52 protein-coding genes and 3 pseudogenes (2 of these 55 only partly in view) are annotated in these 55327 nt (G+C 72.7%); 26 read left to right on the top strand and 29 right to left on the bottom strand.

The window, feature by feature from the left end:
• Positions 1–285: pseudogene (locus ABZX67_RS15265) on the top strand (sigma-70 family RNA polymerase sigma factor); its annotated part reaches 691 nt to the left of the window's first position; the annotation flags it as partial.
• 76 nt (positions 286–361) lie between these two features.
• Entirely contained in the window at positions 362–967 is a 606-nt protein-coding gene (locus tag ABZX67_RS15260) for a hypothetical protein (RefSeq protein WP_355359582.1), read from the top strand.
• Between the two features lie 49 nt (positions 968–1016).
• Here the strand turns inward: ABZX67_RS15260 and ABZX67_RS15255 are convergent, their stop codons facing one another.
• Genes ABZX67_RS15255 through ABZX67_RS15240 form a run of 4 tightly spaced genes read right to left on the bottom strand, consistent with a single transcriptional unit; the run spans position 1017 to position 5203 of the window.
• Positions 1017–2048 carry a LacI family DNA-binding transcriptional regulator gene (locus ABZX67_RS15255; RefSeq protein WP_355359579.1) on the bottom strand — a complete coding sequence of 344 codons (1032 nt, stop codon included), beginning with the start codon at positions 2046–2048 and terminating at the stop codon, positions 1017–1019.
• Positions 2049–2076: 28 nt separating this feature from the next.
• Positions 2077–2940 (bottom strand): carbohydrate ABC transporter permease, encoded by an 864-nt coding sequence (locus ABZX67_RS15250; RefSeq protein ID WP_355359576.1) that lies wholly within the window; start codon positions 2938–2940, stop codon positions 2077–2079.
• Entirely contained in the window at positions 2937–3881 is a 945-nt protein-coding gene (locus ABZX67_RS15245) for a sugar ABC transporter permease (RefSeq protein WP_355359681.1), read from the bottom strand. The genes ABZX67_RS15250 and ABZX67_RS15245 overlap by 4 nt, the downstream gene beginning before the upstream one ends.
• A gap of 2 nt (positions 3882–3883) precedes the next feature.
• Positions 3884–5203 (bottom strand): extracellular solute-binding protein, encoded by a 1320-nt coding sequence (locus tag ABZX67_RS15240; RefSeq protein ID WP_355359573.1) that lies wholly within the window; start codon positions 5201–5203, stop codon positions 3884–3886.
• A gap of 220 nt (positions 5204–5423) precedes the next feature.
• Between ABZX67_RS15240 and ABZX67_RS15235 the strand changes: the two genes are divergently transcribed.
• The 3 genes from ABZX67_RS15235 (at position 5424) to ABZX67_RS15225 (ending at position 9721) form a co-directional block, all read left to right on the top strand.
• On the top strand, positions 5424–7448 hold the full coding sequence (locus ABZX67_RS15235; protein ID WP_355359570.1) for a beta-galactosidase: 2025 nt from the start codon (positions 5424–5426) through the stop codon (positions 7446–7448).
• A gap of 55 nt (positions 7449–7503) precedes the next feature.
• Entirely contained in the window at positions 7504–9075 is a 1572-nt protein-coding gene (locus tag ABZX67_RS15230) for an arabinogalactan endo-1,4-beta-galactosidase (RefSeq protein WP_355359567.1), read from the top strand.
• 145 nt (positions 9076–9220) lie between these two features.
• Positions 9221–9721 carry a hypothetical protein gene (locus ABZX67_RS15225; RefSeq protein WP_355359564.1) on the top strand — a complete coding sequence of 167 codons (501 nt, stop codon included), beginning with the start codon at positions 9221–9223 and terminating at the stop codon, positions 9719–9721.
• A 222-nt stretch (positions 9722–9943) separates the two neighbouring features.
• Here the strand turns inward: ABZX67_RS15225 and ABZX67_RS15220 are convergent, their stop codons facing one another.
• The 3 genes from ABZX67_RS15220 to ABZX67_RS15210 all read right to left on the bottom strand — a co-directional run bounded on the left by ABZX67_RS15220 (position 9944) and on the right by ABZX67_RS15210 (position 11678).
• Positions 9944–10372: a hypothetical protein gene (locus ABZX67_RS15220; protein WP_355359561.1), complete on the bottom strand. Its 429-nt coding sequence runs from the start codon at positions 10370–10372 to the stop codon at positions 9944–9946.
• A 169-nt stretch (positions 10373–10541) separates the two neighbouring features.
• Positions 10542–10967, bottom strand: coding sequence for a hypothetical protein (locus tag ABZX67_RS15215; RefSeq protein WP_355359558.1), 426 nt, complete (start codon positions 10965–10967; stop codon positions 10542–10544).
• Between the two features lie 273 nt (positions 10968–11240).
• Positions 11241–11678, bottom strand: coding sequence for a cytidine deaminase (locus ABZX67_RS15210; protein ID WP_355359555.1), 438 nt, complete (start codon positions 11676–11678; stop codon positions 11241–11243).
• 134 nt (positions 11679–11812) lie between these two features.
• On the opposite strand from ABZX67_RS15210, the gene ABZX67_RS15205 reads away from it, so the two are divergent.
• On the top strand, positions 11813–12184 hold the full coding sequence (locus ABZX67_RS15205) for a hypothetical protein (protein ID WP_355359552.1): 372 nt from the start codon (positions 11813–11815) through the stop codon (positions 12182–12184).
• Between the two features lie 73 nt (positions 12185–12257).
• On the opposite strand, the gene ABZX67_RS15200 is transcribed toward ABZX67_RS15205, so the two are convergent.
• Together ABZX67_RS15200 and ABZX67_RS15195 are read right to left on the bottom strand one after the other, a co-directional pair.
• Positions 12258–13604, bottom strand: a complete 1347-nt coding sequence (locus ABZX67_RS15200) for an MFS transporter (protein WP_355359549.1) — start codon at positions 13602–13604, stop codon at positions 12258–12260.
• Positions 13605–13872: 268 nt separating this feature from the next.
• Entirely contained in the window at positions 13873–14655 is a 783-nt protein-coding gene (locus tag ABZX67_RS15195; protein WP_355359678.1) for a DeoR/GlpR family DNA-binding transcription regulator, read from the bottom strand.
• A gap of 256 nt (positions 14656–14911) precedes the next feature.
• Between ABZX67_RS15195 and ABZX67_RS15190 the strand changes: the two genes are divergently transcribed.
• The 4 genes from ABZX67_RS15190 to ABZX67_RS15175 are packed head-to-tail and all read left to right on the top strand — an operon-like array spanning position 14912 to position 19594.
• Complete coding sequence (locus tag ABZX67_RS15190; protein ID WP_355359546.1) at positions 14912–16423, top strand: FGGY-family carbohydrate kinase; 1512 nt, start codon at positions 14912–14914, stop codon at positions 16421–16423.
• The gene (locus ABZX67_RS15185; RefSeq protein ID WP_355359543.1) at positions 16416–17900 is read left to right on the top strand and encodes an FGGY family carbohydrate kinase; all 1485 of its coding nucleotides are present in this window, start codon (positions 16416–16418) and stop codon (positions 17898–17900) included. Before ABZX67_RS15190 ends, ABZX67_RS15185 begins: the two co-directional genes overlap by 8 nt.
• Positions 17897–18529, top strand: coding sequence for a histidine phosphatase family protein (locus tag ABZX67_RS15180; protein ID WP_355359541.1), 633 nt, complete (start codon positions 17897–17899; stop codon positions 18527–18529). The genes ABZX67_RS15185 and ABZX67_RS15180 overlap by 4 nt, the downstream gene beginning before the upstream one ends.
• Positions 18530–18550: 21 nt before the next feature.
• Positions 18551–19594 (top strand): 2-hydroxyacid dehydrogenase, encoded by a 1044-nt coding sequence (locus ABZX67_RS15175; protein WP_355359538.1) that lies wholly within the window; start codon positions 18551–18553, stop codon positions 19592–19594.
• 10 nt (positions 19595–19604) lie between these two features.
• Here the strand turns inward: ABZX67_RS15175 and sigJ are convergent, their stop codons facing one another.
• Positions 19605–20549, bottom strand: coding sequence for an RNA polymerase sigma factor SigJ (sigJ, locus tag ABZX67_RS15170; protein WP_355359535.1), 945 nt, complete (start codon positions 20547–20549; stop codon positions 19605–19607).
• Positions 20550–20729: 180 nt separating this feature from the next.
• On the opposite strand from sigJ, the gene ABZX67_RS15165 reads away from it, so the two are divergent.
• Positions 20730–21191 carry a nuclear transport factor 2 family protein gene (locus ABZX67_RS15165; RefSeq protein WP_355359532.1) on the top strand — a complete coding sequence of 154 codons (462 nt, stop codon included), beginning with the start codon at positions 20730–20732 and terminating at the stop codon, positions 21189–21191.
• 141 nt (positions 21192–21332) lie between these two features.
• On the opposite strand, the gene ABZX67_RS15160 is transcribed toward ABZX67_RS15165, so the two are convergent.
• Positions 21333–22313 (bottom strand): WYL domain-containing protein, encoded by a 981-nt coding sequence (locus ABZX67_RS15160; protein WP_355359529.1) that lies wholly within the window; start codon positions 22311–22313, stop codon positions 21333–21335.
• Between the two features lie 134 nt (positions 22314–22447).
• On the opposite strand from ABZX67_RS15160, the gene ABZX67_RS15155 reads away from it, so the two are divergent.
• Positions 22448–23188: an NIPSNAP family protein gene (locus ABZX67_RS15155; protein ID WP_355359526.1), complete on the top strand. Its 741-nt coding sequence runs from the start codon at positions 22448–22450 to the stop codon at positions 23186–23188.
• Between the two features lie 14 nt (positions 23189–23202).
• On the opposite strand, the gene ABZX67_RS15150 is transcribed toward ABZX67_RS15155, so the two are convergent.
• On the bottom strand, positions 23203–24000 hold the full coding sequence (locus ABZX67_RS15150) for an SDR family NAD(P)-dependent oxidoreductase (protein WP_355359523.1): 798 nt from the start codon (positions 23998–24000) through the stop codon (positions 23203–23205).
• 98 nt (positions 24001–24098) lie between these two features.
• Here ABZX67_RS15150 and ABZX67_RS15145 point away from each other — a divergent pair, with 98 nt between their 5' ends.
• From ABZX67_RS15145 to ABZX67_RS15130, 4 genes are all read left to right on the top strand, one after another.
• Positions 24099–25604, top strand: coding sequence for an MFS transporter (locus ABZX67_RS15145; protein ID WP_355359520.1), 1506 nt, complete (start codon positions 24099–24101; stop codon positions 25602–25604).
• 256 nt (positions 25605–25860) lie between these two features.
• Entirely contained in the window at positions 25861–26274 is a 414-nt protein-coding gene (locus ABZX67_RS15140; RefSeq protein ID WP_355359517.1) for an SRPBCC family protein, read from the top strand.
• Between the two features lie 7 nt (positions 26275–26281).
• Positions 26282–26593 carry a hypothetical protein gene (locus tag ABZX67_RS15135; RefSeq protein ID WP_355359514.1) on the top strand — a complete coding sequence of 104 codons (312 nt, stop codon included), beginning with the start codon at positions 26282–26284 and terminating at the stop codon, positions 26591–26593.
• 54 nt (positions 26594–26647) lie between these two features.
• Positions 26648–28114 (top strand): ornithine decarboxylase, encoded by a 1467-nt coding sequence (locus tag ABZX67_RS15130; RefSeq protein ID WP_355359511.1) that lies wholly within the window; start codon positions 26648–26650, stop codon positions 28112–28114.
• Between the two features lie 27 nt (positions 28115–28141).
• On the opposite strand, the gene ABZX67_RS15125 is transcribed toward ABZX67_RS15130, so the two are convergent.
• The 3 genes from ABZX67_RS15125 to ABZX67_RS15115 form a co-directional block, all read right to left on the bottom strand.
• Positions 28142–29341, bottom strand: coding sequence for an amidohydrolase (locus tag ABZX67_RS15125; protein WP_355359508.1), 1200 nt, complete (start codon positions 29339–29341; stop codon positions 28142–28144).
• A 102-nt stretch (positions 29342–29443) separates the two neighbouring features.
• Complete coding sequence (locus ABZX67_RS15120; protein ID WP_355359505.1) at positions 29444–30637, bottom strand: spore photoproduct lyase family protein; 1194 nt, start codon at positions 30635–30637, stop codon at positions 29444–29446.
• Positions 30638–30728: 91 nt separating this feature from the next.
• The gene (locus ABZX67_RS15115; protein ID WP_355359502.1) at positions 30729–31964 is read right to left on the bottom strand and encodes an aromatic acid exporter family protein; all 1236 of its coding nucleotides are present in this window, start codon (positions 31962–31964) and stop codon (positions 30729–30731) included.
• Between the two features lie 150 nt (positions 31965–32114).
• Here ABZX67_RS15115 and ABZX67_RS15110 point away from each other — a divergent pair, with 150 nt between their 5' ends.
• Positions 32115–32933, top strand: a complete 819-nt coding sequence (locus ABZX67_RS15110) for an SDR family oxidoreductase (RefSeq protein ID WP_355359499.1) — start codon at positions 32115–32117, stop codon at positions 32931–32933.
• An 81-nt stretch (positions 32934–33014) separates the two neighbouring features.
• Here the strand turns inward: ABZX67_RS15110 and ABZX67_RS15105 are convergent, their stop codons facing one another.
• The 5 genes from ABZX67_RS15105 to ABZX67_RS15085 form a co-directional block, all read right to left on the bottom strand.
• Positions 33015–34673 carry a catalase gene (locus tag ABZX67_RS15105; protein WP_355359496.1) on the bottom strand — a complete coding sequence of 553 codons (1659 nt, stop codon included), beginning with the start codon at positions 34671–34673 and terminating at the stop codon, positions 33015–33017.
• A gap of 106 nt (positions 34674–34779) precedes the next feature.
• On the bottom strand, positions 34780–35562 hold the full coding sequence (locus ABZX67_RS15100) for a metallophosphoesterase (protein WP_355359493.1): 783 nt from the start codon (positions 35560–35562) through the stop codon (positions 34780–34782).
• The gene (locus ABZX67_RS15095; protein ID WP_355359490.1) at positions 35559–35813 is read right to left on the bottom strand and encodes a hypothetical protein; all 255 of its coding nucleotides are present in this window, start codon (positions 35811–35813) and stop codon (positions 35559–35561) included. The genes ABZX67_RS15100 and ABZX67_RS15095 overlap by 4 nt, the downstream gene beginning before the upstream one ends.
• Positions 35810–36442, bottom strand: coding sequence for a nucleotidyltransferase family protein (locus tag ABZX67_RS15090; RefSeq protein WP_355359675.1), 633 nt, complete (start codon positions 36440–36442; stop codon positions 35810–35812). The genes ABZX67_RS15095 and ABZX67_RS15090 overlap by 4 nt, the downstream gene beginning before the upstream one ends.
• A 195-nt stretch (positions 36443–36637) precedes the next feature.
• Entirely contained in the window at positions 36638–39859 is a 3222-nt protein-coding gene (locus tag ABZX67_RS15085) for a hypothetical protein (RefSeq protein WP_355359487.1), read from the bottom strand.
• Positions 39860–40058: 199 nt separating this feature from the next.
• On the opposite strand from ABZX67_RS15085, the pseudogene ABZX67_RS15080 reads away from it, so the two are divergent.
• The 4 genes and pseudogenes from ABZX67_RS15080 to ABZX67_RS15065 form a co-directional block, all read left to right on the top strand.
• A pseudogene (locus tag ABZX67_RS15080) lies at positions 40059–40486 on the top strand (DUF6629 family protein); the annotation flags it as partial.
• Between the two features lie 269 nt (positions 40487–40755).
• The gene (locus ABZX67_RS15075) at positions 40756–41199 is read left to right on the top strand and encodes a hypothetical protein (protein ID WP_355359484.1); all 444 of its coding nucleotides are present in this window, start codon (positions 40756–40758) and stop codon (positions 41197–41199) included.
• A gap of 42 nt (positions 41200–41241) precedes the next feature.
• A complete protein-coding gene (locus ABZX67_RS15070) occupies positions 41242–41667 on the top strand; it encodes a hypothetical protein (RefSeq protein WP_355359481.1) in 426 nt (141 codons plus the stop codon).
• A gap of 120 nt (positions 41668–41787) precedes the next feature.
• Positions 41788–42075, top strand: a pseudogene (locus tag ABZX67_RS15065) (IS1380 family transposase); the annotation flags it as partial.
• A 35-nt stretch (positions 42076–42110) separates the two neighbouring features.
• Here the strand turns inward: ABZX67_RS15065 and ABZX67_RS15060 are convergent.
• Genes ABZX67_RS15060 through ABZX67_RS15050 form a run of 3 tightly spaced genes read right to left on the bottom strand, consistent with a single transcriptional unit; the run spans position 42111 to position 44465 of the window.
• Positions 42111–42881, bottom strand: coding sequence for an amino acid ABC transporter ATP-binding protein (locus tag ABZX67_RS15060; RefSeq protein ID WP_355359478.1), 771 nt, complete (start codon positions 42879–42881; stop codon positions 42111–42113).
• Between the two features lie 10 nt (positions 42882–42891).
• Entirely contained in the window at positions 42892–43722 is an 831-nt protein-coding gene (locus tag ABZX67_RS15055; protein ID WP_355359475.1) for an amino acid ABC transporter permease, read from the bottom strand.
• On the bottom strand, positions 43689–44465 hold the full coding sequence (locus ABZX67_RS15050) for an ABC transporter substrate-binding protein (protein ID WP_355359672.1): 777 nt from the start codon (positions 44463–44465) through the stop codon (positions 43689–43691). The genes ABZX67_RS15055 and ABZX67_RS15050 overlap by 34 nt, the downstream gene beginning before the upstream one ends.
• A 425-nt stretch (positions 44466–44890) precedes the next feature.
• On the opposite strand from ABZX67_RS15050, the gene ABZX67_RS15045 reads away from it, so the two are divergent.
• Together ABZX67_RS15045 and ABZX67_RS15040 are read left to right on the top strand one after the other, a co-directional pair.
• Positions 44891–45520: a hypothetical protein gene (locus ABZX67_RS15045; protein WP_355359472.1), complete on the top strand. Its 630-nt coding sequence runs from the start codon at positions 44891–44893 to the stop codon at positions 45518–45520.
• Positions 45521–45561: 41 nt separating this feature from the next.
• Positions 45562–45981 (top strand): cold shock domain-containing protein, encoded by a 420-nt coding sequence (locus ABZX67_RS15040; RefSeq protein WP_355359668.1) that lies wholly within the window; start codon positions 45562–45564, stop codon positions 45979–45981.
• 46 nt (positions 45982–46027) lie between these two features.
• Here ABZX67_RS15040 and ABZX67_RS15035 read toward each other — a convergent pair whose 3' ends face one another.
• Together ABZX67_RS15035 and ABZX67_RS15030 are read right to left on the bottom strand one after the other, a co-directional pair.
• Positions 46028–46273 carry a hypothetical protein gene (locus tag ABZX67_RS15035; protein ID WP_355359469.1) on the bottom strand — a complete coding sequence of 82 codons (246 nt, stop codon included), beginning with the start codon at positions 46271–46273 and terminating at the stop codon, positions 46028–46030.
• A 55-nt stretch (positions 46274–46328) separates the two neighbouring features.
• Positions 46329–46799 (bottom strand): NUDIX domain-containing protein, encoded by a 471-nt coding sequence (locus ABZX67_RS15030; RefSeq protein WP_355359466.1) that lies wholly within the window; start codon positions 46797–46799, stop codon positions 46329–46331.
• A 99-nt stretch (positions 46800–46898) separates the two neighbouring features.
• On the opposite strand from ABZX67_RS15030, the gene ABZX67_RS15025 reads away from it, so the two are divergent.
• Positions 46899–47654, top strand: coding sequence for a uracil-DNA glycosylase (locus ABZX67_RS15025; RefSeq protein ID WP_355359463.1), 756 nt, complete (start codon positions 46899–46901; stop codon positions 47652–47654).
• Here ABZX67_RS15025 and ABZX67_RS15020 read toward each other — a convergent pair.
• From ABZX67_RS15020 to ABZX67_RS15010, 3 genes are read right to left on the bottom strand one after another with little or no spacing between them, the layout of a single operon-like run.
• On the bottom strand, positions 47593–48780 hold the full coding sequence (locus ABZX67_RS15020; protein ID WP_355359460.1) for an oxidoreductase: 1188 nt from the start codon (positions 48778–48780) through the stop codon (positions 47593–47595). The genes ABZX67_RS15025 and ABZX67_RS15020 overlap by 62 nt on opposite strands.
• Positions 48777–50213 carry an FAD-dependent oxidoreductase gene (locus tag ABZX67_RS15015; RefSeq protein WP_355359457.1) on the bottom strand — a complete coding sequence of 479 codons (1437 nt, stop codon included), beginning with the start codon at positions 50211–50213 and terminating at the stop codon, positions 48777–48779. Before ABZX67_RS15015 ends, ABZX67_RS15020 begins: the two co-directional genes overlap by 4 nt.
• Positions 50210–51664 carry an FGGY family carbohydrate kinase gene (locus tag ABZX67_RS15010; RefSeq protein ID WP_355359454.1) on the bottom strand — a complete coding sequence of 485 codons (1455 nt, stop codon included), beginning with the start codon at positions 51662–51664 and terminating at the stop codon, positions 50210–50212. Before ABZX67_RS15010 ends, ABZX67_RS15015 begins: the two co-directional genes overlap by 4 nt.
• A 300-nt stretch (positions 51665–51964) precedes the next feature.
• Between ABZX67_RS15010 and ABZX67_RS15005 the strand changes: the two genes are divergently transcribed.
• Both ABZX67_RS15005 and ABZX67_RS15000 read left to right on the top strand, forming a co-directional pair.
• Positions 51965–52963, top strand: coding sequence for a hypothetical protein (locus ABZX67_RS15005; RefSeq protein ID WP_355359451.1), 999 nt, complete (start codon positions 51965–51967; stop codon positions 52961–52963).
• A gap of 92 nt (positions 52964–53055) precedes the next feature.
• Positions 53056–54582 (top strand): amino acid permease, encoded by a 1527-nt coding sequence (locus ABZX67_RS15000; protein ID WP_355359448.1) that lies wholly within the window; start codon positions 53056–53058, stop codon positions 54580–54582.
• Between the two features lie 22 nt (positions 54583–54604).
• On the opposite strand, the gene ABZX67_RS14995 is transcribed toward ABZX67_RS15000, so the two are convergent.
• On the bottom strand, positions 54605–55327 hold the 3' portion of the coding sequence (locus ABZX67_RS14995; RefSeq protein ID WP_355359445.1) for a GntR family transcriptional regulator. The gene runs 87 nt beyond the window's last position; the window shows 723 of its 810 coding nt (coding positions 88–810); its start codon lies off the right edge, out of view; the stop codon is at positions 54605–54607.

Raw genomic sequence — 55327 nt, 5'->3', positions numbered from 1 at the left:
GACCTCATCGAGGACACCGAGGTCCTCCAGGCGCCGCACGTCGCCGAGTACCGCGCGCTGGCCGAACAGCTGCGCGCGGCGATCGGCACCCTGCCGCCCCGCGAGGCGATGATCCTCACCCTGCGCTACGGCCTCCACGACGGTGAGCCGCGCACCCGCAAGCAGGTCGCCGAGCACATCGGCCTCAGCACCGAGCGGGTGCGCCAGCTCGAACGCCACGCGCTGGCGCAGCTGCGCGCCCCCGAGCGGCATGAGCCCCTGCACGCCTGGACGGAAACCCCCTAGATCATCGTCCCGTCCGGAGGGGGAGTACGGCCACGGGTGGCCCTGATCGACAAGACACCCTCTAGCATCGGCCCCCATGGGGACGTACATCGACGGATTGATCGAGGCCCGCACGGCGGGCGGGGCGTGGGAGATGAAGGTCGATCTGCTCGACTTCGACCTCTGGAAGGCGCGGGAGGCGCGCGAGTGCCTCTTCGGCTACGGCGGGTCCCTCGGAGTGGACCGGCCGCTGTTCGACCAGCGGGGGTGGCCGGAGGACTCCTGCGACGAGGTGCCGAAGCCGGAGGAGTACGACGAACTGAACCACAGCCACTCGTACGCGACGTGGGCCGAGATCGCGGCGGTCGACTGGGACGCGCCGCTGTGCGACCAGGCCGACGGGAACCGCGTGGGCGTGTGGCTGCCGGGGCCGGACGGCGAGCTCGTCCTGGACCACGTGGTCTGGGCGCCGGTCGAGGTGCTCGACGCGGCGGAGGAGCTCTTCGGAGAGGACCTTCACCTGTACGAATGGCCGCCGGGCGGCGAGGTCCGTCTGAACGGCGCGGTGTACCGCCCGGTGGTCTACACGGCCCGGATCATCGTGCCGCCGGACGGCCGTTGGGCCCCGGTCTGGGCGTCGATGCGCGCGCTGGCGGCCGAGTACGGCGGCGAGAACGTCCGCCTGGTGGTCTGGTTCGGCTGAGCGCGCGCGGCAGCCGGGGCAGGAACCGAACCCCCGCCGAGCGCGCCCCTCAGGCCGAGTCCCGCCGCACCAGCTCCGTCGGGAGGATCACGGCCGCCGGATCCTCGCCGCCGATCCGGGCGAGCAGCATCCGGACCATCTCGCCGCTGATCCGCTCCCAGGGCTGCCGGACCGTGGTGAGGGCCGGACGGGCCGACAGGGCCGCAGGGGAGTCGTCGAACCCGCCGACGGCCACGTCCTCCGGCACCCGCCGCCCGGCGCGGCGCAGCGCGTCCAGGACGCCCTGCGCCATCAGGTCCGACGCCACGAACACCGCGTCCACGTCCGGCGCCCGCTCCAGCAGCAGCTCGGCCGCCGTCTCGCCGCTCGCCCGGCTGTAGTCGCCGGCCACGACGAGCGACTCGTCGGCGGGCAGCCCGCACTCGGCCAGCACGTCGCGGTAGCCGGCCAGCCGCTCGACCCCGCCCGGCGTGTCCGGCGGCCCCGTGACCGTGGCGATGCGTCGGCGCCCGGACTCGTACAGGTAGCGCACCATCGACCGGGCCCCGTCCCGGTCGTCTGCCGCGACGTAGCTGATCCGCGCGCTCTGCCCGAGCGGCTTGCCGCAGGCGACCACGGGGACGCCCGCCGCGTCGAGCTCGCTGCCCACCGGGTCGCCGGAGTGGCTGGAGACGAGCAGCACCCCGTCGACGTGCCCGGCGCGGATGTAGCGCAGGTTGCGGCGCCGTTCGGCCTCGGTGCCCGCGATCATCAGCAGCAGCGGGATGTCCTGCGCGGCGAGCGCCTGGGTGCAGGCGCGCAGCAGGACGTTGAAGTTCGGGTCCTCGAAGAACCGCTCCTGCGGCTCGGTCAGCAGGAAGGCCACCGAATCGGAGCGGCCGGTGATCAGCGAGCGGGCGTGCCGGTTGACGACGTAACCCGTCCTGCGGATCGCGGCGTTGACGGCCGCCTGTGCCGAAGGGCTCACGTAGTGGCCGCCGTTGAGCACGCGCGAGACGGTCCCGCGCGAGACACCCGCCTCGCGCGCCACGTCGTGGATCGTCACCGAACGCCGCTTGCCGTCCGTACTACCGCGGTTCATGTATCGCGTCTCCTCTTCCCCTGCCGCTTCAGGACTTTACGGCGCCGGAGAGCAGGTCGAGGCTCCAGAACCGCTGGATGACGAGGAAGAGGGCGATGAGCGGCACGATCGCCAGCAGCGCGCCGGTGATCACCAGCGTGTAGAGGGCGGGGGTGCTCGAGCCCTGCGCGAGCAGCGTGAACAGTCCGACCGTCATGGGGAACTTGGTGTCGTCGCCGAGCATGATGTACGGCAGCAGGAAGTTGTTCCAGATCGCCACGAACTGGAAGAGGAAGATCGTCACCAGGCCCGGCGACATCATCGGGACCGCGATCCGCAGGAGGATCCGCCCCTCCCCGGCGCCGTCCATCCGGCCCGCCTCGATCAGCTCCGCCGGGACGGCCGCCTGGGCGTAGATGCGGCCGAGGTAGACGCCGTACGGGGAGAGGATCAGCGGCAGCAGCACCGAGAGGTACGTGTCCGTCATGCCGGCCCGCGCCATCAGCAGGTACTGCGGGATGGCGAGGATCACCGGCGGTACGAGCACGCCCGCGAGGATGGTGTGGAAGACCGCCTCCCGGCCGCGGAAGCGGTAGACGGCGAGCGCGTAGCCGGCGCACGCCGAGACCACGGTGGACAAGGCAGCGCCCAGGCCGGCGTAGAGGAGGGAGTTGGCCATCCACCGCCAGTACACGCCCTCGCGGTAGGCGCTCAGGTCCGCGAGGTTGCCGGTGAAGCCGGTGCCGGGCAGCAGGCTGAAGGTGGAGAACAGCTCCGTGCCCGACTTGGTGGCGGCCACCACCACCCAGACGACCGGCAGCAGGCAGTACAGCGCGCCCAGCAGGAGGGCGGCGGTGGGCAGCAGGGCGGTCCGGCGCCGTGGGCGCGGCGCTCCCAGGACGGTGCCGCTCATCGGGTACCTCCTTGTGCGGTACGGGAGTTCGAGAGCCGCAGCAGCGCGAAGGAGAGGACGAAGGTGGCGACGGAGAGGACGACGGCCGTGGCCGAGGCCGCGTACACGTTCCCGTTCACGAACGCGTCGCTGTACACCTTCATCAGCGGGCTCCAGGTGGTGGAGATGCCGTTGGTCAGCGGCTTGAGGGTGGTCGGCTCGCTGAAGACCTGGAGGGTGGCGATGACCGAGAAGAAGAAGGTCAGCACCAGCGACGGCGCCACCATCGGAATCTTGATCCGCAGGGCGATCTGGAGCGGCGAGGCGCCGTCCAGCTTCGCCGCCTCGTACACCTCGGCCGGGATGGACCGCAGCGAGGTGTAGATCACGATCATGTTGAAGCCGGTGCCGCCCCAGACCGCGATGTTGGCGAGCGCGAGGAAGAGCGGCCCGCCGTCGAGGAGGTCCGGCCGGGGCAGTCCCAGCCGGTCCAGGGCGTAGTGGAAGGGGCTGACGTCGGGCAGGTAGAGGAAGCCCCACAGCAGCGCCGCGATGACGCCGGGGATCGCGTACGGCAGGAAGATCGCCAGCCGGGAGAAGGAGCGGGCACGCACCCGCTCGGCGTCCAGGAGCAGGGCGAACAGCAGCGCCAGACCGAGCATGACGGGCACGACGATCGCTCCGTACCCGAGGACGCGCAGCGCGCCGTGGCCGAGCTCGCCGTCGGTGAGGGCGGCGGCGTAGTTCTCCAGGCCCGCCCACACCTCCCTGCGGGCTCCCTTGCCCAGGCCCAGGCCGCTGATCTCGACCTTGTGGAGGCTGAGCCAGAGGGCGTAGCCGATGGGGAGGGCGAAGAAGAGGAGGAAGAGGACGGCGGCCGGGGCGAGGAAGCCGTACGGGGCGGCCTTGACCCCGTACGCTCCCGCGCGCCCGGCCGCTCGCGCGGCCCGGGGGTGCTTCACGCTCACGGAGCGACCTCGAAGCCCTGCTTCTTCAGGTCCGCCACGGTGGCGTCCTGCATGCCGGCGAGCGCCGCGTCGAAACCGGACTTCGCCTTGGCGGCCGTGCCGAACCGGTCCTTGAAGGCGGCGTACGCGACGTTGACGTTGGGACCCCAGGCGGCGGGGGCGGTGGTCTGGGCGATCTCGGCGGCGCGGGCGTAGAAGTCCGGCTGGTTGCCGAAGAAGTCGGGGGCCTTGGCGAGGGCGCCGCTGGTCTGGGCGGCGGTGGCGGCCGGGTAGATGCCGCTCTCCTTCACCAGGGCGGCGAGCGCCTCCGGGTCGGTGTTCAGCCAGGCGGCGAACTCGGCGGCGGCCGCCTTGTGCTGCGAGTCGGCGGTGACGGCCGTGGTGGAGCCGCCCCAGCTGCCGGTGACGCGCTCGCCCTCGCTCCACTGGGGGAGCGGGGCCATGGCCCACTTGCCCTTGGTGTCGGGGGCGGCGGTGGTCAGGGTGCCCGGCGCCCAGACGGCGCTCACCCAGGCCAGCTGCTTGCCGGTGTTGAGCGCCTTGTTCCAGGCGGGCGTGTACATCGGCTGGTTGTCGATCGCGCCTTCGGCGACCAGGTCCCCCCAGAACTCGGCGACCTTGCGGGTGGCCGGGTCGTCGATGGCGACCTTCCACTTGTCGCCCTCGACGGTCCACCACTTGGCGCCGGCCTGCTGGGCGAGACCGGCGAAGAGGCCGGAGTCGTTGGCGGAGAACGTGGTCAGCGCCTTGTCCGGTGCCTTCTCCTTCAGGGCGCGGGCGGTGCGGGCGAACTCGTCCCAGGTGGCCGGGACGGTGAGCCCGTACTGCTGGAACAGGTCGGCGCGGTAGTAGAACATCATCGGCCCCGAGTCCTGGGGCACCGCGTAGACGGCGTCCGTGCCGAGCGTGGTCTGCTGCCAGACGCCCGGGGCGAACTTGTCCTTGACGCCGCCGACTTCCTTGGAGATGTCGGCGAGGGTGTCGTTGCTGACCAGCGTCGGCAGCGCCTGGTACTCGGCCTGGACGAGGTCGGGAGCCTGCCCCGCCTTCGCCGCGGTGATGATCTTGGTGACCAGGTCGTCCCCCGACGCCTGCTTGTGCACGGTGACCTTGATGTCGGGGTGCTTCGCGTTCCAGAGCGCCGCCACCTTGTCCATGCCGGGCGCCCAGGCCCAGTAACTGAGCGAGACGGGGCCGGACCCGGTGGCCGAGTCGTCACCGGACGACCCCGATCCGCAGGCGGTGAGTGCGGTCGCGCCGAGGGCGACGGCCGTGGCGGTGGCCGCGAGGCGGCGGCGCAGTGGCGTGTACGACATGGGGGAGTTCTCCCTGACCGAAGGGGGCCTGGCGCTCGGACGCGCCGGCCGGCCATGCATCTGTGAGCGTTCACAGTAGAGAAACGTTCCGGACACTTGTCAATGGTTGATCTCGTGCGGTTATGTTGCCCTGCGACGAGGAGGCGAGTGTGTGCACGTTCCCACACCGCCTCAGATCCCGCTCCCTCCCAGCCCCTTGAGACCCCTTCAGGAGAGACTCATGCCGGACCGCACCGTCCCAAGCCCGCACCGGCTCGCCTTCGGCGGGGACTACAACCCCGAGCAGTGGCCGGAGAGCGTCTGGCAGGAGGACGTCCGGCTCATGCGCGAAGCCGGCGTCACCCTGGTGAGCGTCGGCATCTTCTCCTGGGCGCTGCTGGAGCCGTCACCGGGCTCGTACGACTTCGGCTGGCTGGACCGGGTCCTCGATCTGCTGCACGAGAACGGCATCCGCGTCGACCTCGGCACGCCCACCGCCGCGCCACCCGCCTGGTTCTACCGGGCCCATCCCGACGCGCTGCCCGTCACACCCGAAGGCGTGCGGTACGCGTTCGGCTCGCGCGCGGCGATCTGCCACAGCCACCCCGCCTACCGCGCGGCCGCCGCCCGGATCACCGAGCAGCTCGCCCGCCGCTACGGCGGCCACCCGGCGCTCGCCCTGTGGCACGTCCACAACGAGTACGGCGTACCGGTCTCCGCCTGCTACTGCGACGGCTGCGCCGCGCACTTCCGCCGCTGGCTCCAGGCCCGCTACACCTCCGTGGAGGCGCTGAACGAAGCGTGGGGCACCGCCTTCTGGAGCCAGCGGTACGCGTCCTTCGACGAGATCGACCCGCCCCGGCTCACCCCCACCGTCGGCAACCCGGCCCAGCAGCTCGACTACCGGCGCTTCGCCGACGCCACGATGCGCGAGAACTTCGTCCGCGAACGGGACATCCTGCACGAGCTCGCCCCCGGCGCCCCGGTGACCACCAACTTCATGACCGCGCTGAGCCAGTGCGACTCCGTCGACTACTGGGCCTGGGGCCGCGAGGTCGACCTCGTCACCAACGACCACTACCTGATCACCGACGGCCGCCGCACCCACGTCAACCTCGCCATGGCCGCCGACCTCACCCGCTCCGTCGCGGGCGGCACCCCCTGGCTGCTCCTGGAGCACTCCCCGTCCGGCGTCAACTGGCAGCCCCGCAACCCCGCGAAACGCCCCGGCGAGATGGCCCGCAACTCCCTCGCCCACGTGGCCCGCGGCTCCGAGGGCGCCATGTTCTTCCAGTGGCGCCAGTCCCGGCGCGGCGCCGAGAAGTTCCACTCCTCGATGCTGCCGCACGCGGGCACCGACTCCCGCGTCTGGCGCGAAGTGGTCGCCCTCGGCGCGGACGTGGGCGCGCTCGCGGAGATCCGCGGCACCCGCACCGTCCCCGACGTCGCCATGGTCTGGGACTGGCAGTCCTGGTGGGCCCAGAGCCTCGAGTGGCGCCCCAGCCAGGACCTCGACGCCCGGGAGCGGGCCGACGCCTTCTACGTGTCGCTCTACGACCGGCACCTCACCGTCGACTTCGCCCACCCCGACGCCGACCTCTCCGCCTACCCGCTGGTCGTCGTCCCCGCGCTCTACCTCGCCACCGAGGCCGCGGGCCGCAATCTGCGCGCGTACGTCGAGAACGGCGGCACCCTCGTCGTCTCCTGCTTCTCCGGCATCGTCGACGAACACGACGCCGTGCACCCCGGCCCCTACCCGGGTGCGCTGCGCGACGTCCTGGGCCTGACGGTCGAGGAGTGGTCACCGCTCCTCCCCGGCGAGACGGTCCGCCTGTCCGGCCCTGGCGGGGCCGAACTCAGCGGTGACGTGTGGACCGAGTTCGTCGTGCCGCGCGGCGCCGAGACCGTCTGGACGTACGCCGACGGCCCCGCCGCGGGCGGCCCGGCCGTCACCCGCCACCGCCTGGGCCGCGGCACCGCCTGGTACGTCTCCACCCGTCTCGACGCGGGGGCGCTGGCCCCCGTCATCGACGCGGCCTGCGCGGACGCCGCCATCGAGCCCCGCAGTGACCTGCCCACCGACGTGGAGGTGGTGCGCCGCTCGGGCGAGAACGGCGTGTACCTCTTCGCGATCAACCACACGGACCGCGACGCCAAGGTGCCGCTGGAGCGCTCCGGCACCGAGCTGCTGGGAGGCGAGCGCGCGGCGGGACGCCTCACGGTTCCGGCGGGCGCGGTGAGGGTCGTACGCCTCGACGCCGAGTGAGGCACCACCCCCCACACACACGGCACCACCCCACACCGTCGAAGGGACAGCGACGATGCACACCACCGCACCACGCGCCACCCGCACACCATGGAGGGCCGCGGCCGCCACGGCGCTCGGCGTCGCCCTGCTGCTCACCGGCCTCCCCGGCGGGCAGGCCGCGGCGGCGGCCACCCTCACCAACGCGGGCTTCGAGTCCGGGACGTCGGGCTGGTCCACCTACTCGGCCGCGGGGCAGGACGCGGCGTCGTTCGCCGAGGCGGGCGGACGCAGCGGAAGCAGCCGCCTCACGCACTGGTCGCCGTCGGCGTACAAGGTGGAGACGTACCAGTACCTGTCGGGGCTGACCAACGGCAGCTACACGCTCAGCGCCTGGGTCCGCTCCAGCGGCGGCCAGAACGCCGCGTACCTGGCCCTGCGCAACTGCGGCTCGGCCGAGCAGCGCACCGATCTGCCGCCCACGCCCAACGGGAGGTGGATACGCCTGGTCACCTCCGTCAAGGTGACCGGCGGCCAGTGCACCATCAGCGTCAACTCCGACGCCACGGCGGGCAACTGGCTCAACGTCGACGACCTGGCCTTCACGCCGGGCTCGACCGGGCTCGCCGTCCGGGGCGTCGACGTGTCGATGCTGAAGAAGAGCGAGGACCACGGCGGCACCTACCGTACGAGTACGGGCACCGCCGGCGACGCCCTCGCCATCCTCAGGTCGGCGGGCGCGGACTACGGACGCCTGAAGGTCTGGGTGGACCCGGCCGACGGCTACAACACCAAGGCACGCGTGCTCGGGATGGCGCAGCGGATCAAGGCCCGGGGAATGAAGCTGCTGGTCGACTTCCACTACTCCGACACCTGGGCCGACCCCGGCGCCCAGACCAAGCCGGCCGCCTGGGCCTCGCACCCGTACAGCCGGCTGACGACGGACGTGTACGACCACACCTACGACGTGCTGAACGCCCTCAAGGCGCAGGGCACCCCCGCCGACATGGTGCAGATCGGCAACGAGATCAACGGCGGCCTTCTCTGGCCCGAGGGCTCGACGGACGACTGGCAGCGGACGGCGGGGCTCCTCAAGTCCGGGATCGCGGCGGCCAAGGCCGTCTCCCCGTCCACGAAGATCGCCCTCCACCTCGCCCACGGCGGCGACAACGGCCTGTACCGCTGGTGGTTCGACAACGCCACCGCGCAGGGCGTGCCCTTCGACGTCATCGCCCTGTCCTTCTACGGCTACTGGCACGGCCCCCTGTCCGACCTCCAGGCGAACCTCGACGACATCTCCGCCCGCTACGGCAAGCCGGTCCTGGTCGCGGAGACCGCCTACCCCTTCCGCCTGGACGGCGAGGACGCCCACGAGAACATCATCGACCTCCCCGGCGAACTGGTCCCCGGCTACCCGGCGACCCCGGCCGGGCAGGCGGCGTGGCTGCGCGACGTGATGAACGTCGTCGAGGCGGTCCCGAACGGCCGCGGCCTGGGCGTCGTCTACTGGGACCCCACCTGGACGGCGGTCCAGGGCAACGGCTGGGACCCGGCCGACCCGGCGTCCGGCAACGCCTGGGAGAACCAGGCGCTGTTCGACTACGGCGACCGGCTGCTCCCGGCGGCGGCCTGGCTGAAGCATCGGTGAATTGCCGTACGACCTCCGCAGGCCGCGCTCGCCCTTCCCCTTCGGCACTTGGCGGAGGGAAGCCGACAACGGATTTCCTCAAGCTCAAATCCAGCTCAACGTATTCGCTGATCGGTTGTGCCGGCCATGGCAGGGTGCCAAGATCGTGGGCGACCAGAAGACTTCTGTAGAAGGCTTCACCTACGGGGATAAGGGGATTTTCTTGCGTACAAAAATGAAGAGGCTTGCCATGGTCGGTGCTGCCGCCCTCGGCGTGGTCGTGCTCAGTGCGCCGAACGCCTCGGCGACGTCCCAGCAGTCGGGCTGGGTGAAGATGAAGGTAAACCCGAACTGCACCATCAAGGTGTACGTCGACGACCACCAGTACCCCGGCAAGATCCGCGCCCAGGCCCACTTCGGCTGCGACAAGGGCGACAACCTCATCACGCCCTACATCAGCTTCGACGTCGACGGAACCCACGGCGTAGCGAAGAAGAGTGCCGGCGTGAAGATCATCACCAAGGACAAGGGCTTCGGTGGCTTCGAGACGACCACCAAGGACAAGCCTGGTACTCAGTGCTACCGGGCCGTCGTGCAGGTCGTCTATCCCGACCCCGCGGACGTGAACCAGTCGCAGCTCGTCAAGACTCCCTGTCTCAACACCTGATTCCCCTGCTGGAATTCGCGCTCGATGAGCCTGAGTAGTGTCACGGGTACCTGACACGGTTCTCGAATCTTGGCAGGGACCCCGACCTCGGGGATTCGCGGAGGATGTGACCCTGGCTGTCTTTTCGGCAGTCAGGGTCTTTCGCATCCCATGGAGGCCTGGGATGCTGATCCGAATCCGAAACAGTTGACGTTCTGATTCGCTGCAACTCGGACATGAAGATCACGACGCTGGGGCGGCCAGGTTGCCGGCCTGGCCCCGCAGGACGCGTTCGAACCAGTCTGCAGTCAGTTCTGCGCATCGACCAGGTGAACCGGCCACGCGCAGTATTCCCACCGCAGACCCCTGGAGAGGAATGTACATCTGGTCGTGGAGTTCGCTGCCGAGCACTCCCTGCCCGTCGAAGAACGCACCGAAGACATGGGAAATGACATTGGTTCCCGGCGTCACTGCACAGAGCACGGCCAGCAGATGCGCGAACCCTGTCTCCTCGGGGCGGAGGACAAGGGTGTCGTCCGGGTCGCACGGCCAGGTGACGGCGCGCTCGCGTAGTACGGACACGAACCTGCGCCGTGCCCCATCCAGCGTTTCGAACGCGTCCTCGTCGGCTTCTCCTACTGAGAACCAGGGCACGTACACGTGGCTGTCCATGGCCTGCACCGTAGCCGACAGGCGACTGATCAAGCCGAGGGAGGCGTACCCGGCCCTGCCCCCTTCCGCCTCTACGCCGACATCACGCGTGAAGCGGCAGACCTCGCCGCGCGCTGAAGACGGACTCTGACGGACGTCATGACGTTCCTGGCTGAGCCGGACGGTGATGTCAGGCGGTGGTGATGCCGGCGAGCGTACTTTGGAGCCGGCGGATCGCGTCTTCGGCTTCCGTGTACTGCTGGAGCGTCGGCGGGACGGCGCCGAAGGTGGGGCCGTCTTCGGCAGGCACGGCGCGCCAGTGCAGGATGGGCGTGAGTGCGGTAGCGGCTGCGCCGAGGAACCAGGCCAGGCGTCCGTGGACGTGGGCAAGGGCGATGGCCACAGCGGCGAGTGCTTCTCGCAGGTGTTCCAGCCGGTCGACTTCGGACAGGGCTTGCTGGGACTGCGGGGTGCCCACGGCGGCTTGCAGATCGGCGGCGGCCTTCGCCGCGACGAGACGGTCGGAGGGTGTCAGAACCCACACCTGATCGTCGATCAGCCGCTCCGCTTCCTTCGCCAGGTCCTCGATGACCGTCCGCATGTCCACGCCGGTCATCCTATGCCCCCTCCGGCTCATCAGCGGTAGAGCGCAGACAGACCGGCAGGCGCCTGCCCAGTCGACCTCGGGTCGTCAACGTAGCGAACCGGGTCGTCGGCACCGGCGCCGTACGCGCCGACGGGCCCCGGCCGGCTGCGCCGAGTGCGAGCCCCGTAGGGTCCCCGGAGCTGTCGGCGGCCAACGCGCGCCAGGTCCGACAGCAAGGGCTTGAGCTGCCCAGTTCTCAACCGCACTGTGGGCCCGTACCGAAGACCCCGCCGCCTCCTGGCGTCAGCCCGTGCTCTGGGGCACGGCCTGCCCGGCCTCCAGCTGGTGGTCCGCCCAGACGTACGTCTCCGGCAGCAGGTCGGTGATGAGGACGCTCCGGACGCGCTCGCCCGAGCCGACGATGACTCGGAGAGCGGGGAAGTAGTCGAGGAGGACCTGGCGGCAGCGGCCGCACGGCGGAACGACCCCTCGGTCACGGTCGCCCACGGCGACGATCGTGTCCAGCTCGTAGGCGCCCTGCGCGGCTGACGTGCCGATGAGGACCAGCTCGGCACAGGGGCCTCCCGTGAAGTGGTAGGCGTTCACCGCGGTGACGATCCTGCCGTCCCGGGCGCGGGCCGCCGCCGCCATCGTGTGGTTGTCGCCCCGGCAGCGGGTGCGGGCGACGTCGGCCGCGGCCTGGACGAGTTCGTGGTCGACGTGATGGGACTGCGCGTTCATCTTCTCCGCTTTCCTCGGGTGCCAGGCGACGGTGCCGCGGATGACGATGAGTGCACAAGCGAGTATCGGAGTTCCCGCCGACCGGCCGACCGGGCAGCCACCAGCCGGCTGCGCGTACATCAGTAAGGGAAGCCATGACCGACTACCTGACCGCCGCCATGGCGATGCTCCGCCCCGCGCAGAACCGCTACGCGGACCCGGTTGCCTGGGACCGGCTCCACGCGGAGCTCGGCATCCGCCGGCCGTCCGGCTACCGGGCCGTCGTGGACGCGTACGATCCCTACTACCCCGGCCCGGTCCAGCTGTGCCGGCTGCCGATGACCCCGGCCGACCCGCCGCAGCCGTGGAACGGCCCGGACCGCGACCGGAAGACTCCGGTCGCGGCCCGCGCTCGGCGGCCTTACCGCTCGTCCTTGCCCGTGGCCTCGTCGCCGATCTCCTCCGTCTCGGCGGTGCGCTCGCCCTCCGCCTGTGAGGGCGTCGAGCGGGCCACGTCGGGATGCTGATCGTTGCCCGGCTCCGGTTCCCGCTCGCCTTCCGCCTGGGACGGCGTCGGGTAGCCGTACGGATCACTCATGGCTACGCCTCCGGGGGTTCGTTCCGCGCCCTGGCTGCCGGGGCGGGAGCCGACGAGTACCCCGCGGCCGCCGGTGATACCGCCCGCGGCAGCTTGAGGAAGAGGGTCATCACGGCGCTCGCCAGGTACATCAGGGCGAAGATCCACATGACGCCCTGGACACCGAGCGGGCCGAGGAAGAGCCCCACCAGCGCCGGGCCCAGGAAGGTGCTGGCGCCCGCGCCGAGGTTGAGGGCCGACATCGCCTGGCCCTTGTGGGCCGGGTCGAGCGACGGCATGAGGGCCGACAGCGGTACGTAGCCGGCGAGGGTCGCGCCGAAGAGGCCGACCAGCACCATGGCGACGGCGTAGTTGTCGCCCGCCGAGACCGTGCCGTAGTAGAGCAGGAGCGTGGTCACGGCGCAGCCGACGCCGCCGCACCAGGCGACGGTGCGCTGCCAGCCGATGCGGTCGCCGACCACCCCGAAGATCAGGTTGAAGAAGATGTTGGTGGCGAACATCACCGACAGCAGCTGGAGCCACTCGCTCAGCGAGAAGCCCAGCGTGTCGGTGAAGAACACCGGCAGGAAGACCAGGAACCCGAACTGCGGCGCCGTGTTGATCGCCCGTACCACCGCTCCCGTGCCGATCCGGGGGTTGCGCCAGACGATGGCGAGCGAGCCGAGCAGCGTGGCGACCGGGCGCTCCCCGGCGGGCGCGAGGCGGCGGGCGCCCGTGGGCTCGCGCACCAGCAGCAGCGCGATCAGCCCGCCCACCAGCACCAGGCCCAGCGAGAACCACAGCGTGCCGTACGCGCCGATCGCGGGCACCGCGAAGCTGGCGACCAGCGAGCCCAGCGTCGGCAGGCCGCCGGTGAAGGCGAACCAGAACCAGCCCACCGCCGAGCCGAGGCGCCGCTGCGGCGTCACCGCCGTGACCCACACCAGGAAGCCGTACGCGAAGAGGGGATAGCCGAAGCCCCGCAGGCCGTAACCGGCCAGCAGCAGCCCGAAGTCACCCGTCGGCAGCGCGAAGGCGAGGAACACCACCTGGAACACCGCCCAGACGGCCAGTCCGAGCATCATGACCCGGCGCGGGCCCCACAGGTCGGACAGTGCGCCGGAGAACCACGCCGCGACGCTCGCCGTCACGCCGTAGACGGTGAACAGCAGCGCCACCCGCTCCTTGGACATGCCCTCGTCCAGGAGGTACGGCGACAGATATCCGGATTCGACTCCGTCACCGATCATGAAAATGAGAACACCGAGAAATCCCCAGGCGAGGGGCCGGGGAATGCCGATCCTGTCCAGCCAATGCCCCGAGGGCGTTTCTTCGGCGGGGGAGGACGAGGGATCCAGAACGACGGCCACGAGAAACACCTTTTCCACGGGGACGGGGGAGCGGGGGGGTGCCTAAGGCGTCACGATGAAACGGCCGCACGGGATGGCGGTCAATGCGCGGGGAGAAAACCTCGCCGTGCGCGTACGCCATGGCGTGAAATCGGGGAACGCGGGCCCGGGCCCCGACTCGCACGGACGGGGGTTCCCCCAGCTCAGCGCGGTGACCGAGGGAGGATCAGGCGCCGCGGCCCGAGTGAAGAGCGTGTGATGTTCACGTGACCGGTGCCGCTCAGTCCGCTCAGTCCGGCGTACCGGACACCTCGACCGTGCGGACGTCGACGCCTATGTCCCGCAGCCGCCGCACCTCGCCCGCCGGCGCCGCGTCGTCCACCAGCACCAGGTCGAAGTCGGCGAGCGGCGCCAGCGCGTACAGCCCCTGGTTGGCGAACTTCGTGTGGTCGATCAACAGCACCCGCCGCGCCGCCGACGCCATCATCGCCCGCTTGACCTGCACCGTCTCCGGCGACATGTGGTAGCAGCGGCCCCCGGTCACGGCCGTCGTCGACATGAACAGCACATCGGCGCGGAACGCCTCCACGCTCTGCGCCGTGTGCAGCCCCATGAAGGCGTCGTACGCCGGGAAGTACGTGCCGCCCAGCGCGATCAGCGACACGCCCGGCTCCCGCGCCAGCGCCGAGATGGCCGGCAGCGAGTTGGTGATGACCGTCAGCGGCGTGTGGCCGGACATCTGCTGGGCCAGGCTCAGGCAGGTGGTCGAGTCGTCCAGCATCACGATCTGCCCGGGTGCGAGCAGCCCGGCGGCCGCCCGCGCCAGCCGGTGCTTGGTCTGCGCCATCGTCGTCATGCGCTCGCCGACGCTGCCGTGGAACTGCGTGGACGGCAGGCAGCTCGCCCCGCCCCGCACCTTCCGCAGCCAGCCCTGCGACTGGAGCGCGTCCAGGTCGCGGTGCACGGTCATCACACTCACGTCGAACTCCTCCGCCAGGTCCGCGGTGCGGACGAACCCCTTGGCGGTCACCAGATCGCGCAGCCGACGCCGCCGCTCCTCCTGGGCGTCCATACGGGTCACGGCGTCCGGCTCCTTTCCGGTTCACTCCACCGGCGCGCCGGGAAGGGTGGGGGAGGGATGGGGTGAGGGATGGGAATCTCACGTGAAGTTAACACGACCGGAGTGAGGCGCCGCCCGGCCGACGGGAACGCCGCCGCGATTTCACACGGCGGCCCCGGCCGGTCACGGGAGGTTTTCCCAGCCGATTGACGCACCGCCCGACGGCACGTTTCCCTGACGTCCGCAAGTGCGAAGGGGCAGGTATTCCATGTCGGTTCTCACCATCGACGTCGGCACGTCGGTCATCAAATCGGTCGTGTTCGACGACCAGGGGCAGGAAATGGCGCTCTCCCGCATCGGGACCGACGTGCTGCGCCCCCGCCCCGGCTGGGCGGAGCAGGACATGGACGCCGTGTGGAACGGGGTGGTCTTCACCGTCCGCAGCGCCCTCTCCCAGCTCGGCCCCGGCCACGACCCGGTGTGGCTGGTGTCGTTCACCGCCCAGGGCGACGGCTGCTGGCTCGTCGACGCCGACGGCCGCCCCACCGGCCCCGCCGTCCTCTGGTCCGACGGCCGCGCGGGCGACCTCCTCACCCGCTGGGCCGCCGACGGCGTCCTGGAGGAGGCCTACCGCCGCAACGGCTCCCTCACCTGCAGCGGCATGCCCAACGCCGTGATCGGCTGGCTCGCCGCCCACGACCCGGACCGCCTGGCCCGCTCCCGTACGGCCCTGACCGCGGCCGGCTGGCTCTTCCTCAAGCTCACCGGCGTCACCGCGATCGACGAGTCCGACGCGTCGGCGCCCTTCCTCGACCACACCACCGGGGCCTACGACCCGGCCATCCTCACCCTCTTCGGGTTCGAGGAGCACGCCCGGCTGCTGCCCCGGGTCCTCGGCGAGCACGAGCGCATCGCCGAGATCACCCACCGCACCGCGGGCGAACTCGGCCTCCCCGCCGGCCTGCCCGTCGTCATGGCCCCGTACGACATCGCCGCCACCGCGCGCGGCGCGGGCGCCGTCGACCCCGGACAGGCGTGCGCCATCCTCGGCACCACCCTCTGCACGGAGATCGTCACCCGCGAGGCCGACACCTCCGGCGAACCCTGCGGCATCAACATCGCCTACCGCGGCCGCGAACGCCTCCTGCGCGCCTTCCCCACCCTCTCCGGGACCGAGGTCCTCGACTGGGCCTCCCGCACCCTCGCCGTCGACGGCCCCGCCGCCCTCGGGAAACTGGCCTTCGCGACCGAACCGGGCGCGGGCGGCCTGGCCTTCCTGCCGTACCTCTCGCCCGCCGGGGAGCGCGCCCCCTTCCTCGACCCGCAGGCGCGTGGCACCTTCTGGGGCCTGTCCCTCGACCACACGCCCGCGCACCTCGCCCGGGCCGTCTTCGAGGGGCTGTCCCTCGTCGTACGCGACTGCCTGCGGGCGTCCCGGACCGACGTCCACGAACTGCGCCTGTGTGGCGGCGGCTCCGCCAGTGACGAGTGGTGCCGGCTCATCGCCGACGTCACCGGCGTCCCCACCGCCCGCAGCACCGACACCGAACTCGGCGCCAAGGGCGCGTTCCTGACCGGGCTCGTGCTCAGCGGAGCCGAGCCCGGCATGCGCGAAGCCGCGGAGAAGTACGTCCGGATGCGCTCCCGCTGGGAGCCCGACCCCGGGCGCACCGCGCTCTACGACGAGCTGTACGAGGCGTTCTCGGCCTGGCGCGCCGCCGCCCGCTCCCTCGGCTGGGCCCCCGTTCTCCCCACACCACAGAAAGCCCCCCATGCCTGACGCCCTCACCGCCGACGCCGTCCACCTCGGCCTCGACCTCGGCACCCAGAGCGCCCGCGCGGTCGCCGTCGACGGCACCGGCCGGCTGCTCGCGGCCGCGTCCCGCCCGCTGACCGGCCACCGCGACGGTCCCCGCCACGAGCAGGACCCCGAGCAGTGGTGGTCCGCCCTCGCCGCCGCCTGCCGCGAGGCCCTGACCGGCATCGACCCGGGGCGCGTCCGGGGCCTGGCCGTCGACGCCACCTCCGGCACCGTCCTCCTCGCCGACGAGCGCGGCACCCCCCTCACCCCCGGCCTGATGTACGACGACGGGCGCGCCCGCGCGTACACCGCACGCGTCAACAAGGCGGGCGCCGAGGTGTGGCAGGAGCTCGGCTACCGCTCCATGCAGCCGTCCTGGGCCCTGCCCAAAGTGCTCTGGCTCCTCGACAACACCGATGTACCCAACGCCCGGCTGCTGCACCAGGCCGACCTGATCACCTGGCGGCTGGCCGGACGGCAGCTGCCGAGCGACGCCAGCCACGCCCTCAAGACCGGCTACCACCTCGTCGACGACCGCTGGCCCGACGAGGAACTGGGCGCGCTCGGCGTCCCGCCCGGCCTCCTCCCCGACGTCGTACGCCCCGGCACCGTCCTCGGCACCGTCTGCGCCGACGCCGCCGCGGCGACCTCGATCCCCGCCGGAACGCCCATCGTCGCCGGCATGACCGACGGCTGCGCCGCCCAGATCGGCGCCGGAGCCCTCACCCCCGGCGCCTGGAACTCCGTCCTCGGCACCACCCTCGTCCTCAAGGGCGCGAGCCCCCATCTCGTACGCGACCCCGGGGGAGTGGTCTACTGCCACCGCGGCCCCGGCTCCACCTGGCTGCCCGGCGGCGCGTCCAGCAGCGGCGCTGGCGCCCTCGCGCAGCGCTTCCCCGGGGCCGACCTCGACGCGCTGACGAGGCAGGCCGCCGCCACCGGCTCCACCGCCGTCGCCTACCCCCTCACCGGCGCCGCCGGCGAACGCTTTCCCTTCCGCGCACCCGAGGCCACGCCCTTCGTCCTGGGCGACCCGATCGGCGACGCGGAGGAGTTCCACGCCCTCCTCCTCGGCGTGGCCTGCGTCGAACGCCTCTGCTTCGACTACCTCGACCACCTCGGCGCCCCCGTCGGCGGCCCGCTCACCCTCACCGGCGGCGGCGCCCGCAACCGCTACTGGTCGCAGCTGCGCGCCGACCTCCTCGGCCGTACGGTCGCCCTGCCCGAACACGCCGAGAGCGCCACCGGCATGGCGGTCCTCGCCGCGACCGCCTCCGGCGCCACGCTGGAACAGGCCGCGTCCGCCATGGTGCGCGTCCGCGAGCAGCTGACCCCCGACCCGTCCCGTACGGCCCGGCTGACCCCCGTCTACCTCGCGTTCGTCGACGAACTGACCCGACGCGGCCGGCTGGACCCGTCCATGGCGGCGCACGCCCGCAGAAAGGCCGAGCAGTGACCGACTTCATCCTCGTACGCCACGGCGAAACGCAATGGCACGCGGAGAACCGCTACGCCGGCCGCACCGACGTGCCGCTCACCGAGCTCGGCCACCAGCAGGCCGCCACGCTCGCCGCCTGGGCCGCCGGACAGCGGCTCGACGCCGTGCTCTGCTCCCCCCTGTCCCGCGCCCGCCTCACCGCCGAACCCGCCGCCACCGCCCTCGGCCTCACCCCGCGCGTCGACGAGCGGCTGTACGAGGTCGACTTCGGGCGCGGCGACGGGCTGACGCGCGCCGAGATGGCCGAGGAGTTCCCGGACGCGCTCGCCGCCTTCCTCGCCGACCCCGTCGCCCACCACCTGCCCGGCGGCGAGGACCCCGCGGCGGCGGCCGACCGGGCGGTCGACTGCCTGGAGGAGGCCGCCCGCGAGCTCCCCGACGGCCGCGTCCTCGTCGTCGCCCACTCCACCCTCGTACGCCTGGTGCTGTGCAAGCTCCTCGGCATCCCCCTCGCCCGCTACCGCCAGGTCTTCCCGGCCCTGGAGAACGGCGCCCTGACCGAACTGCGGCTGCCGCCCGGAGGACAGGCGTCCCTGCTGCGGCTCAACGCACCCGCCACCGCCACCGCCGCCACCACCACCCACTGAACCCCCGTCTGGAGCACCGCCGTGACCACCACCGTCCTCGCCGCCGGCGACCACTTCGTCCTGCCCCGCCTGCTGACCGAGGAACTCCGCGCCGCCGCGCCGACCGCCGACCTGGACGTACGCGAACTGCAGCTGCCGTGGCCGCACACCCCCTTCGGCGCGGTCGCCGAGGTCGACGAGGCGTCCGGCACCGAGGACGAGCTGATCGAGGCGCTGCGCGGCGTACGCGTCTGCCTCACCCAGATGGCGCCGCTCACCGAGCGCGTGCTGGCCGCCTGCCCCGACCTGGAGCTGTTCTGCGTCAGCCGCGGCGGCCCCGTCAACGCCAACCTGGAGGCCGCCACCCGCCACGGCGTCGCCGTCTGCTACGCCCCCGGCCGCAACGCCGTCGCCACCGCCGAGCACACCCTCGCCCTGATCCTCGCCGCCGCCCGCGGCATCGGCGACGTCCACACCGACCTCAAGCACGGCACCTGGCGCGGCGACTACTACGACTACGACACCTGCGGCATCGAGATCGACGGCTCGGTCGTCGGACTGGTCGGCTTCGGCGCGATCGGCTCGCGCGTCGCCCGCGTCCTGGTCGCCATGGGCGCCGAGGTCCTCGTCCACGACCCGTACGTCAAGCCCGAGGCGGTGGACGGCATCGCCGAACTCGTCCCCCTCGACGAGCTGCTGAGCCGCTCCCGGATCGTCTCCCTCCACGCGCGCGTGACGGACGAGACCCGGGGCATGATCGGACGCGACCAGATCGCCGCCATGCCGCCCGGCTCCGTCCTGGTCAACTGCGCGCGCGGCGCGCTCCTCGACTACGACGCGGTCTGCGACGCCCTCGACGCCGGCCACCTCGCGGGCGCCGGCTTCGACGTCTTCCCCGCCGAACCGGTCCCGGCCGGCGCCCGCCTGCTGTCCACGCCGGGCGTCGTCCTGACCCCGCACATCGCGGGCGGCAGCCGCGAGGTCGCCCACAAGGCGGCCCGCATCGTCGCGACGGAAGCCGCCCGCTTCCTCCGCGGCGAGCCCCTCGCCCACTGCGCCAACCCGGAGGTGCTCCGGCGCGCCTAGGAGGTGTCCCCTAGGGCCTCGGGTCCCTCTTCCAGGGCCGGAGCTTCTCGGGGTTGAGCACGGCCCAGATCCGGCGGATCCTGCCGTTCGCGATGTCGAACGCGTACACCGACACCACGGTGCCGTCCAGGTGGGCCACCAGACCGGGCTGGCCGTTGACCGCGCACTCGCGGATCGCCAGCCTGCCCGGGCGGGCCCGGGCGGCGAAGAAGCGGGCGATGCGCTCGGCGCCCTCGATCGGGTGGGGCCGGGCCGTGACGAGCCCGCCACCGTCCCCGACGGCGGTGGCGTCGGCGTCGAGCAGACCGATGAGGGCGTTGATGTCCCTGGCCTCCCACGCCAGTTTGAACTCCCTGACGACACGGGCCTGCCGGCCCGTCGGCGACAAGGGGGCCCGCGAGGACTCGACGCGGCGGCGGGCCGAGGACGCCAACTGGCGGCAGGCCGCCGGGGTGCGGCCGACGATGTCGGCCACTTCGGCGAAGGGATAGCGGAAGACGTCGTGGAGGACGAACGCCACGCGCTCCGCCGGGGTCATCGTTTCCAGGACGACGAGGAAGGCCATGCCGACCGACTCGTCGAGCGTGATGCGGTCGGCCGGATCGGCCGTGCTGTCGTCCACCACGCCGGCCGACCACTCGGTGCGCGCGGGCAGCGGCTCGGGCACCCATTGCCCCACGTAACGCTCGCGCCTGACCCGTGCCGACCGGAGCACGTCGAGGCAGATGCGGCCGGCGACCTTGGTCAGCCAGCCGCCGGGTGACACCACCGCCTCCCGCTGCCGCGGGGACATCGCGTACCAGCGGGCGTACGTCTCCTGGACGACGTCCTCGGCCTCGGCCACGGAGCCCAGCATCCGGTAGGCGAGGTTGATCAGCCTGCGGCGTTCACCGGTGACCACGCCCGACATCGGGTCGAGTCGGCCGTCCCGCGGCGCGGTCGAACTGGTCGTCATGGTCTCGCGGCTCCCTTGGCTCGGATCTTCCCTCACCTCTCTGACGGGACAGCGCCCCGAAATGTGAGATCGGCGCCCCGCGTCACATTCCGCCGCGCCATCTCGTCGTACTGGCAGCGGCACGGGACGGAGGCAAACGCCCTCCCTCCCGCGGCACGTCCCCAACCGAAGGAGTACGCGATGACCACCCACGAGTCCGAGATGCGGGCGCTCCTGGCGCACCGCGCCGACGCCCAGCAGACGAAGGACATCGACCGGCTCATGTCGTTCTACGCACCCGACGCCGTCTACTACGACGTCGTCCCCCCGCTGCGGTTCACGGGGACCGACGAGATCCGCCGCAACTTCCTGCGCTGGTTCGACGGATACGTCGGCCCCATCAGCCTGGAGACCCACGACCTCACGCTCGCGGCCGACGGGGACATCGCGTTCGCGCACATGCTCCACCTGGACTCGGGAGAGCGCAAAGGCGGGCTCCAGGCGTCGATTTGGGTACGAGAGAGCGTCTGCCTCCAGCGGACGAACGGAACATGGTCGATCACTCACGAGCACGTCTCGATCCCGATCGACCCGGCGACCATGCGGGTCTGGCTGCCGTCCGACAAGGACCAGCCCGCCGGCCACTCGGCGAATGGACAGTGAGGAGCACCCACCATGATCATCACCGGCGGTACGGGCGTGTACAGCAATGCGCGAGGCATCGCCCGCTTCTGGGACATCGCGACGCCGAACGAGAGGGCGCGGCTCGAGATTCTGCGCTGAGAGCGCGACTGCACTCCGGCGTCAGGGGAGTGCGTACGCCCGGGCGAGTACCGCCACGGTCGTGGCCATGGCTCGGCGCAGTTCGGGCGGGGCGACGACCTCGACGTCCGCGCCGAGGCGCAGCAGCTCGCCGCAGGCGTGGTCGGTGCTCTCGGTCGGGATGACCGCCTCGACCCATCCGCGGTCGCCGACGGGGACCGCGGTGGAGTCGACCGCCCGCACCACCTCCGGGGGGACGTTGTCGGGCAGGCGCCGGCGTCCTCGAGGGGACAGGCGGACGGTGGCTGTTCCGGTGTAGCGGCGTGCCTGGAAATCGTCGAGGTAGGAGGCCCAGTACGCGCCCAGGTCGAAGTCGCGCGGACGGTCGAACCGCTCGTCGCCCACTACCGCGTCGAGGACCTGGGAGACGCGGTAGGTGGTCGCCGTCCCGTTCTCCGCAGCGGCCACGACGTACCAGGTCCCGGACTTGAGGACCAGGCCGTAGGGACGGAGGCGGCGGTCCACCTCCTGCGGCGCCCGCCATCGGCGGTAGCGCACGTCCACCACCCGCTGGGTGAGCACCGCGTCGACGAACAGGGGTAGGTGCGGTGCCTCTTCGTGCTCCCGGTACCAGCCGGGAGCGTCCAGGTGGAACACCGCCGCGGTCCGGGCCGCCTCCTCGCGCGGCCCGGCCGGCAGTGCGGCCAGCAGCTTCAGGCGTGCCGCCGCCACCTCGGCCGCGAGCCCCAGGTCGGCGGCGGCCCCGGGCAGCCCGGCGAGGAACAACGCCCGCGCCTCGCCTTCGCTCACCCCGGTCAGCCGGGTGCGGTAGCCGTCGAGCAGCCGGTAGCCGCCTTTGCGGCCCGGCTCGGCGTAGACGGGGAATCCGGCGGCCTGGAGGCGCGCCAGGTCGCGGTAGGCGGTGCGCACGGACACGCCCAGTTCGTCGGCGACCCCGCGTGCGGACACGCGGCCCCGCGCTTGCAGCAACAGCAGCACTGACAGCAGTCGACCGGCGGACATGGACGCATTCTCCCCGCACCCGCACTCTCCCTGGAAACCTCCCCCGGAAACCCTGACAGCCCCTGACACACGGCTCCCCTACCGTCGGCGCGGAAGTCCCCTTTCCGTCAAGAGCACCGAGCAGGAGTCCACCCATGCCCACCACCGGGCTCTCCGGCCCCGCCGCCGTCATCGAGCTCCGCCAGTACACGCTGCGCCCCCGCCGACGCGACGAGCTCATCGAGCTGTTCGACCGGGAGTTCGTCGAACCGCAGGAAGAAGCGGGAATGAGCGTGCTGGGACAGTTCCGGGACCTCGACGATCCGGACCGCTTCGTCTGGCTGCGCGGTTTCCGGGACATGACGACGCGCCATCGCGCGCTCACGGCCTTCTACGGAGGCCCCGTCTGGGCCGAACACGGTCCCCGAGCCAACGACACCATGGTCGACTCGGACGATGTCCTCCTCCTGCGCCCCGCGTCAGCCGGGACCGGCTTCGCCGTCCCCTCCGTCGGCCGGCCCGCGGTCGGCGCTCCGGCGCCGGACCGTTTCGTGGCCGCCACGGTGTGGTCCTTCCGCCCCGGAGAGGACAGCGGTGTCGTACTGATCCGAGACGGCCTCCTCCCCGCGCTGTCGGAGACGGGACCCGCGCCCGTCGCCCTCCTGGCCACCGAGCCCGCGCCCAACACGTTCTCCAGGCTGCCGGTGCGCACCGGGGAGAACGTCGCCGTGCTCGTCGCCTCGTACCCCGACGAGCGCGCGTACCGCCGCCACCTCGCCGGCATCCAGTCCCACCCCCTCGCGCGGGACGAGATCCTGCCGGGCATCGCACGAGCACAGACGGCGGCTCCCCGTACGCTCCGCCTGGCGCCCACCGGCCGCTCGCTCCTCTCCTGACGCGGCGGCGCTCCCTAGCGCCGTGCCGCGCGCGGCTCCGACCAGTAGCGCTGCCCCGCCGCCTTCACCCGGTCGGGTACGGCCTTGACGGCGGCGCCGAGGACCCGGCTCTTCACCGAGCCCGCGACCACCCGCGTCCGGCCGCGCATCAGGGCCGCGAAGGCGTCCTCGGCGACCTGCGCCGGATCGTCCTTGTGGCGCAGGCGGCCCAGGCGCGTGTCGTCCATGCCCGCGCGGTGGAAGAAGTCCGTCTCCGTGGCCCCCGGCATCAGCGAGGTGACGGTGACCCCGGTGTCCTTGAGCTCCTCCCGCAGCGCCTGCGCGAAGGACTGGAGGAACGACTTGGAGGCGCTGTAGACGGACTGGAACGGCCCCGGCGCCAGCGAGGCCACCGAGGAGGTGATCAGCAGCCGGCCCTCGTCCGCGTCGACCATCCCGCGCAGCAGCCGGTGGGCGAGGTGCACCGTCCCGTTGATGTTGAGGTCGATGACGCGGGCGTGGTCCGCGAGGTCGGTGTCGACGAAGGCCCCGCCCGCGCCGACGCCCGCGTTCAGCGCGGCTGCGGCGACCGGGCGCCGGGTGGCGAGCACCGCGGCGTACAGCTGCTCGACGCCGTCGTACATGGCGAGGTCCGCGGTGACGGCCGTGACGTCGGTGCCGCGGCCGCGCAGCTCCTCGGCGGCGGCCGCCAGCGCGGCGTCCTCCGCGCAGACGACCAGGTCGAAGCCGTTCGCGGCGAACGTCCGGGCCAGCTCACGGCCGATGCCGCTGGAGGCTCCGGTCACCACGGCCAGGGGTCTCATGGCGTCCATGACCGCCGGGGTACCCGCTCGCCCGGCGTGCAGGCCCGTTTCCCTGGATTGATCATGGGGTACACGCGTCGCGCCACGACACCCCCCGGAGGTGACCCATGAGCGAGCTCGGTCAGTCGACGAACGGGACCGTCACCACGCAGGTCCCCGCCAGATTGGACCGGCTGCCGTGGTCCCGGTGGCACTGGATGATCGTGATCGGCCTGGGTACCGTCTGGATCCTCGACGGCCTCGAGGTCACCATCGTGGGCAGCATGGCCAGCCGCCTGTCCGAGGAGGGCAGCGGCCTCGCCATCAGCAGCGCCCAGGTCACCGGTGTCGCCGCCGCCCTGTACGTCGCCGGCGCCTGCTCCGGCGCGCTGTTCTTCGGCTGGCTGACCGACCGCTTCGGCCGCAAGAAGCTCTTCCTCATCACCCTGGCCGTCTACCTCGCCGCGACGGCGCTGACCGCGCTGTCGTACTCGTCCTGGTGGTTCTTCCTCTTCCGCTTCCTCACCGGCTTCGGCATCGGAGGGGAGTACGCGGCCATCAACTCCGCCATCGACGAGCTGATCCCCAGCAAGTACCGCGGCCGGGTGGACCTGATCATCAACGGCAGCTTCTGGCTCGGCGCCATGGGCGGCGCCCTGCTGTCCGTCGTGTTCCTGGACACCGCCCTCTTCCCGAAGGACCTCGGCTGGCGGATCTCCTTCGGCCTCGGCGTCGTCCTCGGCCTGGTGATCCTGCTGGTACGCCGGCACGTCCCGGAATCACCCCGCTGGATGTTCATCCACGGCCGCGCCGAGGGCGCCGAGGAGCTCGTCTCCGACGTCGAACGCGAGATCGAGCGCGAGAAGGGCAAGCCGCTGCCCGAGCCCGCCGGCGCGATCACCATCAAGCAGCGGCACAGCGTCGGCTTCGTAGAGATCGCCCGGACCCTCGTCCGGACCTACCCCCGGCGGGCGGTGCTGGGCCTGGCGCTCTTCATCGGGCAGGCGTTCCTCTACAACGCCATCACCTTCGGCTTCGGCGCCATCCTGGTGACCTTCTACGACGTGCCGAGCGGCTCCACCGGCTACTTCTTCGCGGTCATCGCGGCCGGGAACTTCCTGGGACCGCTGCTGCTCGGGCACCTCTTCGACACCTGGGGGCGCCGGCCCATGATCGCCGGTACGTACCTGCTCTCGGGGATCCTGCTCTTCGCCACCGCCTGGCTCTTCGGCGACGGGCGGCTCACGGCGACCACCCTGACGGCCTGCTGGTGCGTGGTCCTCTTCTTCGCCTCGGCGGGCGCGAGCTCCGCGTACCTCACCGTCAGCGAGATCTTCCCGATGGAGACCCGGGCCATGGCCATCGCCTTCTTCTACGCCATCGGCACCGCCGTCGGCGGGATCTCGGGGCCGCTGATCTTCGCGGGTCTCACGGAGAGCGGTGCCCCCGCCGACACCGTGCTGGCCTTCTGCATCGGCGCCACCGTGATGGTCCTGGGCGGTCTGGTGGCCCTGTTCCTCGCCGTCCCGGCGGAGCGCAGGTCGCTGGAGGACATCGCGACGCCGCTGTCGGCTCAGGCGGCCGCCGCGGCCACGACCGCCCCGGGGCGTACGGCTCCGCAGTCGGCGCTGTGAGGCGGTGAGGCGGTGAGGCCCGGACGGGCGAAAGTCCTGCCCGGAGGCGATTGGCGCCGTCGCGCAGGAATGGTTTATCGTTCATTCAGTCGGTTGTGAAGACGCCTTCACAACCGCCCCCTGACTGCCCCGGCTGGTTCCCCCGTCCAGCCGGGGCTCTCTTTTTGCCCGCTTGGCCCTCGCCCCGCTTCAGCCGCCGCCTGCCGGGAACCCGTGACGGGAACGACCGACCCCGAGCCGAGGACGGTACACAGCGATGACCGAGTACGAACGCTCCCGCACCATGCCCGCGCTGCCCGAGCACGTCTTCGACCAGGTGGCCAACATCGACCAGCTGGACACCTGGCTCCCCGCCGAGCTGCACGTACACGCCCAGGACCTGCCCGCCGTCACCGTCCACGAGGACCGCACCGACGAGGACACGCCCGCCCTGCTGCGCGCCGAGCGGGACCAGATGCGGCTCGAATGGGGCACCCGGGAGCAAGGCAGTTACACCGGCTGGCTCCAGGTCGCCGGCATGGACACCGGCACCAGCGAGGTGACCGTGCACCTGTCCTTCTTCGACGAGAGCCACGACCCGGGCGACAAGGCCGTCTCCGACGCCCTCGACCGCAGTCTGGAGCGGCTGGAGCAGCAGGTGCGGCTGCGCGTCGACAACGCCGCCGGCTGAGCCGCCCATGGCCCCGCGAGCCAAGCGGTACGCGGTCGCCGCCTCGGGGCAGTGGACCGACGAGGAGGAGGGCCGCCGCCGGCTGCCCGCCGGCGAGGTCCACGCCTGGGAACCGGGCCTCAACCAGACGGTCTGCGGACTCTCCCTCAGCCGCTCCCAACTGGCCCGCTTCCCCCACATCACGTGGACCGACACCTTCCCGGAGTCGGGCGGCGCCGCCGACCGCGTCCAGCGCCTCTGCCCGCGCTGCGTCTCCGTCGCCGGGCGCCGCGGCGGCGACGCCCGCCCGCGCTGGCAGCGCACCAACCCGCGGCCCTGAGCGCCACACGAGCGGTCCCGTTTCCGGCCCGGGCGCGAGGGCACCCGCGAGGACATGGACCACTCGAAGGCACCCGTACTCGACGCCCTGAAGGCGTACCACGCCGAGAACCAGACCCCCTTCACCCCGCCCGGGCACAAGCAGGGGCGCGGTGCCGATCCCCGCGTCCGCGCGGTGCTCGGCGACGCCGTGTTCCTCTCCGACGTCCTGGCCACCAGCGGCCTCGACGACCGGATGTCGTCCCAGGGCATCCTGGAGCACGCCCAGGAGCTGATGGCCGACGCGGTGGGCGCGGAGCACACCTTCTTCTCCACCTGCGGCAGCTCCCTGTCCGTGAAGGCGGCGATGCTGTCGGTCGCGGGCCCGCACGAGAAGCTGCTCGTGGGCCGCGACGCGCACAAGTCGGTGGTCTCCGGCCTGGTCCTCGCCGGCATCGTGCCCATCTGGGTCGACCCCCAGTGGGACGCCGACCTGCACCTGGCGCACCCGCCGTCCGCCGACGCCTTCCGCGCCGCGTTCGCAGAGCACCCCGACGCGCGCGGCGCGCTGGTGACGACGCCGACGCCGTACGGCACCTGCTCCGACCTGCCCGGCATCGCGCGCGTCTGCCACGAGCACGGCGTACCCCTCATCGTCGACGAGGCGTGGGGCGCCCACCTGCCCTTCCACCCGGACCTGCCGACCTGGGCCATGGACGCCGGGGCGGACGTGTGCGTCACCTCCGTCCACAAGATGGGCTCCGGGCTGGAGCAGGGCTCGGTCTTCCACCTCCAGGGCGACCTCATCGATCCGCAGGTCCTCAAGAACCGCGAGGACCTGCTCGGCACCACCAGCCCCTCCGTGCTCGTCTACGCTGCCCTCGACGGCTGGCGCCGCCAGATGGTGGAACACGGCCACGCCCTCTACGACGACGCGCTCGCCCTCGCCAAGTCGGTACGGGCGCGGATCGCCGAGATCGACGGCCTGCACGTGCACGGCCGCGACGACTTCTGCGGGCCCGGCCGCGCCTCCGACATGGACCCGCTCCAGGTCATCGTCGACATCTCCGCCCTCGGCACGACCGGCTACCGCGTCGCCGACCGGCTGCGCGAGAAGCACCACATCAACCTGCATCTGTCGGACCACCGCCGCAGCAGCGCCCAGCTCACCCACGCGGACGACGAAGCGAGCGCGGACGCCCTCGTCGCAGCCCTGGCGGAGGCCGCCGCCCACGCCGACGAGCTGCGCCCCGCGCCCCGGATCGAGGTGCCCGACCCGGCCGAGCTGCGGCTGGAGCAGGTGATCCTCCCGCGTGACGCGTTCTTCGGCAGGACCGAGCAGGTCCCGTGGGAGAAGGCCGTCGGCCGGATCACCGCCGAGATGCTCACCCCGTACCCGCCCGGCATCCCGGCGGCCCTGCCCGGCGAGCGCCTCAACGCGGAGGTCCTGCGCTATCTGCGCACCGGCGTCGACGCGGGCATGGTCGTGCCCGACGCGGCGGACACGGAGGTCAAGAGCATCCGCGTGGCCATCGAGGACTGAGGTGCCGCGCGCGCTCGGGAACGGGCGTCACAGCCCGGCCGCGGCCTTGTCCCGCAGGCAGGCCCACGCCCGCTCCTGCACCTCCGTGCGCAGCAGGACGTCCGCCGCCGTACAGGCCAGCGCCTCGGCGGCCGCGAGCATGGCCCGCCGCGCGCGGGGGGAGGCCGCGGCGGCCGCGAACCGCGGCGTGTGGTCCGCGCCGTCCTCCAGGTCCATGATCGACACCCAGGGGTGGATCGCGGGCACGCGGTTGCTGACGTTCCCGATGTCGGACGAGCCGAGGTAGATGCCCGGCACCGGCTCCGAGAGCCGCAGCCCCGCCCGCGCGATGTGGTCCGCGAACCGCCCGGACAGCACGTCGTTGTCGCGGAAGTGCTCGTAGCCCTCGCCGACCCGGTCCACGTCCACCGTCGTACGGGTGGCCAGCGCGATGCCCTGCGCGCAGGAGCGCAGCTCCGCCTCCAGCTCCTCCCGGGCCGCCGTGGTGCCCCCACGCAGCCCGAAGAGGCCCTCCGCGTACTCCGGGACGATGTTCGTGGCGCGGCCGCCGTCCGACACGATGCCCTGCACGTGCGAGCCGGGCGGCAGCCTCCTGCTCAGCACCGGCAGGGTGTTGAAGAGCTGGATCAGCGCGGCCAGCGCGTCGATGCCCTCCGTCGGGTTGCCCGTCGGGTGCGCCGCGCGGCCGTGGAAGCCGACCCGCAGCTGCGCGCTGGCCGTCAGCGGCGCCCACGTCCAGTCGTACACGCCCGGATGCACCATCAGCGCGGCGTCGACCCCGTCGAAGAGCCCCGCCTCCACCTCGACGACCTTGCCGCCGCCGTGCTCCTCGGCCGGCGTGCCGACGGCCAGCAGCGAGCCCTCGACCCGGCCGAGCGCCGCCCGCGCGGCGAGGGCCGCGCCCAGACCAGCCGCCGCGATCAGGTTGTGGCCGCACGCGTGACCGAGGCCGGGCAGCGCGTCGTACTCCAGCAGCAGCGCCACGCACGGCCGCCCATCGCCGCCGGACCGGCCGGTGAACGCCGTCGGCAGGCCGGCGACCCCCCGCTCCACCTCGAACCCGGCGGTCTCCAGCTCACCGGAGAGCAGCCGCGCCGCCCGGTGCTCCTCGAAGGCGGTCTCCGGATCGCGGTGGAGCGCCAGGGCGACGTCCCACAGCCGGTCGGCGCGCGCGGCGACCTCCTCCCGGATACGGGCGTACACAGGGGCGAGGGCGTCGTCGGACACAGGGCCTCCTCGGGTCGGCGGTTCGGGGGCCGGCGCTTCCGCCGGGCCTTGCGGACGTGTTCCACGCCTCCGCCGCCCGATGCCCTTGCGGCCGTACGCCTGTCAGAACGCGTACCGCACCCGCAGCCAGGGCGCGTGGGCCCCGATCAGCGCCGTGAGGCGCGCGACGGCCTCGCGCTTGACGTCGTCGCGGTAGCGGACGTTGCGGGCGCCGTTCTGCGAGCGCTTGGCCTGTTGCAGACCGGGCTGCCACAGGACGTCCTCGGCTCGCGGGTGCCAGGTCCGGTTCACCTCGTGCAGCTCGCGGTTGTGGGTGAGCATGATGACCTCGGCCGCCGCCTGCCGTTTGACGGCGGGCGGGAGGACGTCGTCCATGTGGCGCAGCAGCTCGGCCCAGTCGGCTTCCCAGCCGGGCCGGATCACCACGGGGGAGAGGTTGAAGTGGACCTCGTATCCGGCGGCGACGAAGTCGCCCGCGGCCGCGATCCGGTCGGCCACCGGGCTCGTGCGGATGTCCAGGAGCCGTGAGTCGGCGGGCGGCATGACGGAGAAGCGGACACGGGTGGCGCCGCGCGGGTCGAGGTCGAGGAGCGCGCGGTTGACGTACTTGGTGGCGAAGGACGCCTTGGCGGTGGGCCACCGCCGGAAGGCGTGGACGAGCGCGGCGGTGCCGTCGCCGATCAGCGCGTCCACGGAGCAGTCGCCGTTCTCGCCGATGTCGTACACCCAGCGGTCGGCATCGCACTGGTTGGGCTCCGGCTTGGGCCCGAGGCCGCCGATGTGGCGGTCGAGGGCCCCGATGATGTCCTCGACGTTGGTGAACAGCGTGATCGGGTTCGCGTAGCCCTTGCGGCGCGGCACGTAGCAGTACGCGCACGCCATGGCGCACCCGTTGGAGGCGCCGGGGGCGATCCAGTCGGCGGAGCGGCCGTTCGGGCGCACCTCGAACGACTTGCGCACGCCCAGCACGAGCGTCTGCCGCTTGACGCGCACCCAGCGTTCCGCGTTGCCCTCGTTGCCGTGCAGGCGCGGGATGTTCCAGTGGGAGCCCACCTCGATGAGCCGTGCGCCGGGGAACCGCCCGATGATGGCGCGTCCGCGCGGGGAGAGCGCGGCCGCCGGCTCGGCGTGGATCTTGGTCACGTCGAGCAGTCCGGCGGCGGCGTCCGCTCCGGCGGGCCCCGGCTCCGGCCCGTGCTCCGGCGCTTCGGCGGCGCACAGCAGCTCCTGGAGGCCGAACAGCGCGTCCGGCCCGTCGGGCGGCGGTGAAGGAGGGGGCGGGGGCGGGCGGTGCATCGGTTTCTCCCTGCGGCGGGGGCAGTCCTTCCAGCTTGCCACCCGGGTCCGACAGCGGCCGCGCCGCCGACCCCGAGCCGGAAGACAGGTCCTACGCCTCGACCCGGGGGCGGCGCTCCGCACGACGGCCGCGCAGCCGGCGGCTCAGGGCGTGGAACCGCGGGTGGCGCTCGCCGAGCTCGGCCGAGCGGCGGTCCAGTTCCTCCATGAGGCGCTCACTGCGCTTGTCGAGGTCCAGCTCGTCGAGGATGCGGTCGATCTCCGCGAGCAGCGCCCCGTGCAGCTGCCATTGCCGGGGATGCTCCTGCACGTCCTCCAGGAGCATGTCGGCGACCCGGTCACGGGTGGCCCGGCTGGCGGCGAGCGCCTCGGTCAGCTGTTCCTCGGCGCGCTCGGCGTTGGCCGCCACCTGCGTGGTGATCAGCCGGGCGAAGCTCTCGATGGCATCGGCCATCTGCCCGAACAGCTCCTTGAGCCCGGCCGCCACGTCCGGCGGGAACAGCGACTCCTCGGTGCGGAACTTCGCCAGGTCGGTCAGGCTGCGGGTCAGCACCCGCAGCACCACGGCGCAGATCTCCAGCGTGTCCAGGCCGGTGCGCAGCACGATCCGTGACAGCAGCCCCTCCCGCACCCTGGGGTTGAACATGAGGCTCTCCTCCGCCTGCCGCAGTGAGGCGTCGACCTCCACGATGTCGTGGTCCAGCCGCCGCGCCTCGTGCAGCCGGGCGGCCGCGTGCGGGAACGGGATGTGCCCCTCGCCGATCTCGTCGCCCATGGTCCGGAACATCCGGCCCATGCCCCGCGCCAGCCCGTCGATGGAGGCCCCGGCGCTCTGCACCCACACGGGCGGCGCGAACAGCAGGTTGAACAGCAGGCCCACCCCGGCGCCGATCAGCGTCTCCAGCACCCGGTGCCAGGCCACCGACGCGGCCTGCGAGACGCCGAGGACCAGCATGGCGCTGATCGCCACCTCCGGCACGAACTCGTCCACCCGTACGAAGCGGCCGACGATCAGCGCGGTGAAGATGGTCAGCCCGAGGCTCCACCAGGTCAGCCCCACGAGCGCGCTGAAGCCGACGGCGAGGAGTACGCCGACGACGACCGAGTTCACCCGCCGGATCCCGGTGGTCAGGGTCGAGTAGAGAGTGACCTGCACGACCAGCAGCGCCGTGAGCGGCGCCGTCAGGGGAGAGGGCTGGTCGGGCAGCACGGCCAGCGCGACGACGAACGAGATGACGGCCGCCGCGGTCGATCGAATGGTCTGTACCGCCACGGGTTCGGTCGTCCGCCGCACCAGTTTGATCACAGGAGCTGATACTTCTGGCATCTCATTCCCCTGCCCGATCATCAGTCACTCAGTACACACCCGCCCCAGTAACCGCCCGGACGCCCGCGTTTGCCCTCCGGGCGACGTGGTACCGCCAAAGCTCCCGACCAACGCGACCGTCCAACGAGTGACCACCGTCCAGGAGGAGCGATGAACTCACCCGCCCGCGACCGCGCCGCCCGTACCCCCGTCGCCGTCGTCACCGGGTCCGACTCGGGCATCGGCCGCGCCACCGCCGTCCGGCTCGCCGCCGACGGCATGGACGTCGGCATCACCTGGCACACCGACGAGGAGGGCGCCCGGCGGACCGCCGAGGAGGTACGAGCGCACGGGCGCCGGGCCGCCCTCACCCACATGGGCCTGACCAAGCTGCCGGACGCCGCCGACGCCGTGGACCGGCTCGCGGAGGAGCTCGGCCGCGTCGACGTCCTGGTCAACAACGCCGGCACCGGCACGGCCACGCCCTTCCTGGACATGGCGTACGAGACCGTGCGCGGCGTCCTCGACGTCGACCTGATCGGGCCGTTCCTCTGCGGCCAGATCGCCGCGCGCCGCATGATCCGGCAGGGCGGCGGCGGCCGGATCGTCAACGTCACCTCCGTGCACGAGCACCAGCCGCGCGTCGGCGCCGCGCCCTACTGCGCGGCCAAGGGCGGCCTCGGGCTGCTCACCCAGGTGATGGCGCTGGAGCTGGCCGAGTACGGCATCACCGTGAACGCCGTCGCGCCCGGCGAGATCGCCACGCCCATGACGGGCCAGGAGGACGAGGACGTGACGCGGACGTCCCGGCCCGGCGTGCCGCTGGGCCGGCCGGGCGACGCCCGCGAGGTCGCGTCGGTCATCGCGTTCCTGGCGGGGGAGGGGTCCTCGTACGTCACCGGCGCGTCCTGGGTCGTGGACGGCGGGATGCTCCGCATGGGCCCGCAGGCCGGGTCCCACCTGGAGAGCGACGCCTGGCGCCGCCCCTGAAACACCGAGCGCGGCGCAGGGCGAGCGCGGCGCATGGCAAGGGCCCCACCCGGTGGGGGTGGGGCCCTGTGGCCGGTGCCGTCAGCGCGTCACCACATGCCGCTCGTCCGGCACGCAGTGCGTCATGGTCAGGCCCTCCACGTCCCGGGGCGGGTTCTCCCCGAGGTTCGCCAGCCGCTTGCGGTCCTCCTCCGTGAGGTCCTGGCTCGCGAGGGGTTCGAGGTGGGCGACGTCCTGCGGGCTGATGCCCAGGCCCTCGCCGACCCGGAGCCCGAGGTCGTTCTCGACCAGCAGGAAGTGCCAGACCATCCGCTCCTGGACGGGCCGGTCGCACTCCTTCAGCGCGTTGACGAAGTTGCGCACCAGGTCGTCGCGCTCCCACTGCTCCATCAGCAGGTACCGCTGCCCGGCCTGCATGTAGTCGTTGGTGCGCGGGATCCGCTTGCGGGTGAGCCGCCCCCGGATCTCCGGGCCCTGCTCGTCGTGCGTGGGGTACTCGCCCTCGCGCAGCCCGCCCCTGATCGACGGCTCGTAGTTGACGTCGGGGTTCTCGCCGTGGCCGTCCTGGCGGTACGTCATGAAGCCGTCGCGCTGGTTGGTGCGCACGTCGGCGTTCTTGGCCTGGTTGACCGGGAGCTGGAGGTAGTTCGGGCCGACCCGGTAGCGCTGGGTGTCGCTGTACGAGAACGTCCGGCCGACCAGCATCTTGTCGTCCGAGAAGTCCAGGCCGTCCACCAGCACGCCCGTACCGAAGGAGATCTGCTCGTTCTCGGCGAAGAAGTTCTCCGGCATCCGGTTGAGCACCATCTTGCCGACCGGCTTGGGCGGGAAGTCCTGCTCCGGCCAGGTCTTGGTGTCGTCCAGCGGGTCGAAGTCGAGCTCCGGGTGGTCGTGGTCCTCCATCATCTGGACCAGCAGCTCCCACTCGGGGTAGTCGCCGCGCCCGACCGCCTCGTACAGATCCTTGGTGGCGTGCCCGAGGTTCTCGGCCTGCACGTTGGCCGCGTCCTCCTCGGTCATGCTGCGCACGCCCTGCTTGGGCATCCAGTGGTACTTGACCAGGACGGTGTTGCCCTCCTGGTTGACCCACTTGTACGTGTTGACGCCGAAGCCCTGCATGTGGCGGTAGTCGGCGGGGATGCCGCGCGGGCTGAAGAGGTTGACCAGCATGTGCATGGACTCCGGGGTCTGCGACATGAAGTCGAAGATCCGGCGCGGCTGCTGCTGGAAGGTGACCGGGTCGGGCTTGAGCGAGTGGATCACGTCCGGGAACTTGATCGCGTCCCGGATGAAGAACACGCCCAGGTTGTTGCCGACCAGGTCCCAGTTGCCGTCCTCGGTGTAGAACTTCACGGCGAACCCGCGCGGGTCGCGGGCGGCCTCCGAGGAGTCGCGGCCGCCGATCACCGTCGAGAAGCGCACGGCCAGGTCGGTGCGCTTGCCGCGCTCCTGGAAGATCTTGGCGCGGGTGTAGCGGCTGATCGGCTCGTCGCCCCAGGCACCGTACGCCTCGAAGTAGCCGTACGCGGTGACGCCGCGGGCGTGGACGACACGCTCGGGGATGCGCTCCCGGTCGAAGTGGCTGATCTTCTCCAGGAACTGGTAGTTCTCCAGCGTCGCCGGGCCGCGGGCGCCGACGGTGCGCTGGTTCTGGTTGTCGTAGACCGGGTGCCCCTGGCGGTTGGTGAGCACCTTCCGGTCGTCGCCGGGCGCGGGGCCCCGGCTCGATACGTCCGTCACGATCCTCGGCTCCTTCGATGCCGTCTTTCTGCGGTTTGGTCCGATGTGTCGCAGTATCCTCCGTTACCCCCGCTTCGTGGAGGACTAACGCGACCGGCGAGCGTGCCTAGCGCACCGCGGCCGCCCGCTCCCGCGCCCACCTGTCCTGACCGTCCCCGGCCTCCGCGTGCACGGACAGGTGGTAGATGGCGAAGGCCCGGCCGATCACCGGCTGGGCGACGTTGCGCACCCGGATCCCCTCGCTGGTCATGCCGTGCTCGACGCCCATGTGCGCGTGACCGTGCACCGCCAGGTCCGCGCCCGCCTCGTCCACCGCCTCGGCCAGCAGGTAGCTGCCCAGGAACGGATAGATCTCCAGCGGCTCGCCCGCCAGCGTGTCCGGCACGGGGGAGTAGTGCGTCAGGGCGATCCGCACCGCGCAGCCCGCGTCCTTCAGGGTGTTCAGCGACCCCCGCAGCCCGTCCGCGCAGCGCCGGGTGTACCGGATGAACGACTTCATCTCCGGCTCGCCGAACTCGCCGCCACTGCGCCCGGCGAAACCGCCGCCGAACCCCTTGGTCCCGGCCACGCCGACCCGCACCCCGTCGATGCTCAGCACGGTGCCCTCGCCCTCCAGCACCGTCACACCGGCGGCGTCCAGCGCCGCCGTCACCTCCGCCTCCTGGTCGCTCTGGTAGTCGTGGTTGCCGAGGACCGCCACGACCGGCACGCCGAGACCGGCCACCTCCCCGGCGACCACCTCCGCCTCCCGGGCCGTGCCGTGCCGCGTCAGGTCGCCCGCCAGGAGCAGCAGATCCGCGCAGTCGCGGAGCGTCTCGAAGGCGGGGCGCAGCGTTCCGGCGCTGTCCGGGCCCAGGTGGATGTCGCCGACGGCTGCTACTCGGATCACGTCAGCTCCTCGGAGTGGTCGGGCGGATTCGCGGAGGCCACGACCAGGTCCTCCCGCAGCGGGAGCCCGGCCAGTTCCTCCGCGGCGATCCGCAGGATCTCGGTGCGGCAGGCGGGGCTGGAGACGGTGCCGTACAGCATCACGCTCGCCCCCCGCTGCTCGATGCGTACGCCGAGCTCGGCGATGTCCTCGCTGGCGAGCCGGTCCCGCAAGTGGGCGATGCGGTATTCGGCGGTGTCGGCCGCGCTCATGACGGTCCCTCCCGTCGTTCGGTGAGCGTTCGCTCGGTGACCGGTTCGATCACGTTCAGGCGCTCCAGCAGGAACAGGAACGCCTCGGGCATCGCGGACCCCCGGCTCTCGCGCCGCAGCAGCTCCCAGTCGATCTTCTCCCGCAGGGTCCGGGCGATCGGCAGTACGGCTCCGAAGTCGCAGTGGTGCTCGGAGAAGGCGGCCAGCAGGCTGCCCACGAGGTCCGTCGGGGCGAGGACCGGCATCCGCACCGAGTCCACCGGCAGGACGTCCGCACGCTCCAGCAGATCGGGCGTCACCGGATGCCGGGCCAGCTCGAAGATCAGATCGATGTTCTCGCCGTGCGCCGTCGCCTTGATCAGCCAGTCCTCCGGCGGCTTGCGCACCGGGATCCCGGCGCCCTCCAGCACCCGGGCCACCTCGTCCGCGTCCTCGCGCAGGATCGCGAAGTCGGTGTCGTGCTGGAGGTTGCCCGGCACGCCGTGCGCGTACGCCGCGACACTGCCCGCCAGCGCGAACCGCAGCCCGGCGCCCTTGAGCAGCCCCGCGACCTGTTTGGTGGCCTCCAGGATCGCCTGCATCCTGTCCCGCGGCAGCCAGGCGTCCCCGGCCGCCCCGCCGCCGCCCATGGCGGCGTCCAACGGCACGGCGGTGGGGTCGCCCTCCACCGCTCGGCCCCCGGCCAGCCGCAGCCCGGCCGGTTCCTCCGGGCCCTCCTCGGGCCGGGTGGCGTCGTGCGAATGGTTCCTCACGGTGCTCGGTCCTCCCCTTTCCTCGGCTGCGGGAGGGGGTTCGGGTACCCGGATCGCGCGAAACGATCCCCCTCATCCGAAGGGCCACACCCGGATGGTGCCGTCACCGCTGTACGTGGCGAGGCGGCGGCCGCCGGTGTCGAAGGCGATGCGGAAGACGGCGTCCCGGGTGTCGTGCCCGATGAGCGGTCGCCCCACCTCCTCGCGTGCGTGGGTGTCCCAGACCCGGACGACGCCGCCGCTGTCACCGGTGGCGAGGAAGCGGCCGTCATGGCTCAGGGCCAGCGCCTCGACGAAGTGCGGGAGGAACGCGCCGTGCCGCGCGCACGGGCGGAGCCTCGCCCTGAGCTTCCCCGACCCGGTGTTCCACACGCCGACGACGCAGGGGTCCTCGCCGCCGACGGCGGCCAGGGTGTTCAGGTCTCCGCTGACGGGAGTGGGGCCACCACAGGTCGACGGACCGCGCGGCGCGGCGGTCCTCGCGACGAGCCGCCGCTCGTCCAGGTCCCAGACGAGCAGAGGACCGTCGCAGTATCCGATCAGGACCCGGTCACGATCGCCGGTCCTCGCCAGCGCGTCGGCCTCGATGTGCCGCCCGCTGCGCGCCTCCAGGACGCCGGGGGCCTCGTCCTCCTCTCCTACTCCCTCCGGGAGGAGCCGCGCCAGTGCGGGCAGGTCGAGTGAGCGCTCGACGTCCACCAGCTGATCACGGCGCAGGGAACGCACGGAGAGCGGATCGCCGGTGGCCGCGTTCCAGCGGGACACCGTCTCACCGTCGCTCGCCACCACCACGCCGCGTACGAACGCCAGGGTGTGCACCGGATGGCGGGGGATCAGCGTGGCGGTGGAGGCATCCTCCGGGAAGGCGAGCGGCGTGCCGACGACGAGCGTCAGGGCCGCCACCGCCGCACCGGCCTTCACCCGCGCCAGCGGGCGGCGCGAGGGACCGACGAGCCGGGGCACCGTGGGCGCGACACCCGGCGCCGCCCGGGCCACCAGCGTCTCCTGGAGACGCACGTGCCGGAACTGGTACTGGCCGCCGGACCCGCGCAGGACACCCCTGCGATGGGCGTCGGCGAGGAACCCCATGAACCGCCACGGCAGCCGGCCGCGCACCACCGCCACCAGGCGCAGCAGCAGGAACCGGGTCCACGCCCGCGACAACAGGATCAGCAGGGCCGTCACCAGGCCCGGCAGCACGCAGCACTCGGCGACGAACAGGGCGACGTGCCACTCGCCGTCCTCGTACAGCCCGAACCACCCGGCCTGCTCATGGATCCGGGCGAAGACCACGTCCGCGAGCGCGGGCTCGTGCCGCCACCCGTGCCACGCGGCCGCGAGGAGCGACACCGGCAGTCGCGTCAGCACCAGCACCGGAAACGCGCCGAGTCCCACCACCGCCCCGGTGGCCAGGGCACCGATCAGCGCCGAGCGACGGTCGTCGCGGAGGGACGCGCCCGGCTCCGCCCGGGCCGCCTGGCCGGGAGGCGCGTCCAGGCACTCGTGCACGGCGACACCGCAGCCGACCACCACCATCAGGGCGACGGCGAACGTCACCGCGTCCAGCAGCGTCGCCGCCTCCTCCCGCGACAACCCGTCCACCGCGCCGACCAGGGCCATGATGCCGATGACCACCACCGCCGGGATCGCCGCGACCGCCAGCCCGGCCACGAACCCCCGGCGCAGCCGGGGCACCGCGCCGCGCACGGTGAACGACGGCCGGCCCGGCAGCCGGCCCGCCGTCGCGTACCAGATCAGCATGGTGAGGACGGTGAAGGCGGCGCCGATCCCGACGCTGACGCCGATCACCGCGCCGTCCACGCCGCGCTCCGGGGCGAAGAGGGACAGCCCCAGCCCCACCGCCACCGCCAGCAGCGCGCCGAACGCCAGCCCGATCCCCGGCGCCGCCCACGCCGACAGCAGCCGGGGGCTCATGAGCCACCACGCCAGATCGCGCTCGCCGTACCGGTGCAGATACAGGGCGAGGAACGTCAGCCACTCCCGCGCCTTCGCGGGATCCGGGGCCGTGGAGCCGCCCTCGCCCTCGGCGGGCACGGCGCCCGGTGCGTACGCCGCGTCCACGAAGCGTTCGATGAGGTGGTCCTCCACCGCGTGCCGGCTGGGGAACCGCTCCTCGTCGACGAGCTCCGCCGGCTGCCCGCCGCACCGCTCGTACACCGTGCGGGCCATCGAGATGATCAGCGGGGTGGACAGGGCCCCGGCCACCGGGCTGTCCGGGCGCGTACGCAGCCGCTCGTACACCGCCGACCAGTCGGACTCCTCCGGCCAGGCCACGTCCGCCAGATACGGGATGGCGTCCCGTGGGGCGACCGGGCTGATCTCCACGACGGGCGCGCGGTGCAGCGCGGGCGACCCCGCCTTGACGACGTCCTCGTACTCCGCCGACCGGCAGGTCACCACGACCGGCCGCTCCCGGCCCAGCGCGCGGTTCAGGGCGCGCACCGCACTGCGCCGCGCGGACTCCGGGATCTCGTCCAGCCCGTCCAGGACCGGCAGCAGCAGCCCGTGCAGCAGCAGGGAGCGCGGGATCTCGGTGCGGCCCGCGTAGTACGACTCCGCCAGGCGCCGCACCAGCCAGTCGTCCAGCGACTCGCAGACCGGGTCCCAGGACGACACGGGCAGCAGCGCCGGCACCGGCCCGCCGGACTCCCGGGGCTCCAGCAGCCCGAGGGTGAGCAGCAGGGCGAGCACGGTCTTCCCGGCGCCGGGCTCGCCGAGGACCACCAGCCGTCCACTGCCGATCTGCCGGTACCCGGCCGCGAGCCCGGCGACCGCCTCCTCGAACCGCCCGTCGAGCCGGCCGTCCAGCCGCAGCCGTACGACCCGGGGCCCCGCGCCCTGCCCCGGCACCCGGTCACCGGCAGACAGAGGCCCCCCGCCGCCCGCCCCGCCTCCGGCCCGTACGACCGTCTCGGCCCGGTCGCCGACGTCGCGCCGGGTGGCGCTCCACACCAGCGGCAGCACCCGCGGATCGCGCAGCCGACGGGACTCGGCCTCCTCCAACCACTGCGCCCGCAGGATCCGCGCCAGGTCGTCGGCGAGCTCCCCGGGGTCGGGCGGCGGCGCCTCCTGTCCGCGCAGGAAGTCGGCGGCGGAGAGCGCCAGCCCGGCGAGCCCGACGAACAGGCCGAGGACGCTCGCCAGCGGATCGCCCGTGTCCAGCCCGGCCACCAACATGGCCACGACCAGCCCGAGACTGACCAGACCCAGCAGGAGGACGAGCACGGTGCGCCGCACGCGCTGCCGCCGCAGGCGGCCCGGAAACCACGACATGCCGTCAGCGTGGCAGCGGGGCCCCGGCCGCGTCGGCGAGGAGCGGCGGCGTCAGTCGACCAGGTGAACGGGACCACCGGCGCGCCACCGCGTCCCTCACCCCGCGCAGGCCCGGGCGGACCAGGCAGGAGCCGAGGAAGGAGTACCGGTCCGGTTCGCCTCCGGACCGTTGATCGGTCGCCCCCGTACGGTGCCCACCATGTGCTGGAGCGCCACGGCCGATCTCGCGGCGGGCACGGTCGTCGCCGCGATCGGCGTGGCCTGTACGGCGCGGGCGCGCCGGGCCCGTGAACTGCCGCTCGCCGCGCTGCCGCTGCTCCTGGGCGCCCACCAGATCGTCGAGGCCGCCGTGTGGCGCGCGGGCGGAGGCAGTGGCCCGGCGACCTTCGCCTGGGCGGTGATCGCGCTGCCGCTGCTGCCGGTGTGGGTGCTGTTCGGCGTGCTGGCCGCCGCGCCGCCGGGGGCCGCCGGCGCCTCGCCGCCCCGGCCGCCACCGGAGTCGTGACAGCCGCCGCCCTGGCGTACTGCCTCGCCACCCGGCCCGTCACCGCCGAGATCCGCGGCCGCACCGTCGGGTACGTGCTCGACCTGCCGTATGCGCCGCTGCTCATCGCCGGTTACCTGGTCCTGGCCCACCGGTGCGCCTTGCCAGACCGCAGCATCCAGACTTCCTTCTCCTTCGGGTACCCGATCATCGAGCCCGTCCGCATGAGCAAGATGACCCGAATTCGAAATCGTTCTGGCCGGATAGCGTCCCGTACGCGTACGGGACGGTTGCGAGGGCGGTGACCGGGCCGCTTTCCCCTGCCCAGGAGAACGTAAGACTGCTAGCCTGCGGGGTGCTCAGCCACTGGTCCCACACAATCAACTGCGCATAGGGGTTCGCTGACTTGAAGATGAACAAGTTCACGATCAAAGGTGTCGCCGTGATGGCCGGCATCGCATGCGCGTTGACCACGGTTCTCTCGGGCTCCGCCTCGGCGGCCACGCAGTTTCCGTCCGGAGACGGGCACCAAATCTCGGTGGACTGGAGCGGCCAATGGGTGAATGTCAACCGCCTCGAAGACATCACCTTGCAACTGTGCGACGCGACGCCGGCGGACAAGAACCAGGCGACGGCTGTGCTCCAGGGGTACGTCAACGGGCAGATTCGGACCGCCCCGTCGGTGTTCCGGGTGCCGATCGGCGACAAGGCCTGCTACGAATGGCGGAACGTCTTCCTCACCTATTTCCAGAACGGTGAAACCCTGGCATATGCACGAGTGAAGTTCTACAACTCCGGGGCTCCGACGGAGAGCTGGTACACCAGGTGGGTCATCAACCCTTTCTGGGGCGCGTAACCGGCATTCCGTACCGGTCAACCACGGGAGGTACGAATGCGTATGCGAAAACTGGCACTGATGATGTGCGGAATTCTCGGCGTCGTCCTCATGACCACGACCACATCCCAGGCGGCGACGCACACCCCGGCTTCTCCGGACTCGCCAGGAGCCTGCCAGATCACGGCATGGGGACATGTGGTTGCCGTGGTCTGCCGAACTGGCGCATATCTGAACGCGGACTGGACGGGTGACGGCGTCAGGGACGAAGTCTTCTTCATCAGCCCGCCGAACAACTACGTCTACCGTATTTCGGGCAGCAGCAACGGACCTGTCCGGGTGAGCAACGGAGTCGCCTGGACCATGGTCGGCACGCAGATCCGGGCGTCCGGATACCACCGGGTCTATGCCGCCACCGCCGGAGGCACGCAGATCTACGCGCAGCAGGAGGGCTCCACCTGGACCCCCTGGTACCGCTACGTGCCCTAGCCTCGCCGTTTCACTTGGGTACGGCTGGCGGTGGGGCGGAAGCGCGAAAGTGCCTTCCTAACCTGGGGCGACGAACCTTGCTGAGGAGTTCCGTCGGTCCAGGCGGAGGGCGCTTTCTACGTGCCGACTATCGGGTTGCGTCCCAGGGTCCATGTCGGTGCCGATGGTTCGGGGGTGGTCGGGCACGCCGGGGCGCGGTTGCCGGCCGATCTCGCTGAAGTCACCGGGCTGACCGCCGCGTACTCCGCCGCGCTCAGGTCGCTTCGGCCACGCGGGACCGGACATGATCCGGGCCGGGTCGCCACCGACCTGGCGGTGATGCTCGCCGACGGCCGTGAGGCTGCACTCGCCTCACTGCAAGCGGCCCGTGCTTCAACCCGGGAAGTCGCCTGGACGCAGGCCGCCGAGACCGGCGAGGGCATACCTGCTGTCCGGGCCGGCGGCTAGGACGGCTCCTCGGGGCCGGGCGCCGCCGCTGGGTCCAGGATGCGGGTCAGGAAGTGGCGGGTGCGCTCGTGGCGCGGGTCGCCGACCACCTGCGCGGCCGGGCCCTCCTCGACGATCACGCCGCCGTCCATGAACACCACCCGGTCGGCGACCTCCCGGGCGAAGCTCATCTCGTGCGTGACGACCATCATCGTCATGCCCTCCGACGCCAGCATCCGCATGACCGACAGCACATCGCCGACGAGCTCCGGATCGAGCGCCGACGTCGGCTCGTCGAAGAGCATCACCTCGGGGCCCATCGCCAGCGCCCGGGCGATCGCCACCCGCTGCTGCTGGCCGCCGGACAGCTGCGCCGGATAGGCGTCCGCCTTGTCGGCGAGCCCGACGCGCGTCAGGTTCTCCCGGGCGACCCTCGCCGCGTGCTCCTTGCCGCGCTTCAGCACCCGCCGCTGCGGCAGCGTGAGGTTCTCGGTGACCGTCACGTGCGGGAAGAGGTTGAACTGCTGGAACACCATGCCGATCCGGCGGCGTACGGCGTCGATGTCGACGTCCAGGTCCGTGACGTCCGTACCGCCCACGAACACCTGGCCCTTGGTGGGCTCCTCCAGCAGGTTCACGCAGCGCAGCAGCGTCGACTTCCCCGAGCCGGACGGGCCGATGACGCACACCACCTCACCGGTGGCCACGTCCAGGTCGATGCCGCGCAGCACCTCGTTGTCGCCGAAGGACTTGTACAGGCCCCGGATCTCGATCTCGTTCTCTGGCATCGAACGTCCCTCACTTCGCCCTGGCGGCACGGGCCTCGAGGCGTCGGGCCACCAGGCTCAGCGGAATCGTCACCAGCAGGTAGCACAGCCCGGCGACGAGGATGGGCGTGGAGTTGGCGGTCTGGCTGGCCAGGTCCCGCCCGAACTTGGTGAGCTCCCGCTCCTGGAGCGTCACCCCGAGGAACAGCACCAGCGAGGAGTCCTTGAACAGCAGCACCAGCTGGTTGGTCAGCGGGGGGATGATGATCCGGTACGCCTGCGGCAGGATCACCGACACCATGGCGCGGGCGTGTGAGAAGCCCAGCGAACGCGCCGCCTCCATCTGGCCCTTCGGCACGGCCTGGATGCCCGCCCGAATCGTTTCCGCCATGTACGCCGCGGCCACCAGCCCGAGGCCGAGGGCGACGTTGCCGTACGTGCCCCCGGGGATCTCCGTACCGGGGAACGCCAGCGGCACGGCGACCCCGACGAAGATGAAGATCAGCAGGGCGGGCAGCCCCCGGAAGATCTCGATGTAGATGCTCGCGGCCCACCGGTACGGCGCCACCGACGACAGCCGCATCAGGGCGATGACCAGGCCCAGCACGAGGCCGAAGACGAACCCGGAGAGGGTGTACACCACCGTGTTGCGCAGCGCGGTGGTGATGATGTCGGGGAAGAGCCGCGTGGCCAGGTCCGCCTGCGCGAACTGGTTCTGCAGGCGGTCCCAGTCGGCCAGGACGCCGAGCAGGACGAGGGCGGCGACGAAGACCGCGTACTGCAGGCCCTGCGATACCCGCCGCCGCTGGCGCCGCGTCAGCCGTGAGGTCACGACACGCCCTTGGGCATCGGGCCGATCCACTCCTCGTAGATCTTCTTGTACGTGCCGTCGGCCTTGGCGTCCGTGATCGCCTTGTCGATCGCGGCGCGCAGCTTGTCGTTGCCCTTCTTCACCGAGAAGCCGTACTGCTCACCGGTCTCGATGTTCTGGCCGAGCGTGAACGCGTCGGCGGTGGCCTTCTCCTTCAGCCAGCCCTGCACGACCGGGTAGTCGATGACGACCGCGTCGACCTGGCCGGTGCGCAGCCCGTTGAGCACGGCGTCGGAGCTCTCGAACGCCACCGGGTCGAAGCCCTGGCTCTTGGCGTAGCTCTCACCGGTGGTCTCCGCCTGCGCGCCCAGCTTCAGCTTCTTCGCCTTGACATCCGCGAGGGTGGTGGCGCCGCTCTTCTTGCTCGCCAGGAGGGCCTGGGTGGCGTCGAAGTACGGGACGGAGAAGTCGACGTTCTTCTTGCGCTCGTCGGTGATCGTCATACCGGCGGCGGCGAGGTCGCACTTGCCGGAGTTGAGGAACGCGCCCGTCTTGAAGTTCTCGAACGGCGTGTCGAGGATCTTCTGTTCGACCTTGAGGTTCTTCGCCGCGAGGTCGACCAGCGCCACGTCGAAGCCGACGATCTCGCCGTTCCGCTCGAACTGGAACGGCGGGTACGGCAGATGGGTGCAGACGGTCAGCTTGCCCTTCTCGACGACGGGCACCCCGCCCGCGGCCTCACCGGGCCCCTCGTCGCCGTTGCCGCACCCGGCGACCAGCACCAGCCCGGCCACCGTGGCACAGGCGGTGAGGACGGTACGGGGACGAGGGGCGCGCTTGCCGACGGTTGTCCTGAGCACGGTTGACCTCCATGGCCGGGGGGACGGCGGGCGGTACCGGGTGAGGCGACCGCCGACCATGATCGTATGCCACCCGGGCCGGGAACGTCGCGGCGTTTGCGGACACCAGTGCGGGCCCGTGTGGACTTCCGGGCGGACGGCGTGCCCGGTTTCCCGGGTGACGCGCCCCCAGGGGTGGGCGGGGCCCGGGTCCCGGGGCGTCACGGGCGGCCTGTCCCACTCCCGGCCCCCGCTTGTCCCGGGCACACCCGGGCGGGGGACGGGTCCGCATGGGGGCCGGGGCCTCATGCCGCGGGGACGCCGGGCGCCGGAGCTTGAAGGGGCGACATTCCGAACCCCACCCGGTGAGCGAGCCCCCCATGATGCGCACCACTTCCGCACCGAACACCGACCGCGCCATGCTCGCCGGCAACGTCCACTACCCCGTCCTCGTACGGAGCGGTGACGACGGCCGCGACGAGCTCCCCCGGCGCGCCGCCGGGCTCGCACCGGACGCCTTCTGGCTGGTCACGCGTGCGGGTCTGCCCGCGGCGCACACCGCCTGGGCGGAGCGCCTCCTCGGCCCGGCCGCCCCCGTGCGCGTGCTGACGGCGCCGGACACCCCCGACACCCCCTGGACCGTGCGCCCCGCGCCCGGCTCCGTGGTCGTCGCCCTCGGCGGCACCGGCGTCCTCGACGCCGCGGCCCGCCTGGCCGTCCGCGCCGCCGACACCGCCCGGGGCGACCCCGCCGGGCGCGGAGCGCGGCTGATCCTCCTGCCCACCACCCCCCGGGCGATGACCGACACGGCCTTCACCCTGGAGCGCCCCGGCGCCCCGGGTGCGGCGCCCGCGCTGGTCTGGCTGACCAGCGCCCCTTCGAGCAGCGCCCCTCCGCGCACACGTGACCACCACGGGCCCGGGACCCCCGGGCCCGTCCTCATGCCCGTGACCCACCTCTTCGGTGACTTCGCTCCCCAGACCGTGCCCGTCGGTGGCCGGCGCCTGTAGATTCACGCCGCAGAAGCGGTGTTGGCGTGGAGGTAACGGCTGTGTTGATGGTGGGCAAGATCCTGCGGTTCGACGAGGTCCGTGGTTATGGGTTCATCGTCCCCAGGGAAGGGGGCGAAGACGTGTTCATGCACGCGAACGACCTGGTGGACGACAAGTACCTGTACCGGGCGGGGCGCGAGGTGGAGTTCTACCTGGAGATGGGCGACAAGGGCCCCAAGGCGTCGGAGATCCGCCTCGTCGACCAGCCCGCGCGCCGCCCGACGGTGCCCGCGCCCGCGCCCGCTCTGGGCGACGACCCGGACGACGACACGCTGGACGTGCTCACCACGGCGGAGTTCCAGGCCGAACTGACCGAGGCACTCATCGACGCGGACGGCACCCTGACCGCCGCCCAGCTCAAGCGCGTCCGCGCCGGAATCACCGACCTGGCCCGCTCCCACGGCTGGCTCGACGCCTGATCGCCCCCGCCCTGGACCGGCCCCGGGCCGTCGGCGCCCGCGCCGGCTACTCCGGGGCCCGGCTCGGCGGCGCGGTGCGCAGGGCCGAGGCCAGCCGCAGCAGGCGGGTCTCGTTGCCCCGCAGGCCCGCCCGGGCGAGCGCCTCGTCGGCCTCCGCCAGCGACGACGACAGGTACACCCCGGCCATCGGCGCGAGCGCCGGGTCGCCGAGCACCGCCTGCGCGGCCTCCACGAGTCGTAGGTACGCCTGGGCCGCCGCGCGTTCGCGCATGTCGAAGGTGGTGCTGGTCATCTCTCGCTCCTCGTCGACCGGTTGGGAGTCCCACTCTCCCGCACGGCACTGACAATCAGCGTTCGCGCACGTACCGTTCCAGCCGCTCCAGGAACTCCCGCTGCGCCGACACCAGCCGGGGCGCCGCCTCCTCGGGCGTGAACCACGCGACGCGGTCCACCTCCGGGAACTCCCGCGTCACGCCCGAGCCGCGCGGCCACTCCATGGTGAAGGTGCCGGGCACCACCGCCTCCGGGTCGAGATCGCCCTCCACCGCCCACACCGTGACGACCTTGCCGCTCGCCTGCCGCACCTCACCCAGCGGCACCGCGTCCCCGCCCGGCACCGGCAGTCCCAGCTCCTCCACGAACTCCCGGCGCGCCGCCCCCTCGGGCGACTCGTCCGCCTCGTACTCGCCCTTCGGGACCGACCAGGCCCCGGTGTCGCGCGAGGCCCACAGCGGCCCGCCCATATGGGCGATGAGCACCTCCAGGCGCCCGCCGGAGGTACGGAACAGCAGCAGACCCGCGCTTCGCTTCACCGTCATGCCGCACAGTGTCCCCACGCGCGTCCCCGTGCGTGGGGACACGCGCCGCCGCGCTAGCGTCGAACACGGACCCCGAAAGACCGACAGGGGAGGAGCACGATGCCCTCGACGCCCGACGACGCGGACTTCCCCGCGTACGAGGCCGCCCGCGCCGCCTCCGTTCCCGGGCTCGACGAGCGCGTCACCCACTGCCGCGCCTGCCCCCGCCTGGTCGCCTGGCGCGAGCAGATCGCCCGCGAGGGCCGCCGCGCCTACGCGGGCTGGGACTACTGGGCCCGCCCCGTCCCGGGCTTCGGCCCCGACGACGCCGCGCTGCTCGTCGTCGGCCTCGCCCCCGCCGCCCATGGCGGCAACCGCACCGGCCGCATGTTCACCGGCGACCGCTCCGGCGACGTGCTCTACGCCGCGCTGCACGGTCTGGGACTCGCCAGCCAGGCGGAGGCGACCCACCGCGACGACGGGCTGCGCCTCCACGGGACGCGCGTCACCGCACCGGTCCACTGCGCCCCGCCCGCCAACAAGCCGACGCCCGGCGAGCGCGACACCTGCCGCCCCTGGCTCGCCGGCGAGCTGCGGCTGCTGCGCCCCACCCTCCGCGCGCTCGTCGTCCTCGGCGCCTTCGGCTGGCAGGCGGTCCTGCCCGCGCTGACCGCCGCCGGCTGGTCGGTGCCCCGCCCCCGCCCGGCCTTCGCGCACGGCGCGCACCTCACCCTGGAGGCCACGGACGGCGGCCCGGGCCTCGAACTCTTCGGCTGCTACCACGTCAGCCAGCGCAACACCTTCACCGGGCGCCTCACCCCGGCCATGCTGACCGACGTCCTCGGCCGCGCCGCCCAGGCGGCGGGGCTGCGCTGATCCGTACCGGTCCGCCGTCCGGGTCGACCCGGCCCGTCCAGCCGCCCGGCAGCACGACCGACCGGGACGGCGTGGCCACGCGCCACACCCTCCGCCGGTACAGCAACCGCCCGTCCTGATGGACCGACACCACCGGCCGCACCAGACGCTCCCGCGCGCGCAGCAGGAAGCCGCCGTCGTCCGGTCCGCCGACGCGGTTCGGCGTCACCCACCGCAGCGGGGCGTCCACCACCACCGGAACCGGCCGCTCCGGCCAGGGAGCACGCCCCGCCAGGTACGCCAGGACCGCCGTCGCCACCGCCCGGCCCTCGGCGGCCGCCCGCCCGGCGCCCTCCACGGCGTGCAGCACGTCGCCCACCGCGAACACGCCCGCCTCCGACGTACGGAACGCGCCGTCCACCGCCGGGCCGCGTGTGCCGGGGTCGAGCACGAGACCGCCGTACCGCGCCAGTTCGTGCTCCGGGAGCCAGTCGCCGCTGAACACCACGGTGTCGCACGCCACCGTCGCGGTCCGCCCGTCGCGGTGGCGCAGCCGCACGCCCGACAGGCGCCCGCGGCCCAGCAGTTCGGCCACCGCGGTCTCGCCGAGCACCGGGACGCGCCCGTACCCGGGCCCGAAGACCGCCGGCCGGCCTCGCGGCTCCTCCGTGACCAGCGCGGCCACCTCCACGCCCGCCCGGCGCAGCGCCCGCACCGCTTGGCGGGCGACCGGCTCGTCGGGCCCGACGAGCACCGCCCGGGTGCCGATACCGTGCCCGTGCCCGTACGCGTACACCGTCCGCAGCAGTTCGCCCGCCGTCAGCACTCCGGCCACCCGGGTCCCCGGCACCAGGCGCGCGGCGCGCGGCCGCTCCCGGGCGCCGGTCGCCAGCACCACCGCCCGCGCGGTGATCCGCTCCAGCCCGCCGGGGCCCGTCGTGTCGAGCGTGCGCGGGCCCGCCCACCCGGTGGCGGTGACGCCCGCGCGCAGTACCGCGCCCCCCGGTTCCTTCAGGCCGTCGGACGGCGCGCGCTCCAGCACCTCGACCGTGCCCGCGCCCGCGGCGGCCAGCCGGGCGGCCGCGGCGCGCCCCGCCGGTCCCGCGCCGACCACCAGTACGTCGACCGTGCGCGTACGGCGGCTCATGACCGGGCCTCCTCGAACAGCGCGCGCACCGCCGCCCCGCACGCGGAGCCCTGGCACCGCCCGCCCCGCGCCCGCGTCCGGCGCCGCAGCCCGTCCAGCGAGGCGGGCGGGATCGTCGCGGCGAGCGCGTCGCGGATCTCGCCGCGCGTCACGCGCTCGCAGTGGCAGACGATCGTCCCGTACTCCGGGTCCGCCGCGATGAGCTCCGCGTCCAGGTACGGCCGCGGGAACGCCTCGCCCACGTTCGGCATCCGCACTTCGGGCAGCTCGCGCACAGCACCCGGCTCCAGTCCCGCTTCCACGAGCAGTTCCCGCACATGCGCGGCGATCGCCATGGACGCGGACAGCCCGGTCGAGCGGATGCCGCCGACCGTTACGTACCGCTGCCCGGCGTGGCAGGCGATGCGGTAGTCGTCCTCCTCGGTGGCGGCGCGCAGCCCCGCGTAGACCGCCGTGACCTCCTCGTCGAGCAGTTCCGGCAGGATCCGGCGGCCGTGCGCGCGGAGGAACGCGAGCCCCTCGGCCGTCGAGCCGGTCGCGCCCTTGTCGTCCAGGTCCTCGGCGGTCGGCCCGAGCAGCACCTTGCCGTGCACGGTGGGGGAGACCAGCACGCCCTTGCCGAGCGCGGTCGGCACCGGCAGCAGGATGTGCCGGACCAGCCCGCGCGCGAACGCGTCGAAGACGATGAGCTGCCCGCGCCGCGGCCGTACGGTGAAGTCGTGGTGCCCCAGGTGCCGGTCGAGCTCGTCGGCGTACAGCCCGGCGGCGTTGACGAGGTAGCGGGTGCGCAGCACGCCCCGCCCGGTCACCAGTTCGTGGCTCGCGCGGCCCGGGCGGACCGACTCGACCCGGCACCCCAGATGGAGGTCGACCCCGGCGCGCACGGCCTGGGTGGCGTACGCCAGTGTCGTCGTCCACGGGCAGACGATGCTCTCGTCCGGCACGTCGAGCGCGCCGAGCGCGCCGGGGCCCAGACGCGGCTCGCGGGCGTACAGCTCGTCGGCGCCGACGATCCGCGCCCGGCGGTAGTCGTTCCGCTCGGCCTTCGCCGCGAGCGCGGGCAGTGCGGCGAGCTGCTCCTCGTCCCAGGCCACGAGCAGCGCCCCGACCCGCTCCACCGGGATGCCGGTCTCGGCGGCGTAGGAGGTGAGACGCCGGTAGCCGTCTTGGACGAGCCGCGCCTCCAGCGACCCGGGCACGGCGTCGAAACCGGTGTGCAGGATCGCGGTGTTCGCCTTCGACGTGCCCTCGCCGACATCGGCGGCGGCCTCCACGACCGCCGTGCGCAGCCGGAAACGGGCCAGTTCGCGCCCGATCGCGCAGCCCACCACCCCCGCGCCGACGACGACCACGTCGTACGGCTCCGACGGCACCGGCCCGCCCCGCGTCACGGTCCCGGCGTTGCTCCCGGCCCCGGCCCCGGCCCCCCTCATCGCGAGCCGTCCACGAGTGCCGCCACCGCCGACCGGAAGGCCCCCATCCGCTCGGCGGCCTCAGCCGCCGACACCCGCGGCTCGTAGACGGCGGACGGCTTCCACTCCGGCAGCGCCCGCTCCACGGAGAGCGAGGGATCCAGGCCCAGCCGCGCCAGCACGGCGGCGCCGAGAGCGGTGGCGTCGGGCAGCGCCGAGACCTCGACGGGGCGCTGCAGCAGATCCGCCTGCGTCTGCATCAGCAGGGCCGACCGGGTCAGCCCGCCGTCGACGCGCAGCACGTCCAGTGGCGCGCCCAGCTCTGCGCCCGTCGCGGCCGCCAGCTCCACGACCTGCGCCGCGATACCCTCGCACAGCGCCCGCACCAGGTGTCCGGCCGTCGTGTCGAGACCGAGCCCGGTCACCGACCCGCGCACGTCGTCCCGCCACCACGGCGCCGCGAGCCCCGCCAGCGCCGGTACGAAGGTGACGCCGCCCGCGTCCGGCACGGAGGACCCCACCGGGTCGAGGTCCGCCGCGCCGCCGACGACCCCGAGGTCGGTGAGCCAGCGCACCGCCGAGGCGGCCGCGTACACCTGCCCGTCCAGGCAGTAGGCGGTCCGCCCGCGCAGCCGCCACGCCACGCAGCTGACCAGGCCCGAGCCGCCGCGCCGGGGCCGGTCGCCGGTGTGCGCCAGCAGGAACGCCCCGGTGCCGTACGTGCACTTGGCCGCGCCGGGCCCGGTCGCGCCCTGCGCGAGGAGCGCCGCCTGCTGGTCGACGAGCAGGCCGGTCAGCGGCACCTCCGCGCCGCCGGGTCCGCCGAAGAGCGACGTGGTGCCCACGGGTCCCGCCGCGTCCACGAGGGCGGGCAGCCGCTCGCCGGCCAGCCCGTAGACCTCCAGCGCGTACGGCGACCAGTCGACGGTGTCCAGGTCGAGGAGCTGGGTGCGTCCGGCCGTGGCCGCGTCGGTGACGAACGCGCCACCGCCCGTGAGCCGGTGCGTCAGCCAGACGTCGCTGGTGGTCACCACGCCCTCGCGCGTGAGCCGGCGACGTATCCAGGCCATCTTCGGCGCGGCGAAGTACGGGTCGAGCGGCAGCCCGGTCGTCTCGCGCAGCGCGTCGGCGTGCGGCGCGAGCTCCGCGCAGACGTCCCGCGCCCGCTTGTCGTGCCAGACGATCGCGTCGGTGAGCGGCTCGCCCGTCCGCGGGTCCCAGGCCAGGACGGTCTCGCCCTGGTTGGCGAGGCCCACCGCCGCGACCGGTTCGCCGGCGTCGGCCAGCGCCGCGCGCCCGGCGGCGACGACCGAACCGAGCAGCTCGCGCGGATCGACCTCGGCCCGCCCGCCCGGCAGCCGGCGCGGCCGCACCGGGGCCGTACCGGAGCCGATCACGCCCCGCTCGGGGCAGACCACCAGCGCCTTGGTGCCCGACGTGCCCTGGTCGACGGCGAGGACGGGGCCCGTCATCGCTCCTCCCCTCCACTCGTCACACACGCCCTCACGGGGCCGGAAACAGGCATCGGGCTCCTCCGACTTCTCACCGGCTTCTCGCCAAGTTCCTTGTTTGGCCGAATGGTTACGACCTTTGTCGAAAGTGGATCGCAATCGTCCAGCACACTCTATAGTGATCGCCGATCAACGCCCCGTAATCGGCCGACAGTTCGGCCATCCGTTCCGTGTTCCACGCCACCCCCCGCTCAGAGGATCCATGACCACCACACCATCCCCGGCCGCTCGTCCGGCCTGTCCGCCACCGGGGACGAGGTGATGCCCGGCCACGACTTCCGGCCGGTCTACCACCCCGCGGGACACGACACCGCCCTGCGCGCGGTGGTCCAGGACCTGCGGACCGGACGCTGGCTCTCCATGGCCCAGCTCCTCGCCGGCACCACCGACTGGGCGCTGTGGACCCAGCGCACCCAGGTGCTCGCGGCCGTCGCCGCCGGCTCCGACGTCGTACAGGCCTGGCGGGCGGAGGATCCGTACAGCGTCGCCGCCACCGTGATGCACGCCCGGGTCGCGGTCGAGCGCGCCGTACGCGCCCACCGCGAGCGGCACCCGCGCACCCAGGAGCTGTGGCAGCTCGCCTGGCAGGCGTGCCACACCGCCGCCCGGGTCTCCCCGGGGGACCCGGTGCCCTGGGTGTGCCTGCTGGCCCTCGCCGTACTGGACGAGGGCCAGCGCATGGAGGAGCACCGCATGCGCCCGCCCGGCCCGATGCTGCCGCCCGGCCCGTGGGGCCTGCTGGCGGAGGCCGACAAGCGCGACCCGCACAACCGCGAGGCGTACCACCGGATGCTCCAGTTCCTCTACGCCCGCCGCCCCGAGCCCACGTCCGGGTCGCTGTCCGAGGCCGTCAACTTCGTCCAGTGGGCGGCCGGTTCCGCCCCGCCCGGCTCCGCCCTGCACGTCCTGCCGCTGTACGTGCGGGTCGAGCGCTACCGCCGCGAGCGCGGCCAGGAGAAGGCGCTCGACCTGCACTGGGTCGCCGAGGACGCCACCCGCGACGCGCTGCGCGCCCTGCTCGCCTGGTTCGACCACGCCGTGCCCGCCACCGCGTCGCTGCTCGACCTCAACCACCTGGCGCACGCCCTGTGGGGGGCGCTCCGCTTCACCGAGGCCGTCCCCGTCTTCGAGGCGCTCGGGCCGTACTACACGCCGCAGCCGTGGGCGTACCGCACGGACGACCCGGGCGACCGGGCGCTCGCCGAGGAGGTGTTCCGGCGTGCCCGCACCCGGTGCCTCGGCGCGGCCCGCGACGGCTGACCCGCCTCCCGGGACCGCCGAACCCGCGCGGCGCCCCCGCCCCTACCGCCACCCCTGAAGCCCCCCTGCCACCACCACTCGGAGGTACCGCCATGTCCCGCACCCTGTGGGCCCGCCCGGAGCGGCAGGCTCCGCCCCTGGACGACGAGCAGCGGCTCAGAGAGCTCGGCTACCAGCCGGTCCTGGCCCGCCGCATGGGCAGCTTCGGCAACTTCGCCATCAGCTTCTCCGTCATCTCCATCCTCTCCGGCTGCATGACCCTGTACGGCTTCGGCCTCGGCACCGGCGGCCCCGCCGTGATGCTCTGGGGCTGGGCGGGCGTCGGCCTGTTCGTGCTGTGCGTCGGCATGGCGCTCGCCGAGGTCACCAGCGCGTACCCCACCTCCGGGGCGCTGTACTACATGGCCGACCGGCTGGGCGGCCGCCGCTGGGGCTGGTACACCGGCTGGCTCAACCTGCTCGGACTGCTCGGCGCGATCGCCGGCATCGACTACGGCGCCGCCCTCTTCACCGGCGCGTTCCTCAACCTGCAGTTCGGCTTCGTGCCCACCCCCGGCTCCACCTTCGCGATCTTCCTCTGCATCCTGCTGCTGCACGCCGTGCTGAACCTCTTCGGCGTCCGCCTCGTCAGCGTCCTCAACTCCATCAGCGTCTGGTGGCACCTGACCGGCGTCGCCGTCATCGTCGGCGCGCTCGCGCTCGTGCCCGACCGCCACCAGTCGGTCGAGTTCGTCTTCACGGAGTTCGTCAACGACACGGGCTGGGCCAACCCCTTCTACGTGGCGGCCATCGGCCTGCTCCTCGCCCAGTACACCTTCTCCGGCTACGACGCCTCGGCCCACCTCTCCGAGGAGACCTCCAACGCGTCCGTCTCCGCCGCCAAGGGCATCGTGCGGGCCATCTGGGTTTCCTGGATCGCCGGTTTCGCGCTGCTCGCCGGGCTGACCTTCGCCATCCAGGACTACGCGGGCACGCAGAACAGCGCGACCGGCGTACCGCCCGCGCAGATCCTCATCGACGCGCTGGGCACCGCCGGCGCCACCGCCCTGCTCCTGGTGGTCATCGTGGCGCAGCTCTTCTGCGGCAACGCCGAGGTCGCCGCCGCCAGCCGCATGGTGTTCGCCTTCAGCCGGGACAACGCCCTGCCCGGCTCGGCGCTCTGGCGCAAGGTCAGCAGCCGCACGCAGACCCCGGCCAACGCGGTGTGGCTGTCGGTCGCCGTCGCGGGCGTGCTCGCCGTTCCCTCGCTGTACTCGGCGACCGCCTACGGCGCCGTCACCGCCATCAACGTCATCGGGATCACCCCCGCCTACGCCATCCCGATCTTCCTGCGGCTGCGCGCGGGAGACCGCTTCCAGCCCGGGCCCTGGTCGCTGGGCCGCTGGTCCAAGCCCATCGGCTGGACCGCCGTCGTCTGGGTCGCCGCGGTCACCGTGCTCTTCTGCCTGCCCCAGAAGGCACCGGTGACCATCGATTCGATGAACTACGCCGTGATCGCGCTCGCCGTGGTGCTGATCCTGGCGAGCGTGTGGTGGTACGTCGCCCGCCGCTCGTACGGCACGCCCTCGCCGTACGGCAACGCCCGCGAACAGGCGGAGATCGCCGAGGGCATCGTCTGACGCCGCCCCGCGTACCCGTGGCTCAGCTGGTGAACTCGTACGTCCAGGTGTACGTCCAGGAGGCGGACTCCTGCGACTCCGGGGACTCGTGCGACTCCTGGGGCTCCGGGGATCGCGGAGGTTCCGGCGCGAACCGGATGTCCGTCACCTCCAGCACGTGCCCGTGCTGGTCGCTCACCTCCCGGTGCACGGCCAGGCACGCGAAGGCGCCCGCCGCGCGGTCGACGCCGATGGACTCGCGCCGCGTCAGCCGCAGCCCGGCCCGGTGCATCCAGTGGTACAGCAGCCGCAGGTCCGGCCTGGCGGGCCGGGCCTGCGGGCGCCGGTAGCCGGCCAGTTCGGGCACCTCGGCCAGCGCGTACCGGGAGAACCGGGTCAGGGCCCACTGCCGTACGGGCGCGGAGCCTCCGGTCCCCGTCCCCAGCACCCGGTGGCGGTGGACCAGCGCCGGCTCGCCGGGCAGCAGCCCGAGCCGCTCGGCCAGCTCCGGCGGTGCGGGCTCCCAGGCGAGGCCCACCTCGGCGAGCGCGTCCGGCGCGCCCGGCCCGCAGGGGAACTGGAGCAGCCCGGGCGCGAGGACCGGCTTGGGCGCCTGTGCGCCGCCGCCGGTGGCGGCGAAGGTGCCGCGCCGCTCGGTGACGACGAGGCGCTCGTCGCGCAGCAGGCGCAGGGCGCTGCGGACGGTCTGCCGGTTCACCCGGAAGCGCTGCACCAGGGAGCGCTCGGACGGCAGCCGGGTGCCCGG

The organism is Streptomyces sp. NPDC003036 (genome assembly GCF_040611175.1).
Classification (GTDB): domain Bacteria; phylum Actinomycetota; class Actinomycetes; order Streptomycetales; family Streptomycetaceae; genus Streptomyces.
This window is presented reverse-complemented; position numbering and strand designations above follow the sequence as displayed.

Excerpts from the sequence above, each read along its gene's own strand:
- ABZX67_RS15260 (WP_355359582.1), top strand. The coding sequence starts at position 362 with ATGGGGACGTACATCGACGGATTGATCGAGGCCCGCACGGCGGGCGGG.
- ABZX67_RS15255 (WP_355359579.1), bottom strand. The coding sequence starts at position 2,048 with ATGAACCGCGGTAGTACGGACGGCAAGCGGCGTTCGGTGACGATCCAC.
- ABZX67_RS15250 (WP_355359576.1), bottom strand. The coding sequence starts at position 2,940 with ATGAGCGGCACCGTCCTGGGAGCGCCGCGCCCACGGCGCCGGACCGCC.
- ABZX67_RS15240 (WP_355359573.1), bottom strand. The coding sequence starts at position 5,203 with ATGTCGTACACGCCACTGCGCCGCCGCCTCGCGGCCACCGCCACGGCC.
- ABZX67_RS15235 (WP_355359570.1), top strand. The coding sequence starts at position 5,424 with ATGCCGGACCGCACCGTCCCAAGCCCGCACCGGCTCGCCTTCGGCGGG.
- ABZX67_RS15230 (WP_355359567.1), top strand. The coding sequence starts at position 7,504 with ATGCACACCACCGCACCACGCGCCACCCGCACACCATGGAGGGCCGCG.
- ABZX67_RS15220 (WP_355359561.1), bottom strand. The coding sequence starts at position 10,372 with ATGGACAGCCACGTGTACGTGCCCTGGTTCTCAGTAGGAGAAGCCGAC.
- ABZX67_RS15215 (WP_355359558.1), bottom strand. The coding sequence starts at position 10,967 with ATGACCGGCGTGGACATGCGGACGGTCATCGAGGACCTGGCGAAGGAA.
- ABZX67_RS15210 (WP_355359555.1), bottom strand. The coding sequence starts at position 11,678 with ATGAACGCGCAGTCCCATCACGTCGACCACGAACTCGTCCAGGCCGCG.
- ABZX67_RS15205 (WP_355359552.1), top strand. The coding sequence starts at position 11,813 with ATGACCGACTACCTGACCGCCGCCATGGCGATGCTCCGCCCCGCGCAG.
- ABZX67_RS15195 (WP_355359678.1), bottom strand. The coding sequence starts at position 14,655 with ATGGACGCCCAGGAGGAGCGGCGGCGTCGGCTGCGCGATCTGGTGACC.
- ABZX67_RS15190 (WP_355359546.1), top strand. The coding sequence starts at position 14,912 with ATGTCGGTTCTCACCATCGACGTCGGCACGTCGGTCATCAAATCGGTC.
- ABZX67_RS15185 (WP_355359543.1), top strand. The coding sequence starts at position 16,416 with ATGCCTGACGCCCTCACCGCCGACGCCGTCCACCTCGGCCTCGACCTC.
- sigJ (WP_355359535.1), bottom strand. The coding sequence starts at position 20,549 with ATGACGACCAGTTCGACCGCGCCGCGGGACGGCCGACTCGACCCGATG.
- ABZX67_RS15165 (WP_355359532.1), top strand. The coding sequence starts at position 20,730 with ATGACCACCCACGAGTCCGAGATGCGGGCGCTCCTGGCGCACCGCGCC.
- ABZX67_RS15160 (WP_355359529.1), bottom strand. The coding sequence starts at position 22,313 with ATGTCCGCCGGTCGACTGCTGTCAGTGCTGCTGTTGCTGCAAGCGCGG.
- ABZX67_RS15155 (WP_355359526.1), top strand. The coding sequence starts at position 22,448 with ATGCCCACCACCGGGCTCTCCGGCCCCGCCGCCGTCATCGAGCTCCGC.
- ABZX67_RS15150 (WP_355359523.1), bottom strand. The coding sequence starts at position 24,000 with ATGGACGCCATGAGACCCCTGGCCGTGGTGACCGGAGCCTCCAGCGGC.
- ABZX67_RS15145 (WP_355359520.1), top strand. The coding sequence starts at position 24,099 with ATGAGCGAGCTCGGTCAGTCGACGAACGGGACCGTCACCACGCAGGTC.
- ABZX67_RS15140 (WP_355359517.1), top strand. The coding sequence starts at position 25,861 with ATGACCGAGTACGAACGCTCCCGCACCATGCCCGCGCTGCCCGAGCAC.
- ABZX67_RS15135 (WP_355359514.1), top strand. The coding sequence starts at position 26,282 with ATGGCCCCGCGAGCCAAGCGGTACGCGGTCGCCGCCTCGGGGCAGTGG.
- ABZX67_RS15130 (WP_355359511.1), top strand. The coding sequence starts at position 26,648 with ATGGACCACTCGAAGGCACCCGTACTCGACGCCCTGAAGGCGTACCAC.
- ABZX67_RS15120 (WP_355359505.1), bottom strand. The coding sequence starts at position 30,637 with ATGCACCGCCCGCCCCCGCCCCCTCCTTCACCGCCGCCCGACGGGCCG.
- ABZX67_RS15115 (WP_355359502.1), bottom strand. The coding sequence starts at position 31,964 with ATGCCAGAAGTATCAGCTCCTGTGATCAAACTGGTGCGGCGGACGACC.
- ABZX67_RS15110 (WP_355359499.1), top strand. The coding sequence starts at position 32,115 with ATGAACTCACCCGCCCGCGACCGCGCCGCCCGTACCCCCGTCGCCGTC.
- ABZX67_RS15095 (WP_355359490.1), bottom strand. The coding sequence starts at position 35,813 with ATGAGCGCGGCCGACACCGCCGAATACCGCATCGCCCACTTGCGGGAC.
- ABZX67_RS15090 (WP_355359675.1), bottom strand. The coding sequence starts at position 36,442 with ATGGGCGGCGGCGGGGCGGCCGGGGACGCCTGGCTGCCGCGGGACAGG.
- ABZX67_RS15085 (WP_355359487.1), bottom strand. The coding sequence starts at position 39,859 with ATGTCGTGGTTTCCGGGCCGCCTGCGGCGGCAGCGCGTGCGGCGCACC.
- ABZX67_RS15075 (WP_355359484.1), top strand. The coding sequence starts at position 40,756 with ATGAACAAGTTCACGATCAAAGGTGTCGCCGTGATGGCCGGCATCGCA.
- ABZX67_RS15070 (WP_355359481.1), top strand. The coding sequence starts at position 41,242 with ATGCGAAAACTGGCACTGATGATGTGCGGAATTCTCGGCGTCGTCCTC.
- ABZX67_RS15060 (WP_355359478.1), bottom strand. The coding sequence starts at position 42,881 with ATGCCAGAGAACGAGATCGAGATCCGGGGCCTGTACAAGTCCTTCGGC.
- ABZX67_RS15045 (WP_355359472.1), top strand. The coding sequence starts at position 44,891 with ATGATGCGCACCACTTCCGCACCGAACACCGACCGCGCCATGCTCGCC.
- ABZX67_RS15035 (WP_355359469.1), bottom strand. The coding sequence starts at position 46,273 with ATGACCAGCACCACCTTCGACATGCGCGAACGCGCGGCGGCCCAGGCG.
- ABZX67_RS15030 (WP_355359466.1), bottom strand. The coding sequence starts at position 46,799 with ATGACGGTGAAGCGAAGCGCGGGTCTGCTGCTGTTCCGTACCTCCGGC.
- ABZX67_RS15025 (WP_355359463.1), top strand. The coding sequence starts at position 46,899 with ATGCCCTCGACGCCCGACGACGCGGACTTCCCCGCGTACGAGGCCGCC.
- ABZX67_RS15020 (WP_355359460.1), bottom strand. The coding sequence starts at position 48,780 with ATGAGCCGCCGTACGCGCACGGTCGACGTACTGGTGGTCGGCGCGGGA.
- ABZX67_RS15015 (WP_355359457.1), bottom strand. The coding sequence starts at position 50,213 with ATGAGGGGGGCCGGGGCCGGGGCCGGGAGCAACGCCGGGACCGTGACG.
- ABZX67_RS15010 (WP_355359454.1), bottom strand. The coding sequence starts at position 51,664 with ATGACGGGCCCCGTCCTCGCCGTCGACCAGGGCACGTCGGGCACCAAG.
- ABZX67_RS15005 (WP_355359451.1), top strand. The coding sequence starts at position 51,965 with ATGCCCGGCCACGACTTCCGGCCGGTCTACCACCCCGCGGGACACGAC.
- ABZX67_RS15000 (WP_355359448.1), top strand. The coding sequence starts at position 53,056 with ATGTCCCGCACCCTGTGGGCCCGCCCGGAGCGGCAGGCTCCGCCCCTG.